Here is a 56803-nt window from a genome sequence, read left to right as displayed (position 1 = left end):
GGTCTGGCCGCCGGGAAGCGTGATTCGCTGCGGCGCCGGTTGCTGAAGGCCCGAGTGGCTTCGCGCGTCGCGCGATCGCAATTGCGGTAGTCCACGTTTCCGCCAACTACATCGCGTCCGTTTTGCGTGGATGACGGACTCGAAGTCGGCCGCTCGGCCATAATGGCCAGAGGCAGGGCGGCAGGTGGTATAGGCGTGAAAGAGCTTCAGGCAACCGCACATTCGCTGTTTCGGAACGGACTCGAGCTGCGGGTACGAGTGCGGGAAGTGCGCGACGAAGCGGGGGCCGGGTACATGCTGATCTTCGGGGAACCCGCGGACGGCTGCCTGGTGAGGATCCACTCCCAGTGTCTGTACGGTGACGCGCTCGGCTCCGACGACTGTGACTGCGGACCTGAACTGCAATTGGCCATGGACATGATCCAAGCCGAGGACGGTCAGGGCGTGCTCGTCTATCTGGAGCAGGAGGGTCGAGGGGCGGGGCTGGTGGTGAAAGCGATGGGATTGCGGGCTGGAGAGCAGACCGGGGTCAATACCTATGACGCGTACCGGTTGATCGGTCATCCCGTCGACGCCCGCTCCTACGACCATGCCGCCGACGCCCTTGCCGGACTCGGGTTGCGCAAGGTGCGGTTGATGACCAACAACCACGACAAGGTGCAGGCGGTTCGGGACGCCGGGTTGGTTGTCGAGGCGGTGCCGTTGGAGACCGAGCCTCGCAGTGAGCGGGCGGCGCGGTATATGGCGGACAAACGTCGGTCGGCTCTTCACGACCCCGACAGCTTCGATCCGTAATTTCGGCCACGCGTGTGGCCGATGTAGCCCGCGACACAATGGCGACGATCTGGTTACGATGAGTGAGCCGCGCCACAGATGGCGTGTGGCCATCGCGTGGATCGGGTTGGTCGTTCTCTCGGACGTCGGGGTTCGCGCGGGTGGGTGCGCGTGTGGTGGGCGAAGCGAGAGGCAATCGGGAAAAGGGTTATGACGACTGATATCGGGTATGCGCACGCATCGGGTAAGACCGTTCACACGATTCCGGCGGCGTTTCAGGAGACGCTGACCTTGCGGCCGGGGCAGGTGGCGTTGCGGACTGTCGGGGGGACGCGGCAGATCACGTGGCGGGAGTACGGGGAGCGGGTGCGCTCGATCGCGGCGGGGTTGGCGGGGATCGGGGTGGGGCGCGGGGACACCGTGGGGATCATGTTGACCAATCGGCCGGAGTTCAATCTGGTCGATACCGCGGCGCTGCATGTGGGGGCTACGCCGTTCTCGATCTACAACACCAGCTCGCCCGAGCAGATCGCGCATCTGTTCACCAACGCCGAGAACAAGGTGGTCATCACCGAACCGGCGTTCCTGGACACCGTGCGCTCGGCCGGGGTCGAGATCGAACACATTGTGCTGGTGGAGGGTTCAGCGGCGGGCACGATGACGCTGGCCGAGCTCGAGGCCGCGCCCAAGGAGGACTTCGATTTCGATGCCGCCTGGCAGGCCGTGCAGCCGCAGGACATCGCCACGCTGATCTACACCTCCGGCACCACCGGCCCCTCCAAGGGCGTGGAGCTGACCCATGCGAATGTCGTCGCCCAGATCGTGGGCCTGGTGGAGGGTCCGCTGACCGTCGGCCTGGACGACCGGTCGGTGTCGTATCTGCCCGCCGCCCATGTGGCCGACCGCATTTCGGGTCACTGCGCCAACCTGTTCACCGGCGTGCAGATGACCTGTGTGCCCGACCCGCGCGAGATCGCCGCCGCTCTGCCCGATGCCCGCCCCACCGCGTTCTTCGGGGTGCCGCGCGTGTGGCAGAAGATCAAGGCCGGGATCGACGCCAAATTGGCCACCGAAGCCAGCCTGGTGAAGAAGGCCCTGGCCAACTGGGCGCTGGGTGTCGGTGCGCAGGCCGCGCGCGCCGATCTGGCCGGCACCGGCCGCGGCCCGCTGCTCGACATCCAGCACAAGCTGGCCGACGCGCTGGTGCTCTCCAAGCTGCGCCACGCGCTGGGCTTCGACGAACTCAAGGTAGCCGCTTCCGGCGCCGCGGCTATCCCGCCCGAAACTCTGGAATACCTGCTGGGCCTGGGCTTCACGGTCACGGAGGTGTGGGGCATGTCCGAAACCTCGGGCGTCGGCACCTACACTCCCCTGGCCAAGCCCAAGCCGGGCACGGTCGGTGTCCCGCTGAAGGGTGTGGAGCTGCGCCTGGGTGAGGACGGTGAGCTGCTCGTGCGCGGCGGCATCGTCACCCACGGCTACCGCAAGATGCCCGACAAGACCGCCGAGGCCATCGACGCCGACGGCTGGCTGCACACCGGCGACGTCGCCACCATCGACGGCGAGGGCTATGTCAGCATCGTCGATCGCAAGAAGGAACTCATCATCAACGAGGCGGGTAAGAACCTGTCTCCCACCAATATCGAGAACACCGTCAAGGCGGCCTCGTCGCTGGTCGGCCAGGTGGTGGCCATCGGTGACGCCAAGCCCTATATCGCCGCGCTCATCGTGCTCGACCCCGACACCGCCGTGGTCCGGGCCAAGGCGCTGGGCACCCCCGACGCCGACCTGAAAACCCTGGCCGCGCACCCGGAGATCGTCGCCGAGATCAAGGCCGCCGTCGCCATCGCCAACGCCAAACTCTCCCGCGTCGAGCAGATCAAACGCTTCACCATCCTGGACCTGGGCTGGGAACCCGGCGGCGACGAACTGACCCCCACCCTCAAGCTCAAGCGCAGCCCCATCGCCACCAAGTACGCCACCGAGATCGCCTCGCTGTATCTGACCCCGGTGCCCGACGGCGTGGTCAACATGAGCTGATATCCCGGCCCCCGCGCCGCGCAGAAACGCCCCGGGGCCGAGTGTGGGCCTGGACGAAAAGTCCAGGCCCACATTCGTCTCCGCCGCCGTGACCGAGGACTCCGCTCGGCAGGCGTACCGAAGCCCACCTGGTCAGTGAGCGCCGCTGGCGTCGGGGCATCGCCGCGAAACCGCCAGCGGCGGACGACTATCTGCGCACGGTGACCGTACGCATCACTCGTGCGAGCTGGTCGCTCATCGCCTCGGCGACTCCGCCCATCTGGGTGTGGCTGTGCTCGGCGGTGTCGTATTCGACCTGGATGGTGAGACGGTCGGCGACGGTGAAGATGGTCATTTTCGGGGGCATGCCCGGGGCCATGGCGAATACTTCGTCGCGCACGAACTCCAGACCTCCGGGGATCGAATGGGCAGTTAGGCGGCCCATATTCGACAGTGCGATCGCCGGAGCGGCAGAGAGCATCGCAGCGACCTGCGGGGCCAGGGCCCGTTGTGAGGCGCGCATGAACAGAGCGGGGAATCGGGCGTCGAGCATCTGGCGCATTCCTGCGTCGACCGCCACGCCCAGCGCCAGCGGGTCGGCGTCACGGGCGACCAGCGCGGGTGTGCCGGCGCCGGAGGCGCAGTTCAGGACGGTCGAGGCGGGCAGGCGCGGGGACAGTTCCGGGCGCAGGTCCGCGGCATGGCCGCACATCAACGGCACCGGATCCGATCCCGGCAGCAGCGTGCGCACCGCCGCCAATGCCGCCCCGCCCAGCAGGCTGTTCACCGAAATGCCGTGAGCCCGAGCGGCGTTCACGATCTCCTCGGTCTGGCGGGAGCTCAACTCGATGCGCCGCAACGCCAGTCGGCCACCGGGATCGCCCACTCCATCGCCGTCGCGGGGCAGCGTGTGCGGGGCCGCGTCCGGCCCGAACTGCGACGCCATGTCCAGCACCTGAGCCAGGAACCCGTCGACTTCGGCTTCGGAGGTGACTCGGGTCAGCAGCTCGTCGACGCCGCCCACCAGGTCCCGGTCCGAATCCTCCAGCGGCAGTGTCGCTCCCGCGGTGTGCGCGTTGTAGCGTCGCCACATCTCGTCCAGCAGCGCGAAAGCCGAACGCCCGTCACTGATTCCGTGATGGATCATCAGCACGATCCGGGTGTGGGCGGACCCGCGCAGCAGCACCGCACCGAACAATCCGTCCGACCAGTCCGGTCGGTGGTTCACCAGTTCCCAGTACTCGTCCGTCTCGCCGACGCGTTCTTCGAGCCGCGGCACGAAGGCCCCGTCGGCCACGAACCGTGACCCCTCGTCGCCGCCGACCACCCGGCTGCGCAGCAGCACGTGCCCGGCCGCGAGTTCGGCGAGGACCTGACGCAGGATGCCCGCGTCGACCTCGCCGCGCACGGTCGAGCCGATGAACAGCGGCATTCCGCCGATCGGCACGCTGCCGAGACGGGTGTCGGTGGCGAAGTAGCTGGATTCGAAGGGCGACAACGGTCGCTGTGCAGTCATGTCGGGCTCGTACTTCCGTGTGATGGATCGTGCCGAACTCGACCATACACACGTTTCATACATGTGTTCAAAACAATTGTTTGAAACACATGTCACAAACGTGCGTATGCCCCGCTGCTAGGCTGACCGCCGTGGGAACCCGAGAAGACCTGCTCATCGCCGCCAAACAGTGCCTGGCCGAGCGCGGCTACGCCCGCACCACCGTGCGCGACATCGTGGCCGCCTCCGGCGCCAACCTGGCCGCCATCAACTACCACTTCGGCACCCGCGACAACCTGCTCAACCAGGCCATGCTCGAGTCCACCGCCGCCGCGGTCACCCGCATCCTCGACTCGCTGCCCGACGACGACGCGACCGATCCCGGCGAGCGCCTGAACTCCTTCTGGCACAAGCTCATCGACTCCTTCACTGCGGATCGCCCGCTGTGGGTCGCCAATGTCGAATCGATGGCTCAGGCCCTGCACTCCCCAGCCCTGCGCGCCGAAACCGGTGCCGCGCAAGAACAAGCGCGCGCCGGGCTGTCCCACGACCTCGGCGCGGACAACCCCGCGATCGGCGCGCTCCTGCAAACCCTCATCGGCGGCCTGCTGGTCCAATACCTCATCGACCCCGACCACGCCCCCTCGCCAACCGACCTCACCACCGGCCTGAGCGCCCTGGCCGCCCTCACTACGGGCTCCCCCACCCGGATCGACGACGGAACCGCCGCAGTTCCGCCCGAGCAGTAACGAAGATCAGGGAGCTGTCAGCGCGGAAATTCGTCCGAATCCCTCGCTCAGAGCTCCCTGATCTTGGTTCGGAAACGACTGTGGCCCCGGGTGATTCGCCCGGGGCCACAGTGGTCTCGGGTCGGCCTACTTCTGCTCGTAGGTGCCGATGATGGTGGCACGCCCGATGGCGTTCATGAACAGGTTGAACCCCAGGTAGGCCGGTGAGGCGTTCTCGTCGACCTCGAGGCGTTCCACGCCGACCGCGTGCACCACCACGAAGTACCGGTGCGCGCCGTGCCCGGCGGGCGGGAACGCGCCGGTGTACTCGCGCAGGCCCGCGTCATTGCGCAGGTGCAGCGCGCCGGCGGGCAGGGTGCCGCCCGCGCTGCCCTGACCGGTCTCGAGGCTGGTGGTGGTGACGGGCACGTTCGCCAGCACCCAGTGCCAGAAGCCCGAGGCGGTCGGGGCGTCGGGGTCGTACATGGTGACCGCGAAACTCTTGGTCTCGGCGGGGAATCCGGACCAGCTCAGCTGCGGGGAGATGTCGCGTCCGCCCGCGCCGCCCAGCGCGCTGACCTGATCCAGCGACAGCGGCTTGCCGTCGCTGATATCGGTAGAGGTCAGCGTGAAGTCGGGCAGCTGCGGTAGCGCGGCGTACGGGTTGTAGGAGTAATCCGGCACGGGAAGTCCTTTCGAGTCGTCAGCTGTGCAGAAGGAAGTGTTCCAGCACGCGGGCGCCGAATTCGAGCGATTCCACCGGAACCCGCTCGTCGACCCCGTGGAACAGGGCGGTGAAGTCCAGCTCGGGCGGCAGTCGCAGTGGCGCGAAACCGAAGCAGCGAATCCCCAAGGTGGCGAAGGCTTTCGCGTCGGTGCCGCCCGAGAGCATGTAGGGCACGGTGCGCCCGGCCGGGTCGTGGGCGAGGATGGCGTCGTTCATGGCGTCGACCAGATGCCCGTCGAAGGTGGTCTCGTAGGAGTCGAGCTTGGTGATCCACTCGCGCTCGACATCCGGGCCGATCAACGCGTCGACCTCGCGCTCGAATTCGGCTTGGCGCCCCGGCACCACCCGGCAGTCGACCACGGCCTCGGCGGTCTGCGGAATCACGTTGGCCTTGTAGCCCGCGCGCAGCATGGTCGGGTTGGCGGTGTCGCGCAGGGTCGCGCCGATGATGCGCGAGATGGTGCCCAGTTTGGCCAGCTGGCCCTCGATATCCGGTGAGGCGGGATCGAATTGGAGCCCGGACTCCTCGGCGACCGCGGCCAGGAACTCGGCGACGGAATCGGAGACCACCAGTGGGAAGGTGTGGGTGCCCAGCCGGGCCACCGCCTGCGACAGGATGGTGACCGCGTTGTCCTCGTGCAGGAACGAGCCGTGCCCGGCGCGGGCCTTGGCGCGCAAGCGCATCCAGCCCAGCCCCTTCTCGGCGGTCTCGACCAGATACAGCCGCCGCTCGGAGCCGTCGGGTTTGGGCACGGTCAGCGAGAACCCGCCGACCTCCCCGACCGCCTCGGTGACGCCCTCGAACAGATCGGGCCGGTTCTGCACCAGCCATTGGCAGCCCCAGCGGCCGCCGTTCTCCTCATCGGCCACGAACGCCCACACGATGTCGCGCGGCGGCACCGTTCCCTCGATCTTGAACTGCCGGGCCACGGCCAGCATCATGCCGACCATGTCCTTCATGTCGATCGCGCCGCGCCCCCACACGTAGCCGTCGCGCACCGCGCCGGAGAACGGGTGCACGCTCCAGTCGGCGGCCTCGGCGGGCACCACGTCCAGGTGCCCGTGCATCATCAACGCACCCCGCGAGGGGTCCGCGCCCCTCAACCGCGCGAACACGTTCCCGCGTCCGGGCGCCCCCGACTCGACGTACTCGGTCTCGTACCCCGCTTGCTCGAGCTGCTCGGCCACCCACAGCGCGCACTCGCGCTCGCCCTTGGTGGTTTCCAGTTCGCCGGTATTGGAGGTGTCGAACCGGATCAGCGCACTGACCAGGTCCACCACTTCCGACACGGCACGAGTAGCGCGGGTTTCGGCAGTTTCGGACACGACACCTTTCCTACCACCTCCCCGACACGCCGCGCCCGGCCGCCGCCCCGACCACCCGCGGCCGCCGCAGGTCGACCCGCGTCGAATCATTGGAATCATCCGTCACACAAGGGCTCCCGCCAGCGGCGGCAGCCGGCTCTTCCCGATCCACGACCGGTCCGTGGGCCGAGCCGAGCCCGCGAGCAGGACCGCGCTCGGACACGATGCCCGGCACGACACCGGGAGCGGGCCGGCTCCGGTCCGCGAATCCCCCGCCGCGGTGACCGACGGCGCGCCCGAATGCCGTCGCCCGTCGAATACCGCCGTCGTTGCGGTTGAGCGGCTCGAAAGCCTTGCGTGGCATCGACGTTCGCGTGCTCGATGGGTGCGCGGGTCAGCGCAGGAAGCGGATGGTGGTGGTCAGGGTGGCCAGCAGGGGGTCGAGGTGTTGGTCGGCGATACGACGTTCCAGGACCGACAGGTCCAGGCGGGTGGCGGTGGCCCACAGTTCACCGAGGTGGGCCTGGACGTCGACGTCGGTGGCGGCCAGCACCCACAGCAGTGGCGGCCACAGGCGCGCGGCCTGGGCCAGGGCGGGCAGGGTCAGCAGGGTGGGGGTGTCGAGTTGGGCCATACGCAGTCCGGCGCGGCGGCGGACCTCGGCGGGGGTGCGGGCCAAAGGTTCGAGTACACCGCGCCAGATCGCGACCTCGCTGCTGCCGTCGAGCTCGCACACCAGGGTGTCGGCGATCTCGGACAGTACGGGGTTGAGCGCCAGCCGCGTCAGCGCGTTCGGGCTGAGATGGCCCAGGAAGCGCAGCATGTCGGGGGTGGCCTCGGCGGCGATATAGGTGGTGAGCAGATCGGCGATGGCCGAGGGCGGGGCCACCTCGAAGAGGACGTCACCGACCGCGGCGATCACATCGGGGGTGCAGCGCGCGAACACCGACAGTGCGGCCAGACGTAATTCCTTGGAGCCGTTGATGACCGCGCCCAACAGCCGCGGCAGCCGCTGCCCGCTACCCGAGAGCAGCTGACGCACCACCGCACTGATCGATTCACCGGAGTAGGCGTAGGCGGCCGAGCGGATCAGACCCTCGTCGTCGGGCACACCCTCCTCGACCGCCCGGATCAGCTCCGGAGTCGCGTACGCCAGGAACGGCCCGGCGGTGATGTAGTCGCGCCGGGCCAGCAGTTCGTTGAGGATCGCCACCACCGGTGCGGGCGGGGCATCGTCGGCGAGCTGGCCGACGGTGCGCGGATCCAGATACGGCGCGCAATCCGCCGCATAGGCGACATCCATGCGCAGCAGCGCCTCGACCGCCTTGGCGGGATAGCGCACGCCGATCGCGCCGGCCGCGCGCCCGGTCATGGTGGGCGGCACCAGTTTCTGCACGATCGGTAGCGAAATGGCGAGCGGGATGATCGGCACCAGTTTGGCGATCCGCTCGAAAACCGGTGTGTGCTGGTCGAACAGGTGCCCGGACATTTTCTGCTGCAGCTCGTGCAGGCGGTGCGGGCCGAGTTTGTCGAGGTGGGCGAGCCGCTCCACCGGCACGTGCAGGGTCCGGGCCAGCAGGATCAGCTGGGCTCGTGTCACCAGATCGGTCATGCGCCCGCCCGCCCGCTGCATCCGTGGCAAACCGCGAAATCGACTGTGGCGGACATGCGTTCCCCGTTTCCCCGAGCGGCCCGAACCCGGCCTCCCGATGTCGACCGCCCATCATAGAGGTGACCAGCGGGCAAAAAGTACAAAAAGTGCAGAGTCCCTGCGCATCGTCGCCCCGCGCCCCGCGCCGACCCGCACGGCGGTCTCCCGAGCGCCCCGAACCTGCCGTGCTCCACTGCTCGGACTGCGGCCACCGGCGCAATCAGATTCGGCCCCAGCGGCAACCAGCGCAGCCGCCCCAGCAACCGCGACCGCAACAGAGCCAGCGCCCGCCCCCTGACACGGAGCCGCCGACCCCTGACAGCCCTCCAGCCGATATCCGGCCCTGGAGTACGGAGCCGACGGCACCCGGCCCCCGGCCCCCGGCACCGGCACCGGCATCGAGCATCGAGCATCGAGCATCGAGCATCGAGCATCGAGCATCGAGCATCGAGCATCGAGCATCGAGCATCGAGACAGGAGTCGCGCGGCCGCCACTGCCCGCGCAAGCGGCGCGCAAGTCGACGCAAGGGCGCGGTAATCGGCCATGGCCAAGGTGGATCCCATGAACGAGACACGAGATGTTGTGGTGGTCGGAGCCGGACCGGTCGGGCTGATGCTGGCGTGCGAGCTGCGCTTGGCGGGGGTGGACGTGCTCGTGGTCGAGCGGCTGACCGCACCGGATATGACGATCAAGGCGGGCGGTATCAACGCACCCGTCGCCCAGGCGCTCGACCGGCGTGGCCTGGAACCGCAGCTGCGGGCGGCCCACGCGGCCGCGATGGCACGCATGTCGGGCATCTTCGCCAAGCCGACGCCCGTGACCGACACCGAGACGACGGCTCCCGCCGCGCCGAGGCGTCCGCGAGCGGGCGGGCACTTCGCCGGAATCATGCTGTGGGCCGATCGAATCGACAGCGAGGACCCGGCTTTCGCCGATCTGGGCCCGGCCGTCGAGTCCCGCTTCGTCGACCAGCAGTCCCTCGAGGCCATGCTCGCCGCCCGTGCCGCCGAACTCGGCGTGCCCGTGCGCCGCGGCATCGAGGTGACCGGGTTCCACGACGACGGCGTGGGCGTGAGCATCGACTGCGGCGAGCACCGCATCCGCGCGAGCTGGCTGGTCGGCTGCGACGGCGGCCGCAGCACCGTGCGCCGGTTGGCCGGATTCGAATTCCCGGGCCTGGACCCGGAAATCACCGGACGCCAAGCCCTGGTCGAGATGACCGGCGCGGAGAACGTGGCGCTGGGTTGGCAGACCACTCCCACAGGCATCTTCGTCAATGGACCTCAGCCGGGCCGCATCCTCACCGTCGAACTCGACGGCCCGCCCGCCGACCGCGTCACTCCCGTCACCTCGGCCGAGCTCGAGGACAGCTTCGAACGCGTCACCGGCGTGAAAGTATCCATCTCCAAGGTCATTACGGCGACCCGCTTCACCGACAACACCCGCCAGGTCCCCGACTACCGCAAGGGCCGGGTGCTGCTCGCGGGCGACGCCGCCCACGTGCACTCCCCCTTCGGCGGCCAGGGCCTGAACCTGGGCATCGGCGACGCGGTCAATCTCGGCTGGAAACTCGCCGCCGTCATCCGCGGCCGCTCCCCGGAGTCGTTGCTGGACACCTATACCCGCGAACGCCACCCGATCGGCGAATGGGTCCTGGACTGGACCCGCGCACAGGTCGCGCTCATGCGCACCGATCCGCGCAGCCGCGCCCTGCGCACGGTCATCACCGACCTGCTCGACACCCGCGACGCGGCAACCCTGGTCGCGCAGAAACTCTCCGGCGTCCAGCACCGCTACGACCTGGGCAGCGACGACCCGCTGGTCGGCAAGGCCACCCCCGATTTCGAACTGGCCGACGGCACCCGCCTGGCCGAGCATTTCGCCTCGGGCAAGGGCGTCCTGCTCGACCTCACCGACTCCCCCGCCCTGCGCGCCCAGGCATCCCCCTGGTCCGAGCACCTCGAACTCCTCGCCACCAAACCCGCCCAACCCCGCGAGCCCCTGTCGATGCTGATCCGCCCCGACGGCATCGTCGCCTGGACCTCCGCCACCCCCCACGGCCTCGACACCGCCCTCCCCCGCTGGTTCGGCAACCCCGCCTGACCGGCCATCCCGCTCTGCGCCCGACCGATCCGCGATCGCGCGCGGCGCAAGCGGCTCGAATCGCCCGCTACTGACCGGAACGAATACCCGACGGCGCGTCATCCCGGGCGAACTGCGCGCGCTGCCATCGTGCACGCCATGCAGCGTGACACTTCATGTGGTCCGGTGAGCGGGACCGGCGGTGTCGGGGGTCGGGGTGGGCTGGGACCGTTCGCGAGATGACAGGGAAAGTCGGTGCGGTCGGAACCGGTGGGCAGGGCTAGGATGTCCAGGCCGAGGTGGTGGTCGTCGGGTTCGGCGGGGCCGGGTGCGCGGCGGCCATCGCGGCCCATGATGCCGGGGCGCGCGTGCTGGTGTTGGACAAGGAATCCGCGTCGCGGGCCGGTGGCAGTACCCGGGTGTCGGGGGCGGTGTGGTTCGACAATCGTGATCCCGAGCGGGCGGCGGTGTATCTGCGCAGCCTCAGTGCGGGGCGACCGGTGCCCGAACCGGTGGTCGAGGTGTGGGCGCGCGAGACCGCCCGCAACAGCGAGTGGATGGAAAGCCTCGGCATCCCGGTCGGTTTGGCGGTGCCCGCACCGGCGGAGTTCCCCGACCTCGAGGGCAGTGATGTCATGTGCGGCTGGATCGGCGTCGAGGGCCGCATGGGTGACGGGTTGCTGTGGGCGGCACTGTCGCAGGCGGTGCGTGCCCGCGACATCGACGTACGGCTGGAAACCCCCGCGCGGGAACTGATCACCGCCGACGGCAAGGTCGTCGGCCTCCTCGCCGACGCGCCCGACGGGTCTCCGCTGCAAGTGCGGGCCACCCGCGGCGTCATCCTGGCCACCGGCGGGTTCGAGGCGAATCCGGAGATGGTGCGCGACCATCTGCGCCTCACCGACCCGGTCGTGTGGGGCACCCCCGCCGCGACGGGCGACGGCCTGCGCATGGCGGTCGAGGCCGGGGCCGACCGAGCGAGGACAACAGCGTCGAAATCGAGAAGGGCTGGATCCGGCGCGCCGATACCCTGGCCGAACTCGCCGCGATCCTGCGAGTCGATCCGGATGTCCTGCGGCACAGTATCGACCGCTACAACGCCGCCTGCGCCGCCGGTGCTGACGACCGGTTCGGCCGCCCCGCACGCACTCTCACACCGCTGAGCGAGCCGCCCTACTTCGCCTTCACCGCCGCCCCGATCCTGGCCTGGAGCAATGGCGGCCCCCGCCGCAACGAGAACGCCGAAGTCCTCGACCCTTTCGGCGCGGTCATCCCCGGCCTGTACGCGGCGGGCAATGTCAGCTCCACCTACTCCTGGTGCAAGGACGGCGGCTTCCACATCGCCGACGCGCTCGCGTTCGGCCGTGTCGCCGGACATCACGCCGCCACCCGCACGCACTGAACGTCTTTCGCCCGACAGCGACGGTCCCGACCTGGAGACAAACCTTCAGGTAAGCCTCTGACCAGCAAGTACGTACTTGTGGAAGCCTTGTGCCCCCGGCACTCTCGATCCCAGCGCGCGCCGAGAACATTCGCCAAGGATCGCAAGGAGTTGTCCCGCAATGACGAACACCCAGCACCACCCGGTGACCGTGCTCGGCCTCGGCGCCATGGGCCGCGCACTGGCGCAGACCCTGGTCAAAGCCGGTGTGCCGACCACGGTGTGGAACCGCACGCCCGGCCGGGACGCCGAAGTGGTTGCGGCCGGAGCGGTCTCGGCGGCCACCGCCGGGCAGGCCGTGCGCGGCGGCGATCTGGTCATCGCCGTGCTGCTCGATCACGCCTCGGTGCACCAGACCCTGGACCCGATCGCGGCCGAGCTGTCGGGCAAACAGCTGCTCAACCTGACCAGCACCGCCCCCGAACAATCCCGGGAGCTGGCGGAGTGGGCCGCCGTGCACGGCATCGACTTCCTCGACGGGGGCATCATGGCGGTCCCGTCCATGATCGGAGCCGACGGCTCGAGCATCCTCTACAGCGGTTCGGAGACCGTCTTCCAGGCGCACCGCCCGGCCCTCGAATCGCTGGGTTCCGCCGAATTTTTCGGCACCGACCCGGGTCTGGCGGCGCTCTGGGATTTCGCGTTGCTCACGTCCATGTACACGATGTTCGGTGGCTTCTTCCAGGCCGCAGCGCTGGTCGGTACCGCCGGGGTGCCCGCCGCGGAGTTCGCGCCGCGTGCGGCGGCGTGGGTCTCGGCCATGGCGTCCTCGCTGCCCCGCTACGCCCGCATCATCGACTCCGGCGACTACACGGGCGAGGTGTTCCAGGACCTGGTGTTCACCAAGTCCGCCCTGGACGCCTTGCGCCAAGCTGCATCCGATGCCGGGATCACCGCCGAACCGCTCTCGGGGATCGCGGATCTGGTGGACCGCCAGGTCGCCGCCGGGCACGGCGCGGCCGCGTTCGAGCGCAGCATCGAAGCCCTGCGCGGGCACTGACCGCCCGTCCGCGGTCGCCACAGGCTTCCCCGGATCGGTGCACGACATGCACGGATACCGTGCACCGCACCGTTATTGCGTCAGCTGCAAGGTTGCCGTCAGTGCCGTCAACTGCTCACCCAGCCCGAGATCGGCGATCCGCTGCTCGATCTCGCCGCGTTCCAGCACCGGCAGCGCCGACCACGGTTCACCGACGCGGGACTGCGCGTCGGGCTCCGCGGTCGCGAGCACCTTCAGCAACGGCGGCCACAGGTGCGCGGTCGTCGCCACCTCCGGCAGCCGCGCCAGCGTCGCGGCGTCGAAATGCGAGAGGGCCCCGCCGAACCGGCGCGAAACTCCCGTCTCGGTGCGCTCGGCCAACTCCAGCAGTCCGCGCCACACCGCGGCCTCGGTGCTGCCGTCCACCGCGGCCGCGATCGCGTCGATCGAGGCTACGTCGGCGACGGACGGGTTGGCCGCCAGCAGATCCAGCGCCGAGGGACTCAACTGTCCGGCGAAACGCAGGGTCTCGGGCACCGCGCCACCGGCAATGAACGTCTCGATCAGATCGGCGATCTCGTCGGCGGAGGCGACATCGAAGAGGATGTCGCCGATCGCCACGACCACATCGGTGTCGCAGCGCGCGAACACCGACAGCGCCGCCAGCCGCAACTCCTTGGAGCCCTGCAGGATCGTGCGCACCAGCCGCGGAATCCGCTGTCCGTCACCGGAGAGCAGATGCCGGATGATGACACTGATGTTCTCCCCGGAGTAGGAGTAGGACGCCGAGCGGATCAAGCCCTCGTCGTCGTGCACGTCCTCCTCGACCGCACGCACCAAGTCCGGTGTCGCGTAGGCCAGGAACGGCCCGGCGGTGATGTAGTCCCCGCGCCGCAGCAACTCGTTGATGATCTTCATGACCGGTTTCGGCGGCGCGATGTCGGCCAGCCGGCCGACCGCATGCGGGTCCATATACGGCGCGGCCTCGGCGGCATACCCGGGCTGGAGCATCCCGACCGCCTCGGCGGCCTTCTTCGGATGGTCCACTCCGATCGCGCCGGCCGCGCGCCCGGCCATCACCGGCGGCACCATCTTCTGCACCAGCGGCAGCGAGATGCTCAACGGAATGATCGGCACCAGCAGCGACAATCGCGAGAAGATCGCATTGTGCTTGGCGAACATCACCGCCGCCAGGCGTTCCTGCAGCTCGTGCAGGTTCGCCGCGCCCAGCTTCTCGAGATGCGTGAGCTTCTCCTCGGGGGCGTGCAGAGTCCGGGACAGCAGGGTGATCTGCGCCCGGGTCACCAGATCGCTCATCGCCCCTACCCGAGCGCGTTGCCGAACATGATCTTCTTGGCGGCCGTGCGCAACGGCCACGGCAGGGCGCCGACGGTCTTGTCGACCGCTTCCACCATCGCCAGGTTCTCCGTCTGCTGCGCCTGCTGGAAGAGCCCCAGCAGATCCGCGGTCTCGGCGTCGGTCAGCAGATCGAGCGAGGCGAGCGGCCCACCCAATTCCCGTTCCAATTCGGCTCTGGCATCCACTGATTCGTCCCCATTCTCCGGAATGATCCGGATCACCCCTTTTGTTCGTCTATCAATCTCTACCAAGATCACCCCACCTGCGCCAGAGCCAATCACTCCAATTGAGGTCACCCGCAATCAGATTCTCGATCTCGGTGCGAGGTTCGGATCGCGGGGTTCGGGCGGGATGGCACCACATCCGGTTCGCCGGGTCTTTCGCCGGTGTTCATGTGGCGTTGGCGCCGGGGGTGCCGGTGGGAACCCGATGCCCTGCACGATCGGCCACGTGCGCATCGTTCAGCTGGCGAACTTCTATGGGCCGCGCTCGGGTGGGTTGCGTACCGCGCTTCATCATCTGGGCGAGGGGTATGTGGCGGCCGGGCACGAAGTGGTGTTGATCGTGCCGGGGACCAAACGGGCCGAGGAAGTCCTGCCGACCGGGGTACTGCGGATCACGGTGCCCGCCCCGCAGATTCCGTGGACCGGCGGGTATCGGGCCGCGGATCCGCGCCGGGTCGCCGACACCCTGGCCGGGCTGCGCCCGGATGTGCTCGAGGTGTCGGACCGGTTGACGCTGCGCGGTTTCGGCCGCTGGGCGCGACGGCGCGACATCGCGGGCGTGATGATCTCCCACGAGCGCCTCGATCGCCTGCTCGGCCAGATCCTGCCCGGCCCGATGGCCCGGCGCGCCGCCGACGCCGCCAATCGCCGCACCGCCGCGAACTACGACGTCGTCGTGTGCACCACCCAGTTCGCGCGTGAGGAATTCCAGCGCATCGATGTCGAGAATGTCGAGCTGGTCCCCCTCGGCGTCGATCTGGACATGTTCCGTCCCGACCGCCACGACCACCGCCTGCGCACCGACCTCGGCGCCGAGGAGCACCCCCTGCTCGTGCACTGCGGCCGTCTCTCGGTCGAGAAACGCGTCGATCGCAGCATCGCCGCGGTCAGCGCCCTGCGCCGTCGCGGACTGGACACCCGCCTGATCGTCGCCGGGGACGGCCCGCGCCGCGAGGCCCTCGAACGCCAGGCCCGCCTGATCCCGCCCCTGCCCGACGGCCAGCCGACCGTGCATTTCACCGGATTCATCAGCGACAGACCGGCTCTGGCCACCCTGCTGGCCACCGCCGATGTCTCGCTGGCCCCGGGCCCGCACGAAACCTTCGGCCTGGCCGCCCTGGAAGCCCTCGCCGCGGGGACCCCGGTGGTGGCCAGCCGCTCCTCGGCCCTGGCCGACATCGTCACCGCCGAGGCGGGAGCGGTCGCCGCCGACCACCCCCGCGCCTTCGCCGAGGCCGTCACCGACGTGCTGGCCCGCCCCGCCGCCGAACGCCGACTCGCCGCCCGTCACCGTGCCGAGCAGTTCACCTGGCCCGCAGCGGTTTCGGGCATGCTCGGCCTGCTCGGCTCGGCCTGATCACCCGATGGCCCGTCAGTCGCGGGCCGGATCCGGAGCCCACGGAACGTATTCGCGGCCCGCGGATTCGGCGGCGTTCTTGGCGGAATTGAGCTGATAGGGCGTGATGCCGCCGGGCTGCCACGGTCCCACCGAGCCCGCCGCGATGGCCGAAGCAGCCTTGGGCACCAGCCCGATCTCGTTGCGCACGACCATGATCGGGCGGTCGGCCAGGGCGAACCAGTCCAGGTCGAGGAAGTCGTGGCTGCCCTGGGTCAGCGCACCGCGCCGCATGGCGTCCCCGAGGCGCTGGGCCATGCCCGCGGTGCTGAGGTGGCCCGCGTCGGCTTCGAACAGGCCCGCGCCCGCCCGCAGGTAGCCGGTTTCGAACAGCGAGATCACCATGGCCAGCAGGCTGAACGCGCGCGGGTCGTCATTGGCGCGGGCCATGAACGCGAAGACCTCGATCTCGTTCTCGAGGGTGGTGCCGTAGCCCGCGAGCACGTGCACCCAATCGTGCTGGGCCAGCAGCGGCGGTGCGGAACCGGTCAGGCCGGGGGTGACGAATCCGCGGTCGCGGTAGAAATCGGCGACACCGCGCCCCAGCGTCCCGACCGGCAGCTCCCACAGTTCGGCCCAGCGTGCCGCCAGTGCCGGATCGTCACAGACCGTGCCCCAGGAACTGTCGAGCCCCTCGGTGTGCAGGGCGTCCAGCCGCAGCGCGTCCATATTGCCCAGATATCCGTTGCGGGAGAAGTCGACGGCCGCCAGATCCACCGCGCCCTCGGCATACAGCCGCGCGACCTCGATCATGTCGTCGTCCACGTCCAGCGCGTCCGCGAACTCCCGCAGCCGATCCCCGACCTCGGCGGGCAGCGGCCGCACCACCAGCGCCGCCAGCAGCATGGTCTGCACGACCCGCTCCCGGAAGATCCGATTGCGCCGCGTCATCCCCGCCGCGAACTCCACCGCCCCGATCGGCGCCAGCTCGGCCAGTTCCACCGGGTGCCCGGTCATCGACAGGAACATCGCCGGAATCAGCAACTCCTGCAACGGCGTCAGTCCGCCCGGACCTGTCGCCGCACTCACCACACCGCGCGCCACGAACCGCACCTCCGCGGCATCCGGCGGTGTGAGCAGCACCTCGTCCATCTCCACGCCTCCCAAGCATCGGGGCCGCATCGGCCCGCCCCATTCTCGCCACGAATCTGTCCCGGCGCGTGTTCAGTTCACTGTCGGCGTAGCCGTCCGGGCGACCGGCCCGGGGTTCCCACCTGAATTTCGAGTGAACTCCGGCCGGGACCCGTTCAGAAGCCGGTATTGCGTTGTGACACTGAATTTGTGAGCGCTGAGCTTCTCGTTCTGTTGATCGTGATCATGACCGCGTTGGCCTTCGATTTCACCAACGGGTTCCATGACACGGCGAATGCGATGGCGACCTCCATCGCGACCGGTGCGCTTTCTCCCCGGGTGGCGGTGGCCCTGTCGGCCGTGCTGAACCTGGTCGGGGCGTTCCTGTCGGTCGAGGTCGCCAAGACGGTCTCGGGTGGGCTGCTGAATATCGGCGGCGTGCACCATATGGCCTTGCTGCACATAGTCTTCGCGGGCCTGGCCGGTGGAATTCTGTGGAATCTGTTCACCTGGCTGCTGGGAATTCCGTCGAGTTCCTCGCACGCGCTGTTCGGCGGCCTGATCGGCGCGGCCGTGGCGGCGCTGGGCGCGAGCGGGGTGATCTGGACCGGGGATCAGAAGACCGGTCTGATCAACAAGATCATCCTCCCGGCGGTGCTGGCCCCCTTCGTGGCGACGCTGGTGGCCGGGCTGGGCACCTACGCCGTCTACCGGCTCACCCGTCGTTCGCCCAAGGACAAGGTGAGCACCGGATTCCGCTGGGGCCAGATCGGTTCGGCGTCGCTGGTCTCCCTCGCGCACGGCACCAACGACGCGCAGAAGACCATGGGCGTGATCTTCATGGCCCTGGTCGCGCACGGCACCTACACCGGTGCCGACGACATCCCGCTGTGGGTGAAGATCTGCTGCGCCCTGGCCATCGCGCTGGGCACCTACCTGGGCGGCTGGCGCATCATCCGCACCCTGGGCAAGGGTCTGGTGGAGATCGACTCGCCGCAGGGCTTCGCGGCCGAGACCTCCTCGGCGGCGATCATTCTCACTTCCGCGCAGTTCGGGCTGCCGCTGTCGACCACCCAGACCGCGACCGGCTCGATCCTGGGCACCGGGCTGGGTAAGCCGGGCGCGGAGGTGCGCTGGGGCGTCATGGTCCGCATGGCCGTGGCGTGGCTGTTCACCCTGCCGCTGGCCGGTCTGGTGGGCGCGTTCTGCTGGTGGCTCGCGGATCTGGCGGGCGGACTGGCCGGCGTGCTGGTGGTGGCGACCCTGCTGATCGCCGCCTCGGTCTACATGTACCTGCGCTCGCGGCGCAACCCCGTCGACACCCGCAATGTCAACGACGACTGGGAGGGCGGTCTCACCCCGCCGTCCCGGCCGCGTGAGACCGCCTCGGCCTGAGGAGCTTCCATGCATACCTTCAACGCCATCGCCAAGTCCCTGGGCGAGGTCACGCTGATCGCACTGGTGCTCGGGGTCGGGGTCCCGGTGATCTTCGCGGCCGGAATCCGTTTCTGGTCACTGGAACCGGCCGCCGAGGGCCCGCGCACCTCCACCCGCGCCGTCGTCACCGCACTGGCCTACCTGTGTTTCGCGGCCGCGCTGCTGGTGGTGGTCGCCGGAATCCTCTACATCGCCAAGGATTTCATCAGCCACAGTTTCGACATCCAGTTGTTCGGCGCGAAACCTCCGAAGAAGTGAGCCATGACGACCAATCGTTCGATTCTCGCCGCCGTCCTGGAATGGCTGCGCGCGGGTTACCCCCACGGCGTCCCGCGTGAGGACTATGTGGCGCTGTTCGCGGTGCTGCACCGCAAGCTGACCGAGCAGGAAGTCGACGAGGTGATCGAGGAACTGCTCGCCTCCGACGGCGTGCTCGATCGCGCGGCCATCGAAACCGCCATCGCGCGCCTGGCCCACGAGAAGCCGGGGCCCGACGACGTGAATCGGGTCGCGGCCCGATTGGCCGCGGGCGGTTGGCCTTTGGCCCACCCGTCCGAGGCGTGAGTGGCGCGCGGGCAGGGACACTCGAACGCATGGCACTGTCGGAATGGCTGGCCAGGATCGTCTCCTGGCTGCGCGCGGGCTACCCGCACGGTGTCCCCGACACCGACTATCTGCCGCTGCTGGCCGTGCTGGCGCGACGGCTCAGCGAGGAGCAGGTACGGCAGGTGGCGGCCGAGCTGGTGATGCTCGGTTCGCTGCCGGCCGACCGCGTCGACGTCGGCGTGCTCATCACCGAGCTCACCGACGAGATGCCCCGCGAGTCGGATCTCGAGCGGGTGCGCGCCCATCTGCGCGCGGGCGGCTGGCCGATCGACGACGGCTGGCCGCAAGCTTCGGAATGAGGCCGGTCCACACGCCGAAGATGCTTCGGTGTGACCCGCATCGCATTGCCCGATTCCGCATATCTTGATTACTCAAATGCAAATTTGAGAATCATCTTCAGGCATCTGTTCATGATCTCGCACAATCTTCATACTCACTCCCGACGGCGATCCCGTCGACCAGCCGAGAGAACCCAGGAGTGTGGCATGAAGATCGGAATCCCCCGCGAGGTGAAGAACCACGAGTACCGCGTGGCCTGCACCCCCGCCGGCGTCCACGAGCTCGTGGCCCGCGGGCACGACGTCTTCGTCGAGACCGGCGCGGGCGTCGGCTCCACCTTCGAGGACGACGCCTACCGCTTCGCCGGCGCGCACGTGCTCGACACCGCCGACGAGGTCTGGGGCACCGCCGATCTGGTGCTCAAGGTGAAAGAGCCCATCGCCGAGGAGTATTCGCGCCTGCGCGCGGACCAGGTGCTGTTCACCTACCTGCACCTGGCCGCCTCCCGCGACTGCACCGATGCGCTGCTGGCCTCGGGCACGACCTCCATCGCCTACGAAACCGTCACCGCCCCCGACGGTTCCCTGCCGCTGCTGGCCCCCATGAGCGAGGTCGCCGGGCGGCTGGCCCCGCAGGCGGGCGCGTACCACCTGATGCGCAGCGGCGGCGGCCGCGGCGTGCTCATGGGCGGCGTGCCCGGCGTGCGCCCGGCCCGGGTGGTCGTGATCGGTGCGGGCGTGTCCGGCCGCAACGCCATCGCCGTCGCCCACGGCATGCACGCCGACGTGACCGTGCTGGACCTGAACATCGCCCGCCTGCGCGAGATCGACGACCTCTACCACGGCCAGGTCCGCACCGTCATGTCCAACCGGCTCGAGGTCGAGAACCTGGTCCGCGAGGCCGATCTGGTGATCGGCGCGGTCCTGGTCCCCGGCGCGAAGGCCCCCACCCTGGTCTCCAACGAGCTCGTCGCCCAGATGAAGTCGGGTTCGGTCCTCGTCGACATCGCCATCGACCAGGGCGGCTGCTTCGCCGACTCGCGCCCCACCACCCACGCCGACCCCACCTACCGGGTCCACGACTCGATCTTCTACTGCGTGGCCAACATGCCCGGCGCGGTCCCCCACACCTCGACCGTCGCCCTCACCAACGCCACCCTCCCCTACGCCCTCGCCCTGGCCGACAAGGGCTGGCGCGACGCCGTCGCCGCCGACCCGGGCCTGGCCGCGGGCCTGAGCACCCACAAGGGCGAACTGCTCTCCGAATCGGTTGCCGCGGCCCACGGTTACGCCGCCCACCCCCTGGCGGCGTAAGCAACGGCGATAGCCCCCGGCCAGCGAGGCGGTCGGGGGTCTGCCCACCGCCGCGGCCGGATTCCCGCCGTTCGAGTCCGGCGCTGATCGTTTCGCCCACCAGCGCGTTTCCGGCGAAATCGACTGCGCGTGCACGGCCCCGCCCGCAACGGCCCGGACACCGGGCGAATGCCTCAGAGGCCGAGAGCCTTCAGCAGCGGCTGGTTCCAGGCTCCGGCGCTCTGATCGTAGAGCGGGAAGGTGGGGCCGAAGGACCAAGCGCCCCAGGAGAAACCGCGTTCTTCGGCGAGTTCGCGGTTGAACGCGGTCCAGCGCACCCGGGATTCGAGGTCGGCGTGGTCGGTCGTGCCGAACTCGCCCAGGAAGATCGGCCGGTGCGCGGTCGTGGCCCAGGCGGCGATGGCGTCGAAGCCCGCGGTGAGTTCGGCGCGCTGGTCCGCGGTGCCGTCCCAGGTATTGCCCAGCCACGACCTCGGGTCACCGAAGGGTGTCTGGCCGAGCCATTCCTCGCCCTGCATGGTGAAGGTGATCGGCCAGTACTGGTGCACTGTGACAATGAGATTCGCGTCGTCGGCGGGCAGCTCCAGGCGTGGGAGGGTGCGCTGGTTGTTGTAGGACTCGGGGCCGATGATCACCGCCCGGGTCGGGTCGGCGGCGCGCAGCACGGTCAGCATGCGGCGCACGTAGTCGTTCCACCGCGGGTCCAGGGCCTCCCGCGGCTCGGCGAAGGCTTCCAGCACAAGGGAATCGGGGCGATCGGCGAAGCGGCGTGCGACCTGATCGGTGATCGAGAGCAGCCGGTCGAGATGCGCGGGCGGGTCGGCGATCAACTCGGGATCGAGGAAATTGCTGAGAACCAGTGCGAGACCGCGCTCTTCGGCGAGATCGGCGGCCTCGGCCACCGCCTCGAGCATGGCCGGGTCGATACGGTGGCCGTCCCCGGTGTGGGCGGCCCAGCACAGGCACAGCCGGACCGCGGAGAAGCCCGCGTCGGTGATCAGGTCGAGCGTGCGCGCCCCGAACGGGACGGTCCAGCCCTGCTCGGCTTGCGCGCCGTAATCGGGCCCCACATTGATCGTGCGGGCGAGCGTGCGGTTGATGTCGTCAATCGGCATGGGAATCAGATCCTTTCGGCCACCGCAGGCGACCCGTGCGCAGGTCGTCGGCGAACTCCAGCAACCAGTCGCGCTCGGCCCTGCGCAGGGTCTGCCCATAGGTCTGATCGGTGAGGAAGATCGCCGGCACCGCACCCGCCGCCGCGATCGCGTCGTCGACGGCGGTGACGCGCGCGTCTATGCGACGCGCCCGTTCGCTCACCAGCTCCGCGACCTCCGCCCGCGGCAACGCGAACATGAACCCCAGCGCGGCGGTGAACGCGGCCTGGTCGTGCACCGGGTCGCTCAGCAATTCGCGCAACCACTCCGCGAGCCGCCGCCTCCCCTCGGCGGTGCTGCGATACACCGTCCGCTCGGGCCGATTGCCTTCCCGCGCAGCTGCTTCCACCTCGATCAGCCCCGCGTCCAGCAGGCGCGGCAGAGCGTCGTACATGGAGGCGTTCTTGAGCTTGAGCACCTCGTCGTGCCCGCGCTCGCGCATGACCATCCGCATCTCGTACACGTGCCGCGGTTTCTCCGCGAGCAATCCCAGCACCGCGAGCGTGACGGGCGTGCGCAACGAGCGTGGCGGCACCGCGCCTCCATTAGTCGAGTTCGGCTAGTCGAATTCGACTATACGCGGCCGGGGCCGCGTGTCGACCCCGCTCAGGAGGTGGTGTGATGCCCCGGACGCACGTGCTCGAAGATCAGGATCGTCTCGGTCGAGGCGACCGCGGGGTGCGCGCTGAGATGCTCGAGCACGAAACTGCGCAGCTCCGCCGAATCGGCCGTGGCCACGTGAACGAGGTAATCATCTGCTCCGGCAATGAAATACACGTTCTCGACCTCCGGCAGCGCCGCCATCTGATCGCCGAACTCGGCCAGATGTCCACGCGCCGTGGCATTCACACGCACCGCGATCATCGCCTGCAGATCCCGACCCAGCGCCGCCGGATCGATATCGGCGTGGAACCCGCGAATCACCCCGCGCTCTACCAGCGCCCGCACCCGCCCCAAACAGGTCGACGGCGCGATCCCCGCCGCCGCGGCCAGCGCGTTGTTCGTCATCCGCCCGTCCCGGGCCAGCTCATCGAGCAGCAGCCGGTCGATGGCATCCAGCGGCACCGGCCGCCCCGCCTCACCGGGAGCCTTCGCCCCCGAAGAAACCTTCTTCATGAAGGAACAGTACCGAAGTTCCTTCACACAGGAGGGCGAGATCAACCGATTCTTCACCCGCTCCGCCGCGTCACCGTTATTCCGCGATCGGGGTGCCACGATCGGACGACCAGCAGCTGCGCTTCTTGGTCGACGGTCGTGAGGACCACCTCGGTGAGGTCGAGATGAAACATGTGGGCGGCGGGCGGGTCGCTGTGCGCGGCCAACGCCGGTGCGGTGATCTCGACGGCCACGCCCGAGAGCTTGACATCGCCGTCGGAGGGATGGGCGTGGATGGCGCACCTCCCGTCGCGTTGCAGATCACGGGCTTTCATCGCGCCCGGCATCGAACCGAAGCTCAGGTTCGGGCCCTCGAAGGACACCTCCGAACCGCTGACCCGTGGGCTGCCGTCCCTGCGAAGGGTCGCCAGGACGTGGGTTTTGTGTGCTTCGAATCGGCGCTTCACCTGCGCTGCGAGATCGGCGGCCTCGGTTTCGAACTGATGCCAGTTGACCATTGCGCCAGTGTGTCATCGGGCACCGACATCCAAAGGTCCGGTCAGCGTGCAATTGTCCGGATTGCCGGGACGCAGGTAGCCGGGGCGGTGTACGTTGCGTTGGTTGCGATTCATTTGCTGTAGCTCGGCCCGGTTACCCGTCGTGGGTGACGTTTCGTTCTCGCGTGGCACTACATCCCGTTGAGGAAAGCGACCGCGGATCGAGGGAGCATGGCGATGACTTTTTCGGGCAACGTCTTTCGAGGTGTGGCCGCGGCGCTATCGGCCACTGCGTTCGCGGTGGTGGGGTGCGGTTCGGCAGGGGCCGAGCCGGGGCAAGACGGGCATATGTACGGGTCGTACGCGGTATCGGCGCTGCAATCCGATGATTCGATCAGTGTCGGGGCGGCATGGAATTTCCCGGATCAGGCCAGTGCGGACGATCGGGCGATGTCGGAGTGCGGTGACGGTAGCTGTGCGGTCGCGCTGCGCTATGTGGATGCGTGTGGGGCGGTGGCGTTCCGGGGCGAGCGGTTCGCGGGCGGGATCGGGCCGACCGCCGATGACGCCTCGCGCAATGCGGTGAACGCCGTCGGCCCGCCGTGGCCGCAGTCGATGAGCGCGGATGCCATGGGCAGTCCCGCGCAGGTGGCCGGGCCGCACTGCATCGGCCAGTGACGCGATCGCCGTGGCCGGTCGTGCGGCGGCACCGGCCACGGCGGGTAAACCCTCAGGGCTGCAGGATCATTCGGCCCGCCAGCCCGCCGGCCGATTTCGCGGTGAAGGCCGAGACGGCCTCGGCGAGCGGGTAGACCGCGCCGACCTGGGGACGCAGCTGGCCCTCGTCGATCAGGCGGGCCAGTTCGGCGAGCTGGTCGCGATTGGGCAGCTGCACGAAGACGATCTTGGTGATGTCGTCGCGGTCGGTCGGGAACGCCGCGTCGGCCTTGATCGTGACCAGCGTGCCGCCCGGCCGCAGTACCACCGACGACCCGGTGAGCACCTCACCGCCGACCGTGTCCACGACCAGATCGGCCTGCCCGGCGACCTCGTCGAGCTTGTCGGTATCCAGGGCGATGTAGCGGTCGGCCCCCAGTTCGGTTGCCAGCGCGCGGGAATGGGCGCGCCCGGTGCCGATCACGTGCGCTCCGGCCCAGTGGGCGAGCTGCACGGCGACCGAGCCGACCGCTCCGCCCGCGCCGTGGATGACGACCGTCTGCCCCTGCTCGAGCTTGCCGTGCTCGAACAGCGCCTGCCAGGCGGTCAGACCGGCGCGCGGCACCGCAGCGGCGTGAATGTGGTCCAGTGAGCGCGGTTTCCGGGCCAGATTGCGCGCCTCGACGGCGACGTATTCGGCGGCCGCTCCGTCGCGCAGCTGATCGTTCAACCCGAAGACCTCGTCTCCGACCGCGAATCCCGCTGTCCCGAAACCCACCGCGGCCACGACCCCGGACACCTCGTTGCCGGGGATGATCGCCTCGCGCCGATGCCCGGCCCGGCAGGTCCAGATGGGCCAGTCCAGCTCGTTGTGGGTGATGCCGCAGGCCACGACCTTGATCAATACCTCGCACAGCCCGGCCTTCGCGTCGGGCACGTCCTCGTAGACGAGTCCGGCGATGCCGGCGGTCGAATCATGGGTTCGGATGGCCTTCATGCTCGGCTCCTTCCGGGGAGCGCGTGCGCACTCCTGGTGCAGTCGGTTCCCTCGCGACGCTACGCCGGAGCGCGCGGGACCAGGATCGAATTCGGCTCCCGAGGAATAGCTTTCAGCCGATCCTCGGGCTCCTGCGGCCATCCTGTAGTCTCGTCGCGTGGACATCCACTGGCACGCTGTCACTCCGCCGCCCGTCGCCTGACCGGGCGCATCGGCTGACATTCGCTCACCGCTCCGGCTGACCTGTCACGGCAGCCCGGGCTTCGTCGTGCGCCCGTTCCGAATCCCCCCACCGGAATTCGACGACGGAGCACACCACCCGTGTCCAATCACACCTCTACCCTTGCCCCCGCGCGCCCGCACAGCGCCTCCTGGCGCGGCAGCGCACCCATCCTCGCGGCCTCGGTGCTGTGGGGCAGCACCGGCACCACGGCCTCGTTCGCCCCGGCCGGAACACCCGCCGCCGCGATCGGCTCGGCCGGACTCGCTCTCGGCGGGCTGCTGCTCTACGCCACCGGTCGCGGTAATCGCCTGCGGCCCACGGCATCCGAACGTCGCCTCCTGCTGCTGGGCGCACTGGCGGTGGCCGGATACCCGCTCACCTTCTATCCGGCCGTGTCCCGCACCGGAGTCGCGGTGGCCACCGTCATCGCCCTCGGCAGCGCTCCGGTGTTCGCGGGTCTGCTGGCCTGGGCGACCGGGCGCGGCCGACCGACCCGGCGCTGGTGCCTGGCTACCGTCCTGGCCGTGACCGGGTGCGCCCTCTTGGTCGTCGGACCCCAGCTCAGCGCCTCGACCACCCGCATCGATGGGTTCGGCGTCGTGCTGGCGGCCGCGGGTGGTCTCACCTACGCGGTGTATTCACTGGTCGGCGGCACGCTCATCGCACGAGGCCACGCCTCGAACACGGTGATGGGCACCATGTTCGGCCTCGCCGCCCTGGTGGTCGTGCCCGTCGTCCTCACCGATAACCCCGCCTGGCTCATCACCCCGCGCGGCGCGGCCGTCGCCCTGCACCTGGCGCTGTTCACCACCTTCCTCGCCTACCGCCTCTTCGGTTACGGCTTGCGCCACACCACCGTCGAGACGGCCACCGCCCTGACCCTGGCCGAACCCGCGGTCGCGGCTCTGCTCGGCGTCACGATCGTCGGCGAACGCCTGCCGGTGCTCTCCTGGTCCGGCCTGGCCGTCCTCGCCATCGGCCTCGCGCTGCTGACCCTGCCCGCCGAGCGCTGACCCTTTCTCGGGGTCAGGGAGCAACCGGCGGGGATCGCTGTCCGGATTCTGTCGGTGAGAGCTCCCTGACCTCGATCAAACGGGTTGGAGGACCGAGCGCACATTGCGCGCGCCCACGAAATGTGGTTATAACCAGTACATGACGGTTGATGCCACGCTTACCGCCCGCGGTCTGCTGCTCGACATGGACAGCACCCTCGTGAACTCCGAAGCCGTCGTGGAGTTGCTGTGGCAGCGCTGGGCCGATGAGCACGGATTCGCCCTCGAGGAAGTGCTGGCCATCGCGCACGGCCGCCAAGGCTGGGCGACCATGGCCGCGCTGCTGCCCGATCGCCCCGAGGAGCTCAACCGCGCCGACAACGCGCGCATGCTCGCCGACGAGACCCGCATCGTCGAGGGCGTCGTACCGGTCGCGGGCGCACCGGAGTTCATGGCGTCCATCGTCGCGCTGCCCCACGCCCTGGTGACCTCCGCCAATATCGCCCTCACCGAACGGCGCATGGACGCCGCCGGACTGCCGCTGCCGAGCATCCGCATCACCGCCGAATCGGTCACCCTCAGCAAGCCCGACCCGGAAGGCTTCCTGAAAGGCGCTGCCGAACTGGGCCTCCCGCCCGAGGACTGCCTGGTCTTCGAAGACTCCGAGGCGGGCATCAGCGCCGCCAAGTCCGCGGGGATGCGCGTGGTCGGCGTCGGCCCCCGCGCCATCGCCTTCTCCCCCACCGCCCATGTCGACGACCTGACCCGGATCCGCGTCGAGCCGCTCACCGACGGTCGGTTCGCGGTGCACGTATTGCGCTGAGCCGCAGCGGGAATGGCGATCGTTTCCCGGCCCGGACATGGAAGGTGCGCCCGTGGAGATTCCACGGGCGCACCGGACCGGTCGGCGTAGGCGTCGGACGCCGCCCGGAGTTCTTGTGGCTCAGGCTTTATCGACGATCACCGGCGTCGCCAGCCGCGAATGGAAGCGGGAGTAGCCGAAGTACACGATCAGTCCCGCCACCAGCCACACCGCGAAGCGGACCCAGGTTTCCCAGGGCAGCGACCAGATCAGGTAGATGGAGAAGCCGATGCCGACGATCGGGACGACCGGCATGAGCGGCAGACGGAATTCGCGCGGCTCGTCGGGGCGGGTGTAGCGCAGCACGATCACCGAGATGCTGACCACGATGAAGGCCATCAGAATGCCGATATTGGTCAGTTCCGCAACGGTATTGATGGGCAGCAGCCCGGCCAGGATCGCCGAGCCAGCGCCCACGATCCAGGTGACGCGGGTGGGCACCTTGCGGGTCGGGTGGGTCTTGGCGAACCACGCTGGCAGCAGCCCGTCGCGGCTCATGGCGTACCAGACGCGGGTCACGCCCAGCATGAAGGTGAGCACTACGGTGATGATGCCGACGATCGCGCCGACGGCGATGATGTTGGCGATGTCGGGCATGCCGGCGGCCTTGAACGCGGAGGAGAACCCGGATGTCGGGCTGATGTCCTTGTAGTTCTGCATGCCGGTGAGCACCAGGCAGGCCAGCACGTAGAGCACCATGGCGATGGCCAGTGAGTACATGATCGCCTTGGGCAGATGCTTTTTCGCCTCGGTGGACTCCTCGGCCGCGGTGCTCATGGCGTCGTAGCCGAACACCGCGAAGAACACCGTCGCCGCACCCGTCCACACCGCGCCGGTGCCGAACGGGAAGTACGGGTGGTAGTTCGCGCTATTGATCTTGAAAACGCCGAGCACGATGATCAGCACCACGATCGCCACCTTGATCCCCACCGCGACCGTCTCGAACCGCCCCACACTGCGGATGCCGCGCGAGAGGATCCACGCGCTGCCCAGACAGAACAGGATCGCGAAGACGTCGACCACGTGCCCGTCGCCGGTGCCCGAGGCCCCGAGCATCCAGTGCGGCAAGTGGATTCCGATCTGATCCAGCAGGAAGTTGAAATACCCGGACACACCGATCGCGACCACCGCCGCCACCGCCACGTACTCGAGCAACAGGTCCCACCCGATGAACCACCCGCCCAGCTCACCGAGCGACACGTACCCGTAGGTGTAGGCCGACCCCGCCTTGGGCACCATGCCCGCGAACTCCGCGTAGCACAGCGCCGCGCACGCACTGGCCACACCGGCGATCAGGAACGAGATGAGAACCGAAGGCCCCGTGGTCTTGTTGGCCACCGACCCGGCCAGCGCGAAGATCCCCGCGCCGATGATCCCGCCCACGCCGATGGCCGTCAGCTGCCACAGACCGAGATGTTTGGACAACTGCTCATCCGACGGCGTGTCTTCCACCACGTCCGAGATCGGTTTGCGGCGCAAGATCTGGCCGCGCAATTCCGCGAGGGACATGCGGGATCCTTTCGTTCCGCTGCGCCCCGCTCCGATGCAGAGACGCAGGTCACATTCCGAGCTAGCTCAGCTAATCGGAACACGCCCGACGCTGGGATCAGGCGATTGGTTAAATAAAGTTCAGAAACGTTGTCCGACCGGCCAAAGCCTGCGGTTTCGGCGGCGGCCGCGTGTCGCGCCGCGGCTCGCCGCCACGGTCAGCGGCGTGCGCCGGGACCGAACGAGCGCAGGAAGAACGCGAGATTGGCTGGGCGCTCGGCCAATCGGCGCATGAAGTAGCCGTACCACTGGTCGCCGTAGGGGACGTAGGTGCGCAGGTGTGCGCAGGTGGCGACCAGGCGGCGCTGCTCCTCGTCGCGGATGCCGTAGAGCATCTGGAACTCGAAGCGGTCGGGATCGCGGCGCGCCGACCGGACGTAGCCGAAGGCCGCCTCGAGCATGAGCGGGTCGTGGGTGGCCACCATCGGGTAGCCCTGGCCGCGCATGAGGATGTCGAGGCAGCGCAGATAGGAGGCGTCGATCTCGTCGCGGTGCTGGTAGGCGACCCCGGCGGGTTCGCGATACGCGCCCTTGCACAGGCGGATTCGCGATCCGGGGCCCGACAGGTCGCGGCAGTCGCCCTCCGTGCGCAGCAGATACGCCTGCAGCACGGTGCCCACCCACGGGAAGTCCGCGCGCAGCGCACGCACCACCGCCAGCGTGGAGTCGGTGGTGGTGTGGTCCTCGGCGTCGACGGTCACCCAGACCCCGGCGGCCGCGGCGGCGGCACAGATCTTCTGGGCGTGCTCGAGGGCGATGGCCTGGCCGTCGCGCGGCAGCGACTGGCCCAGCGCCGAGAGTTTGAGCGAAACCTCCAGCGGCCGAACCTCTCCCGCCGCGCCCGGCAGCTCGGCGAGGGATTCGAGCAGGGTCAGGTAGTGCGCGACGGTCGCGCGGGCCTGCTCGAGGTCGGTGGTGTCCTCGCCGAGGTAGTCGATGCTCGCGTAGCGCCCGGACTCGAGCAGCGCCGCGGTGGCGTGCGCCGCGTGCGCCTCGGATTCCCCGGCGACGAAGCGCCGCACCACCTTCCGGGTCGACGCCATCCCGGTGACGGTCCGTTCCACACGCGGGGACCGCGCGGCCGCCAGCAGCGCCGGACGCATGACTGTGCTGAACATCAGCGCTCCCCCGCTTCCGCCGCCTGATGCGGATACCGGTGATCGCGCGGCGGCACGAAGGTCTCCTTGATGGTGCGCGCCGAGGTCCAGCGCAGCAGGTTCTGCGCCGACCCGGCCTTGTCGTTGGTGCCCGAGGCCCGCGAACCGCCGAAGGGCTGCTGCCCGACCACCGCGCCGGTCGGCTTGTCGTTGATGTAGAAGTTGCCCGCCGCGAACCGAAGTCGCTCGGTCGCCGTCGCGACCGCGGCCCGATCGTCGGCGATCACCGCGCCGGTCAGGCCGTAGGCCGAGCCGCGATCGACCAGTCCGAGCGCCTCGTCGAACCCGCCCGGTGCCGAATCGTCGTAGACGTGCACCGCCAGGATCGGCCCGAAGTACTCGGTGCGGAACGCCTCGTCGCCGGGATCCTCGCCCAGCAGCACCGTCGGCTCAACGAACCAGCCCACGCTGTCATCGGCGCGCCCGCCGGTGAGCACGGTCAGGCTCGGGGTGGCCTTGGCCCGCTCGAGGGCGGCCACATTGCGGTCGAAGGCCCGCCGATCGATGAGCGCCCCACCGAAATTCGTGAAATCGGTGACGTCGCCGTAGGTCAGCTCCGACACCTTGCCCAGGAAATCGCCCGACATGCGCGACCACACCGACTTGGGTACGAACGCCCGCGACGCCGCCGAGCACTTCTGCCCCTGATAGTCGAACGCCCCGCGAATCAGGGCCGTGCTCAACACCTCCGGATCGGCCGAGCTGTGCGCGATCACGAAATCCTTGCCGCCGGTCTCCCCGACCAGCCGCGGATAGGTGTCGTATCCGGCCAGGTTCTCCGCCACCGACCGCCACAGATGCTGGAAGGTCCCCGTCGATCCGGTGAAGTGGATTCCGGCCAGCCGCCGGTCGGCCAAGGCCACCGCCGACACCTCGGGCCCGTGCCCGTGCACCAGGTTGATCACGCCGGGCGGCAGGCCCGCCGCCTCGAGCAGCCGCATCGTCCAATAGGCCGAAAGAGCCTGCGTGGGTGAGGGTTTCCACACCACCGTATTGCCCATCAGCGCCGGAGCGGTCGGCAGGTTCCCGGCGATCGCGGTGAAGTTGAACGGCGTGATCGCGTACACGAACCCTTCCAGGGGCCGGTACTCCACCCGATTCCACACCCCCGGCACCGAGATCGGCTGCTCGGCGAGAATTCCGCGCGCGAAGTGCACGTTGAACCGCCAGAAGTCCACCAGCTCGCACGGCGCGTCGATCTCGGCCTGATACGCGGTCTTGGACTGGCCCAGCATGGTCGCCGCCGCCACCGTCTCGCGCCACGGTCCCGACAGCAGATCGGCCGCCCGCAGGAACACCGCCGCCCGCTCGTCGAAGGACAGCGCGCGCCAGGCGGGCGCGGCCGCCACCGCCGCCTCGATCGCCTCGGCCGCGTCGGTGGCCTCGGCGACCGTGATCGTCCCCAGCACCGCCGAATGCCGATGCGGCTGCACCACATCGACCACGTCCCCGCCGCCGCGCCGCTCCTTGCCCGCGATCACATGCGGAATCTCGACCGCCGTCGCGGTGAGCTCGGCCAGCTTCTCCCGCAGCCGTGCTCGCTCCGGACTCCCGGGCGCGAAGTTGCCCACCGGTTCGTTCACCGGTGGCGGCGTGACCGTGACAGCGTCCATGACATCCTCCTGGCGAAAATGTGGCCCGAGCCACTGTGCGAATACGCCGAGTCAACCGCGAACCGCGCCACGAATATTGAGCCGATCGGCCAAACACGAGCCGCAGGTGTTGTAGGTTCGGCTGAATCCGTACCCGTCCTCGGAGGCACGCGCGTTGGTGGAGAACAAACTGGGTGATCCGATCACCGAGACGGGTGCCGTGCGAGAACTGCTGGCGGTGGACACCGACCTGTACGGGCTGGCGAAGATCGTGGCGCAGAGCGCGGGCGGCATGGTGACCATCGAGGACCCGCACTCGAAGGTGCTGGCCTACTCCGCCTCCAACGAGGCCGCCGACCCGCTACGCGTGCAATCGATCCTCGGCCGGGAGGGCCCGCGCGAGTATCTGCGGATCCTGCAGCAGTGGGGCGTCTTCGACCGGTTGCGCCAGACCGACGAGGTCGTCGAGCTGCCGGCACACCCCGAGCTCGCCATCAAACACCGCCTGGCCGTGGGCATCCGGCGCTCCGGCGACGACCGGGCGGGCACGGCGCTCGGTTCGATCTGGCTGCAGGAGGGCGAGCGTCCGTTCAAAGCCGGTGCGGCGGAGGTGCTGCGCGGCGCGTCGGCGATCGCGGCCCGCATCATCTCCCGCAGCCTGGACGCCCCCTCCACCGAGGCGCTGCTCATCCAGCGCCTGTTCGGTGCGCGCGGGGAGGGCGTGGATGTGCCGTCGGTGGCGGCGGCGCTCGGCATTCCGGTGACCGGCCCGGCCGCGGTGCTCGGTTTCGCCCTGTCCGGTGAGGCGAGCGCCGCGCGGGACCGCGAGACCCTGGGCAGCGCGCTTCGCCTGCGCGCCGGGGCATTTCGCCGCGACTCCCTGGCCACCCTCATCGGGGATCGCGCCTATGTCCTGCTGCCGCGCTACCAGTCCGCGCGCGCCGTCACCGCCTGGACCCGCCAGCTGGTCGACCAGCTGGAATCGGCCAGTGCCCTGATCCTGCGCGCGGCCATCGCGATTCCGGTCCCCGAGCTCGGCCACGTCGCCCGCGCCCGCCTGGAGGTGGACCGCGTGCTCGACAGCACCGCGGCCACCTTCCCCAGGGACCGGGTCACCACCCTGGCTGATTCGCGCACCGCGGTGCTGCTGGGCGAGATCCTCGATCTCATCGCCGCCCGCCCCGAGCTCCATGATCCGCGCCTGAGCGCCCTGATCGACTACGACCGCACCCACGCCGCCCAGCTCGAGGCGAGCGTGAATCACTATCTGCGCCACCACGGCGATGTGCGCGCCGCGGCCACCGCGCTGAGCATTCACCCGAACACGTTGCGCTACCGGCTGCGTCGCGCCCAGGACATCACCGGCATCGACCTCGACGACCCCGCCGACCGGCTGCTGCTGGAACTGCAGCTGGCCCGCCACCGCCGCGACGACCGGCCCCGCGCCGCCCGATCCTGAACCCGGGTTCTCAGTTGTGGTTGCAGCCCTGCGGCACCAGGGTTCCGGCCAGCGCGTCCTCCACCCAGAAGTGATCGATCAGCACCTCGGTCACGCCGACGATGAAGTGCTCGCCGGGCAAGGGTTGCAGGCGCACCCGCGCCCCGTGTGCGCACCAATCCCGGTACAGCACTTCCGAACTCGCGTAGGGAATCCAGATATCCTGCCGGCCGTGATACAGGAAGATCGGCATGCGCGGCGCGGTCGCGCCGGGCCGGTTCTCGGCCAGCACCTGCCGCACGATCGGCACCGACAGCGGATCGGGCACGTTGGTGAGCTGCTCGACCCGAATCGGCAGCAGCGCACCGAGATTCGATTCGGACTCCACGCACATGTCCTTGAACAGCTGCGCCAGCCGCCAGCCGTTGTCATTGAGCAGTGACAGCAGTTCCGGATACTCACGCGCCAGCCCCAGCGCCGCGGCCAGCAGCACGCCCGAGGCGGCGTTGCGGCCGTTCATGGCCGGTACGACCAGGCGGTAGTCGGTCGGCCCGCCGCCGATGAGCGCGGCGGTGATGGTGAGTTCGGGCGCGTAAGTCGCGGCCAGTTGCGCGGCCCAGCTGGTCGCGATCGCGCCGCCGGAATAGCCGGTCATCACTACCGGACTGGCCGGATCCAGCCCCGGCATCGGCGTGTGCAGCACGGCCCGCACGGCGTCGAGAATGATGTGCCCGCCCAGCCGTCCGGCCGCGTAGGCCTGCCGCGGTCCCTGATGATCGGGCACCACGACGGCGTAGTTCTTCGTCAGCAGCAGCTGAATCGGCAGTATGCCGTTGGTGCGGGACTGTTTGAGCTCCACCGAGGGTGCGCAGTCCGAGCCCAGTGAGGAGATCGGATGGTTGTAGGAGACCAGCGGCCGCGTGCCCGGTCCGGTCCATGGCGCGTTGGGCAGCAGCAGCGTGGCGACGGCGGGGATGGGCCGGTCGTGGGCGTCGGTGGAGCGCAGCAGTAGCTCCAATGCCCGTGCGGTCGGCCAGATTCCGCCGGTGGTGCGCACCGCGAGCAGGGTGCCCGGCGCTTTGGCCTCGAATCCGGGCGGCGGCACGTAGAAGGCGTCGGCGGGCGGCGTCGGCATGATCTTGGCCGGATCGCGTGGCGGCTCCAGCAGATCGGCCGCCGGATTGGCGTGCGCGGGCACAGCGAGCAGCGCTGCCGCCAGCGCCACCAGAATCCACGTCCGAATCGTCCGGATCGTCGTCACGATCCCGCATCGTGACATACCGAACGGTCCGCTTTTCGGATGTGCCTCGGCGCGGCGATCAGATCCCGCGGAATCGCCCCGTGGCGTGGCGGTTCTGGCACAGTGTCCGAATGAGGTGGTCAATTGTCCTGGTGGCGGTGCTCGCGCTGGCGACCGCATGCGCGGCGCGGACACCGGATTCCCCCTGGCGGGAACTGTCCCTGCCCCAGCACGACGCCCGCGTCCTGGAATTCGTCCCGACCGCAGACGGAGTGCTGGCGCTGGGCTCGATCCCCGCCCCCGACGGCCGCAGCCCCGCGGCCTGGACGAGCACCGACGGCAGCCACTGGACCACGATCCCGGTCCGCGGCGAGAGCGCGTACGCCAAACTGGCGGAACTGATCTCGGCCGGAGCCGGCGACCGGACCGTGGTGCTGGGGCAGGCTTTCGGTGGCGCGCACAGCAATCCGCGCATGACCATCTGGAGCGGGGATGCCCACGGGCTCACCGAGCATCCGCAGGCCATGGAGATGTTCGGCGGGCCGCACGCCATCGCGGTGAGCGCGGCCGCCGCGCTGGGCGGCACCGATCTGCTCATCGGCGACTGGGACGGGCCCGAGGGCCGCTACGGCGCGGCGTTCTGGACCTCGGCCAACGGGGCGGACTGGGTCCGTCACGCCGAGGACCCGGCGCTGTCGTCCGCACCCGGCGAGCAGACCGGCGCGTCGGGGGTCACGACCGGTCCGGCCGGATTCGTGATCGTCGGAGAAACCTTGCGCGACAACGTGCTACGGCCCGTGGAATGGACCTCGCCCGACGCCGTCGCCTGGCAGCGTCACGAAATGGCGGGCACGAACGCGGTCGCGTCCCGCGTCGCCTGCACGACCGCGTGCACCGTGCTCGGTCAATCCATCGGCGCGTCGCCACACCTGCTGTGCTGGCCCGCCGCCGACACGCAACCGGTCACCGGCCCATCCGCCACAACGGTCGACACCCTCCAACTCCTGCCCGCCGGTGCACGGATGCTGGCTCTGGCCACCTTCGACCACACTGTGCAGCTGCACTCATTGAACCCCGATTGCACCGACTGGCAACAGATTTCGCTACCCACACCGACGGCCGTGGCCCGGATGTTCGCGTTGCGCACCGGTCTGCTGCTGGCCACCACCGACGATGACCGCAGCAGACTCTGGCTGCACGCCCTGCCCTAGCGGCTCACCACTGCGGCAATGGTTCCCGACGCGGAGCCCGCACCGGGAACCGAGCGCAGTCAGGCGAGGCGGACCTCCGCGGTGGCGAGGCCGAAGATCTTGCGGCCGGAGGACTTCGCGACGATGACGACCACCGCCGTCCTGTTGTCGGGATCGATCGACTTGATGCGGCCGGTGAACTCGACGGTGCCGGCGGTGGCGGCTTCGATGATCGTGTAATTCGACAGGCGGACACCGTATCTGAGGATCGCGCCCGGGTCACCGAGCCATTCGGTGACGAAACCGGCGGCCAGGCCCATGGTGAGCATGCCGTGGGCGATCACGTCCGGGAGGCCCGCGAGCGCGGCCACGCCGTCGTGCCAGTGGATGGGGTTCGCGTCCCCGGAGACACCGGCATAGTTGACCAGGTCGCCACGGGTCAGGGTCGCGGTGCGGGCGGGTAGTTCGTCGCCGACGGCGATGTCCTCGAATCGGAACGCGGTGACAGGGACTCGCGTGCGCGAGATCCGCGAAACAGGTGCAGAGGTCTCGGATCCGGTGGCAGGCTCGCTCACCTCGACGGTCGTGCCGCCGGATCGCGACGGGGTGTCGAGCCCGCTCATGACGACGCGTTCGATTGCCGTGCTGATCTCGGCGCTGACGTCCTCACCGGTGAGACCGAGCAGGGTGGTGTCCATGCTCTGCACGAGGTCACCGCTCGCGTCGGTGAAGGTGTTGGTGATGGTGAGCAGGTCCCTGCCCCCGATGCGACGCACGGCCGACAGTTCGACACCGCTGACCAATCGGTCACCGGTGAGCACTGGTTTGTGCATCTCGAAGACCTGATCGGTCTGCACGACCACCTGGTAGCCGGTCAGCAGGGTCTCCACCAGCCTGCGGTTGGCCAGCATGGCCACGGTGGCGATGAAGGTGGTCGGTGCGACGAGACCGGAGTAGCCGAGCGCCGCGGCCGCGTCCTCGTTCCAGTGCGCCGGGTGGAAATCCTGGACCGCTCGGGCGTATTCGCGGATCTTCTCCCGCCCCACCTCGTAGAAGTCGTCGGTGCGGTAGCGATGTCCCACCAGCTCGGCCGCATCGAACGTTGCCTCTACCACGCATTTCCTCCATCCGGTTACGTCGGCACCCGTAACCGGAGCCGACAGCGCCGGATCCGCGAGTGAAACTTCACCTTCTCACACGACCCGGGGTTGTGCCGGGAAACAATCCTCCAGTCCACGAGACGGGCAGTCCCGCAGTGGGCTTTCCGCCGCCGAGATCGCTGGAGGCCGTCGAATTCAACTGTGCTGGCACAGGATTCAGCGTGCGCGCGACCGATCCCGGCCAGGAGGTCAGGCGTGCAATTCCCCGTCGATCACGGTGACCGCCCGACCGATCAAGAGGACGCGGTCACCGACGAGCTCGGTCTCGACGAGTCCGGTCCGGACGGAGACCTGCAATCCGGTCAGGACCGAACGTCCCAGGCGGGAGGCCCACAACGGCGCCAGCGCCGTGTGGGCGCTGCCGGTGACCGGGTCTTCCGGGATGCCGAGTTGCGGGCCGAAACAGCGTGAGACGAACGCGTATTCGCCCGTCGGATCATCGGCGACGGCGGTGACGATCACCCCCTTGGCCCGCAACGTCATCAATGCGGCCATATCGGGTTCGAGCCTCCGCACGACGGCTTCACCGCTGAGCTCGGCCACGATGTCGTCGAGACCGCTCGCGGCGTATACCCCTACCGGGGTGGCGCCGAGGGCTTCGGCCAGACCGGGTTCGGCCTCGATCTCGCCGAGCGAGCTGACGGGAAAGTCCAATTCGATCGCGCCATCGGTTCGCGGTCGAGCCGAGAGCTCACCGCTGAGCGTATGGAACCGTGCCAGGTTGGTGAGTGCGCCGGTGGAAACCAGCAGATGCGCAGTCGCCAGTGTGGCGTGCCCGCACATCCGGATCTCCTGGGTAGGGGTGAACCATCGCAGATCCCAGTCCTGGGTTGCGCCCGGATGCGTCGGCTTCGCGAAGGCTGTCTCGGAAAGGTTGATCTCAGCGGCCACCGACTGCATCCAGCTGTCCGACGGCCAAGCGCCGGACGGCAGCAAGCACACCCCCGCCGGATTTCCCTTGAACGGCTGATCGGTGAACGCGTCGACGATCCAAATCCTCATAGAGGCAGCGTAGGCAGCCGAATCGGGCTCCGAGGGGGAGAGCCGAGGCGGCCGCCCGGCGCGTTCGGCCCGAGCCCCGAAGTGAACTGGAACACGGTCGTTCCCAATGAAAAACGTTTCGCCAGCACCGATGTCGGCGAGGACCCACTCTGAGATCTTCGACAATTTGCGTGGCTAAGAACTTGCCCCGAAGCTGGGAATGTTCTGAATGTGTTGATGCGACAGGTGGATTGACGATGGATTCGACCGCACCGAGACAGACCCGCGGCGTGCGAGAGATCGATGTGGGCGACGCGCCCACCCGCTTCGCCCGCGGCTGGCACTGCCTGGGACTGGCGGCATCCTTCCGGGACGGAAAACCGCATGCGGTAGAAGCTTTCGGCACCAAGCTGGTCGTGTGGGCCGACTCGGACGGCGAACTGCGGGTGCTCGATGCCTACTGCCGCCACCTCGGCGGCGATCTGTCACGCGGCGAGGTGAAGAACGGCGATATCGCCTGCCCGTTCCACGACTGGCGTTGGAATGGTTCGGGCAAGTGCACCGAGATCCCTTATGCACGGCGGGTTCCGCCCCTGGCGCGCACCCGCGCCTGGACCACCCTCGAGCGCAACGGCCAGCTGTTCGTCTGGCACGACCACGAGGCCAACCCGCCCGCGCCCGAGGTCACCATCCCGCTCATCGAGGGCCCCTGCCTGCCCGACGGCGGTCACAGCGACGAGTGGACGCCCTGGACGTGGAACTCGCTGCTCATCGAGGGCGCGCACTGCCGCGAGATCATCGACAACATCGTGGACATGGCGCATTTCTTCTATATCCACTACGCCTTCCCCGTCCAGTTCAAGAACGTCTTCGAGGGCCACGTCGCCACCCAGTACCTGAAGACCAAGCCCCGCACCGACATCGGCTTCGCCGCCGACTACGGCGACACCCTGCTGGTGTCGGAGGCGTCCTACTTCGGGCCGTCCTACATGATCAACCCGCTGCGGAACAGCTTCGGCGGCTTCGAGATCGAAAGCGTCCTGATCAACTGCCACTACCCGGTCAGCAACGACTCGTTCGTCCTGCAATGGGGCATGACGCTGCACAAGCCGACCGGCCTGCCCGACGACGCGGCGCAGCTGCTGGTGGAGAAGATGGAAGAGGGCATCAGCGTCGGCTTCCTGCAGGACGTGGAGATCTGGAAACACAAATCCAAGATCGACAACCCGCTCCTGTGCGAGGAAGACGGCCCCGTCTACCACCTGCGCCGCTGGTACGACCAGTTCTACGTCGACGTCGCCGATATCGACCCGAAATCGGTGCAGCGCTTGGAATTCGAGGTCGACACCAGCAAGGCCAACGCGGTCTGGGAACGCGAAGTCGCCGACAACCTCGCCGCCCGCGCCGAACTGGAACCCTCCGCCGACACCCACTAGGGGGTGCGGTCAGTCGTCGCCCTTGGTCGCCACGCCGAACCGGACGAGCAGACCCGCGATCAGAATGGGCGCGCCGAACGCCAACGCGATCAGTCCCAGGAGTGCGGCAGGTTGCCAGTTCCCACCGGTGGTGTTCTGGCCGGCGTGGATGAACAGTACGGCGACGAACAGCAGCCCCGCCGCGACCACGCCGAGGCCGCCGAGGATCCATGCCGCGGGAAAGAGGCTCTTGCGCCCCGCGGCGGCGATCCGTCCTCGGCGCGGGCGAGCGGGGGTATTGATATCGCGCGAACTCATGGGCATCTCCTTCGGATACGGCCGTGGCGGGATCGCCCGCGGCTCGTGTTCCACCCTCTCCGCGGCCGACGATCGGTACCTCCTACGCAGGTACCGATCCGGTAGCCGGAAGTACGGACTCGCCCCTTCCGGGCGGCTGTGACTCCGGACCCGCGGGCGGCGGTCCGGTACCTCCGGCCGAAGTGCACCCCCGCTCGTGCGGACGGAGGGTGAGTCCCGAGGCCACCGAACGACGGCCAGACCTCGCCGCCCGCGCCTAGTCTTCGGGTTTGGCCCAGCGGCCGCGGGCCTGGCCGATGTGGACGCGCAGGAAGGCTTCGACGGCCTCCTGGTCGCGGGATTCGATGAGGTCGACGATGGTGAAGTGTTCGCGGGCCACGTCGACGAGCTGGCCCTTCTTGGCCAGGGAGGCGAGGCCGAACAGGCGGGTGTGGTCGCGCAGGTCCGAGACCAGTTGGGTGAGGCGGGAATTGTCGGCGTAGCCGAGCAGGGTCAGGTGGAAGAGATGGTCGGCGGCGGTGTATTCGACGAGATCGCCGCGCTCGGCGCCGTCGACGATCTTGGCGGCCAGTTCGCGCAGGCGGGGAAAGTCCTCGGCGGGGATCAGGGGCGTGACATCGCGGACGATCGGCGGTTCGAGCAGCAGCCGGATCCGGGTGATGTCGTCGAGGTCCTTCTCGGACACCTCGGTGACGCGAAAGCCCTTGTTGGGCACGATCGAAATGAGATTCTCGCGCGCCAGATCGACCATCGCCTCGCGAACGGGCGTGGCGGACACCCCGAATCGCGCGCCCAGCGCCGGCGCCGAATACACCACGCCCGGTTCCATCTCACCGGCGATGATGGCCGCGCGGAGCGCCTGTGACACCTTGTCGCGCAGGCTGACCTTCTCCATCTGGGTGAAGTGGTCGATACTCACGTCGGCATCCCCTGCCCATATCCGTTGATTCCCTCGGTCTGGGACAGTCTATGCCATATCACGTTGTATAGAGCAGTCAGCGCGAGTCGGCCGCCGCGTCCACCGCGCGCAGCGACACGCCCGCGGTCTCCCGCGCGAACCCGACGGCGACGACCGAGATCGCCGCCGCCGCGGCCAGATACAGCGAGATCGGCACCGAACTGTGGAGTCCGTTCAACAGGGCCACGGCGATCAGTGGCGCCAGCGACCCGGCCAGGATCGGCGCGACCTGATAGCAGAACGACAGCGCGGTATAGCGGACCCGCGTCGGGAACATCTCGGTCATCAGCGCGGAATACGGTGCGTAGGTGAGCGATTCGATCGCCAGGCCGAGCGTGATCGCGACGATGATGAGCGCGTAGTTGCCGGTGTCCATCATCGGGAAGGCCACGAACCCCCAGCCCGCGGTGAGCACCGCGCCGGTCAGATAGACCGGTTTGCGCCCGATCAGATCCGAGAGCAGCCCCGCGGCCGGAATCATGAACAGGTGCAGCAGATGCGCCATCAGCATCAGCGTCAGAATCGGGGCGGTGTCGACCTGCACCACGAGCTTCAGATACGTGATCGAGAAGGTCACCACGAGGTAGTAGAGGATGTTCTCGGCGAAGCGCGCGCCGATCCCGATCAGCACCGCCCGCCGATGCTCGCGCAGCACCTCCCTCAGACTCGGCGAACGGCGGTGCTCCGCTTCGTGTTTCGCCTGGGCCTCGCGGAAGATCGGTGCCTCGTCGACGCCCGAGCGCACCCAGGAGCCCAGGGCCACGACCACCGCCGACAGCCAGAATCCGACCCGCCAGCCCCAGGCCAGGAACTGCGCGTCGGACAGCAGCGCGGACAGCGCCAGCATCACCAGTGTCGCCGCGACATTGCCCAGCGGCACTCCCGCCTGCGGCCAGCTGGCCCAGAACCCGCGCCGGTGATCGGGGCTGTGCTCGCCGACGAGCAGCACCGCCCCGCCCCATTCGCCGCCGAATGCGAAGCCCTGCAGCAATCGCAGACTCACCAGCAGGATCGGGGCCCAGTATCCGATGGCCCCGAAGGTCGGCAGGCAGCCGATCGAGAAGGTCGTGACACCGACCGCGACCAGACTGATCTGGAGTAACGCCTTGCGCCCCAGGCGATCTCCGAAATGCCCGAACACCATTCCGCCGAACGGCCGGGCCAGGAAGCCGACCGCGTACAGCGCGAAGGCCGCGATGACGCCGTCGACCGCTTTGCCGTCGGAACGGAAGAACACCTGACCGAAGACCAGCGCCGAGGCCGTGCCGTAGAGGAAGAATTCGTACCATTCGGCGACCGCGCCGGCCATGGCCGCGGCCACGATCCGACCGAGTCCCTTGGGCGCCTGGGCTTTCGCGCCGCCTTCGGTGAGCAGTCGACCGGTTTCGGTGCCATCGTCGACAGCGGTCATCGCCACCCTCATCGCTTGGTGATGTGTGACATTGCACCGTAGAGAAGTGGCGGTGATCACGTCAAGTGGTTGCGCAACATGGCCGACACCGGTTAGCGTCAGTGCAATGTCACACCGCACTGTGTGGCATGGCGCGACCGGGCGCTTCACCCGGACTCTCGACTCGACGGAGGCCCACCATGTCCGAATCGACCACGCCGGCGGCGACACCGACCACCGCATCGGTGAACAAGCCCTGGCACGGGGTGCTGGTCGCGACGACCCTGCCGTTCACCGCGGACCTCGAGGTCGACTACGACGCCTACGCCGAACACGTGGCGTGGCTGGCGGCCAACGGCTGTCACGGCGTGAGCCCCAACGGCTCGCTCGGCGAATACCAGACCCTGGGCGACGAGGAGCGGGCCCGCGTGGTGACCACGGCCGTCGCCGCGGCCCCCGCCGGATTCACCGTCATGCCGGGCATCGCCGCTTACGGTGCGCTGCAGGCGCGGCGCTGGGCCGAGGAGGCCGCCGAGGCCGGTGCGCAGGCGGTGATGTTGTTGCCGCCCAACACCTATCGCGGCGGACGCGACTCGATCCTCGACCACTACCGCACGGTGGCCCAGGTGGGACTGCCGATCGTGGCCTACAACAACCCCATCGACACCCGCATCGACCTGACGCCCGACATTCTGGCCGAACTCCATGCCGAGGGCCTGATCGTCGGCGTCAAGGAGTTCACCGGCGATGTCCGCCGCTTCTACGAGATCAAGGAGCTGGCACCGGATCTCGACGTGCTGGTCGGCTCCGACGATGTCGTGCTCGAGCTCGGCATCGCCGGCGCGGTCGGCTGGATCGCGGGTTACCCGAACGCGATCCCGCAGGTGACCGTCGAGCTGTACAACGCGGCGGTGAACCGGGATCTGGACAAGGCGCTGCCGCTGTATCGCGAGCTGCACAAGCTCCTGCGCTGGGACTCGAAAACCGAATTCGTGCACGCCATCAAGCTGTCGATGGATCTGGCCGGACGCCGCGGCGGCGCGTGCCGCCCGCCCCGGGTCCCGCTGGCCCCGGAGCTGGTCGCCAAGATCACCGCCGACACCCGCGAGGTGCTGGCCCGGGGCTACCACTAGCCGAAACACCCTCAGCCACCAGCGAATACGGGAGTACTACGCGATGACCGTCACGATCCTGCCCAGCGCCGACTCGACGGCGGAGGAGGTCGACGCCGCCGTCGAAGCCGCGGCCGCCGCCGCGGCGCCCTGGGCGGACACGTCCGCGGGTGACCGCGCCCGGCTGCTCGACACCGTCGCGGACCGGCTCGACTCCCACGCCGCCGAGCTCATCCGGCTCGCCGTGCTCGAAACACGGCTCGCCGAGGCGCGGCTGCGAGCCGAGTTGCAGCGCACCAGCTTCCAGCTGCGCCTGTTCGCCCGGGCAGTCGTCGACGGCGGCTTCCTGGACGTGCGCGTCGACACCGCGGACGCGCGGTGGCCGATGGGCGTACCGCGACCGGACCTGCGCCGGATGAACATTCCGCTGGGCCCGGTGCTCAATTTCGCCGCGAGCAACTTCCCGTTCGCGTTCTCGGTCGCCGGGGGCGATACCGCCTCTGCGTGGGCGGCGGGATGCCCGGTCGTCGTCAAGGCCAATCCCGGCCATCCGGCGCTGTCCCGTGCGGTCGGAGCGCTCATTGACGAGGCGATCGCCGAATGCGGCGCTCCCCGTGGCCTTTTCGGGATGGTCTTCGGCCGCGACGCCGGTGTGCGAGCGCTGGCCCGTCCCGCCGTCGCCGCCGTCACCTTTACCGGATCCACGGCCGGTGGGCGGGCGCTGTACGACCTGGCCTGCGCACGGCCGGTCCCGATCCCCTTCTACGGCGAACTCGGATCGATCAATCCGGTGTTCGTGACCGCCGAGGCGGCGCGCACCCGGGCCGGGGAGATCGCCTCGGGACTGCTGACCGCGGTCAGTTCGAGTGCGGGGCAACTGTGTACCAAGCCCGGCCTGGTCGCGGTGCCCGAGGACTCCACGGTGGTGGCCGAACTGCTCGCCGCACCGCCGCCCCCGACCGGCGAGCTGCTCAACGATCAGATCGCCGAGGGATTCGCCCGTGCCCTCACGCAGGTCCGGTCGCATCCGCAGGTGCGTGTTCTGGCCGAGCCACCCGGGGCCGCCGTGCTGCTGGCGACCACCGCGCGGGCCGTGCTGGCCGACCGCGACGGCCTCATGCGCGAAATGTTCGGCCCGGCAACGCTGCTGGTGACCTACCGGGACACCGCCGAGCTGCTGGAACTGGCGCGCTCGCTGCACGGGGAGCTGACGGTGTCGATCTTCGGTGAGGGCGCCGACGAGACCACCCGCGCGCTGCTCACGGCGGCGACGGCCGCGGCCGGTCGCGTGCTGTGGAACTCCTGGCCCACCGGGGTCTCGGTGACCTACGCACAACAGCACGGCGGCCCCTATCCGGCCACCACGACCCCGGCCACCACCTCGGTCGGCACCGCGGCCATGGCCCGGTTCCTGCGCCCGATCGCCTTCCAGTCGATGCCCGAGGAGCTGTTGCCACCGGCATTGCGCTCGGACAATCCGCTCGGCGTGCCGCGTTCGGTGGACGGGGCGCGGCCGCAATGACTCTCGACTCCTCGACCCTCGATGCCGCCGACATCGGCTCGCTGCCCGGCGTCGGCGTGCTGATCATCGGCGCGGGCATCATCGGCTGCGCGATCGCGGACCGGCTCGCCCTGGCGGGCGCGTCGGTGCGGATCTGCGAGGCGGGCGGGCTCGCCTCGGGAACCACCGCGCACGGCGAGGGCAATGTGCTCGTCTCCGACAAGGGCGCGGGACCGGAGCTGGAGCTCTCCCGGCTGTCGCGGCGACTGTGGCCCGAGGTGCTGGCCCGCATCGCCCGGACCATGCCCGAGGAGGCCGCGGCCGTCGAATGGGATCCCAAGGGCGGCATCGTCGTCGCCACCGACGCGGCCGGGGCCGCCGCCCTGGCGGACTTCGCGGCCGGGCAGCGCGCGGTCGGATTGCACTGCGAAGATCTCGACGCGGACCAGTTGGCACAGGCCGAACCCGCGTTGACCCGGGATGTGACCGGGAGCGTCCACTACCCCGACGACGCTCAGGTCCAGCCCGTCGGCGCGGCGGCGGCCCTGATCGGGTCCGCCGCCGCGGCCGGAGCCGTCATCGAAACCCGCTGTGTGGTCACCGGATCCATCGTGCGTGACGGACGGCTGATCGGCGTGCGGACCAGCCGGGGGCCGCGCTACGCCGAGGTGGTCATCAATGCGGCCGGACCGTGGTCGGGCCGGGTCGCGCAGCGGCTCGGCGCACCGATCGCGGTTCGCACCCGCCGCGGTGACGTCCTGATCACCGCGCCCATGCCGCCCACCGTCTTCCACAAGGTCTACGACGCGGATTACGTGGGCGCGGTGGGCAGTTCGGAGGCCGAGCTGCAATCCTCGGCCGTCATCGAATCCACCCACGGCGGGCCGATCCTGCTCGGTTCGTCCCGGCGCGAGTGCGGTTTCGACAACCGGCTGCGGCCCGACAGCATGGCGGCCATCGCGCGGCGGGCGCTGCGCCTGTATCCGGTGCTGGCCGACGCGGCGATCATGCGGGCGTACGGCGGTTTCCGCCCGTTCTTCGCCGACCATCTCCCGGTGATCGGCCCGGACCCGCGGCTGCCCGGACTCTGGCACGCCACCGGACACGAGGGCGCGGGCATCGGGCTCTCGATCGGCACCGCGCAGGTGCTGACCCGCGCGCTCGCCGGTCGCGCCGGGGAGCTCGACATCGCGCCGTTCACCGTCGACCGGCCCGCGGTGATCGCTTCCGGCCGTATCGAATCCGATGCCGGGCACCTCCCGCTCTGAGATACCGACAAGGACAATCCCGATGCACAGCAGCAAGATCATCTCCGCGATCGACACCCATACCGAGGGCATGCCCACCCGCGTGATCACCGGCGGGGTCGGCACCGTTCCCGGCCACACCATGGCCCAGCGGCGCACCTACTTCATCGACCATCTCGACGGACTGCGCCGGCTGCTGGTCAACGAACCGCGCGGCCACGCCTCGATGAGCGGGGCGATCCTGCAACCGGCGACCACCGCCGACGGGCACTTCGGCGTGCTGTTCATCGAAGTCAGCGGACTGCTGCCGATGTGCGGCCACGGCACCATCGGCGTCGCAACCGCCCTGGTGGAGGCGGGCATGGTGCCGGTCACCGAGCCGACCACCGAGATCCGGCTCGACACCCCGGCCGGGCGGGTGGTGGCGACGGTGAACGTCACTGCGGGGCACGCGGATTCGGTCACGCTGCGCAATGTGCCCGCGTACTGCGACAGCCTCGACAACGAGGTCGAGGTGCCCGGGCTCGGTCCGGTCCGCTACGACCTCGCCTACGGCGGGAACTTCTACGCCATCGTGGATCCCGCCAAGCTCGGCTTACCCTTCGATCGAGCCGAACAGGCCCGGATTCTCGATGCCGGACTGCGAATCATGGCGGCCATCAACGAGTCCCGTCCTCCGGTGCACGCCGAGGACCGCGGAATCACCGGCTGCAAGCACGTGCTGTTCCTCGATCCGGACTCCGAGCCCGCGCACACCCGCAACGCCATGGCCATCCATCCCGGCTGGTTCGACCGATCCCCGTGCGGCACCGGCACTTCCGCACTGCTGGCCCGCCAGCATGCCCGCGGCCTGCTCGCCGCGGACGCGGTGCTGCGCAGCGACTCGTTCCTCGGCACCACCTTCCACGCACGCGCGATCGAGACCACGACGGTCGGCGATCATCCCGCGATCATTCCCGAGATCACCGGGCGCGCATGGCTGACCGGGACCGCCACCTACCTGCTCGACCCATCGGACCCCTTCCCCGAAGGGTTCGTCTTCTAGGCGCGAACTTGCTCCTTGCGTGGCCTAGGTCACTTCGCTAGCCTTGTGCAATGTCACACTTCACATAACACATTGAGCCGCAGATCTTTTCAAGAGAGCCGACTATGTACGCATTGCCCGGAAGTGGAAACATCGAAATGCGCGCCGGGGGGCCGGTCATTTCACCGAAAACCGTGATTCTCGGTGTCGCGGCGAGCGATTCACACGCGGTCGCGAATCACATCATTGCCCTGCATCTCGACCAACTCGGTTATCACGTCGTCAATCTCGGCCCCTGCACACCGATCTCGGAATTCGCCGAGTCCTTCGCCGCGAATCCGGATGTCATCGCCGTGGTGATCGGGTCGGTCAACGGGCATGCCGTCGAAGACGTCTCCCCGCTGCGCGCCGCCCGCGCCGCCGGCCTGCTGGACTGCCCGGTGATCGTCGGCGGCAACCTCTCGGTGGGCAGCGCCAAGACCGGAGACGAGCCGCGGCGGCTGCTCGAACTGGGTGTGGATCACGTGCTTTCGAGCATCGACGAGCTGACCCGGGTGCTGGACCGGCTGCGGGCGCGCACCCGCGGCGCGGCGGCCTGAAGGAGAACATCATGACCGCGACCGTGCACGACATGATCGGGATCGGCTTCGGGCCGGCCAATATCGCGCTGGCCGTCGCGCTCGAGGAATTGCAGCCCCGGGTGCGCCCGCTGTTCCTCGAGGCCCGCGAACGTGTGGTCTGGCAGCCGGAAATGCTGCTCGCCGGGGCGGACACCCAGAACAATCCGGTGCGCGATCTGGTGACGCCACGCAATCCGCGCAGCAAATACAGCTTTCTCAATTTCCTGTTCGAACAGGGCCGCATGCTGGAATACCTGAACCTGGGCGTGGAATTCCCGCTGCGGAAGGAATACAGCCAGTACATCGCCTGGGTGGCATCGCATTTCGCGGACCGGGTCGAATACGCCGCCGCGGTCGATTCGGTGGAGGTCGCCACCCTGCCCGACGGCGCCGAAGGCTACCGGGTCCGGCTCGCGTCCGGGGATTTCCGGCTGGCCCGGACCGTGGTGCTCGCACCGGGCCGAACACCCTACGTCCCGGCCCCTTTCGACCGCGTCGACTCCGTCCGTGTCGCCCACCTGACCAGGTACGCGGGCACCGTGGCACGCTTCGGCGGCGAGCTGGCCCGGGGCGGCCGGGTCGCGGTGATCGGCAGCAGTCAGAGCGCCGTCGAACTGACCCTCGACCTGGCCCGGCGGTTCCCCGAGGCCGAGATCGTCACCGTCACTCGCGGTTTCGGTCCTCGCATGAAGGACGTCTCCCCGTTCATGGAGGAGAGCATCATGCCGGACTTCGTCGACTACTACTTCCATGCCTCGCAGCAGAGCAAGGACGCGCTGGATCTCGATCTGCGCTACACCAACTACTCGGCCGCCGACGCCGATGTCCTGCGGGCGCTGTATCTGATGATCTACGAGCAGCGTCTGGACGGAAACCAGAAGGTGTTCCTGCGCAACAACTCCGAGGTCTCGGACGTGTCCGCGGAAGCGGACGGTATCGTGCTCACGCTGCGCGACCGCCACCGCGGTGAGTTCGCACCGGAACGGTTCGACCTGGTGCTGCTGGCGACCGGGTTCCGCAACTTCGGTCCCCGGCCCGATCAGGAACCCTATCCCCCGCTGCTGGAAAACCTCGCGCCACAGCTGCACCGCACCGACCAGGGTGCGGTGGCGGTCGGCTACGACTACCGGGTGGCCGGGGCACACGGTCACCCGCTGCCCCCGCTGTTCGTCTACAACCTGTGCGAGTCCTCGCACGGCATCTCCGACGCGGGATCGTTCAGCCTGCTGTCGCTGCGCGCGGAGACGATCGCGCGCACCGTCGCCGACCTGCTCGATCCCGCCGTCGAGGTGGCTCCGGTGTTGTTCGGCGGCGGCACTTCTCCGGTCACCGAGCCGACCGGGGGCGCAGTGTCGGGAGGGTTGCCCCGATGACCCGGCAGCTCCCCGTGCGGCCACGCGCGGCGGTCGTCACCGATCTGCCCGGCCCGCGCTCACGGCGACTCCTCGACCACCAGGATCAGGTCGAATCGTCCGCCCGTACCTATCCGCGGCACACGCCGATCGCGGTGGCGGGCGGCTCCGGCTCCTATCTGACCGATCTGGACGGCAATGTCTTCCTCGATTTCCTCTCCGGCGCAGGTGTTCTCGCCCTCGGCCACAACCATCCCGACCTGGTGGCCGCCGCGCACCGTCAGCTCGACATCCACCCGCATCTGCTCGACTTCCCGACACCGGCCAAACAGGAGTTCACCGACCGGCTGATCGGGCTGCTGCCCGTGTCGATGCGGGACCGCACCAGGATCCACTTCTGCGGTCCGACCGGAGCCGACGGCATCGACGCCGCGGTGAAACTGTGCAAGACCGCCACCGGCCGCGGCGACGTCATCGCCTTCCATGGCGGGTTCCACGGCAGCACCCAGAGCACGATCGCGCTCACCGGACTGCGCGGGTCCAAGGAGCACCTCTCGAATCTGCTTCCGGGAGTGGCGTTCTTCCCCTACTCCTACTGCTACCGATGCCCGCTCGGGCTGGCGCCGGACACGTGCGCGATCAATTGCGCGCAGTACCTGGAGAACATGCTCGCCGATCCGAACGGCGGGGTGCGCAGGCCCGCGGCCGTGGTCATGGAGCTGGTCCAGGGTGAGGGCGGGGTGATCCCGGCGCGCCGAGAATTCGCCGAGCGGGTCCGGAAGATCACCGCCGCCCACGACATTCCGCTGATCGTGGACGAGGTGCAGACCGGATGCGGGCGCACCGGCACCTGGTTCGCCTTCGAGCAGTACGGCATCGAACCCGATGTGATCGTCGCGTCCAAGGCCCTCGGCGGCGGCCACCCGGCCTCGGTCATCCTCTACGACCGGCGACTGGACGGCTGGTCGCCCGGCGCGCACACCGGCACCTTCCGCGGCAATCAGCTCGCCTTCGCCGCCGGCGCGGCGCTGATGGAGGTGGTGGCGCGGGACGGCGTGCTGGACAACGTCGTCGAGGTCGGCGCGCTGCTGCGCGAGGGCCTGCTCGCGCTGCGCTCTCGGTATCCCTTCCTCGGTGAGGTCCGGGGGCTCGGATTGATGCTCGGCGTGGAGCTCACCGCGCTGGGTTCCCGGTCGTCCGCCGAAGTGGCACAACGGCTTCGGTCGGCGGCGTTGCGCCGCGGGCTGCTCTTCGAGCTGGCCGGGCGCGACGACAATGTCGCGCGGTTCCTGCCGCCGCTGACCCTCGGCCGCGACGAAGCCGCCGAGGCGCTGGAAATCCTGGGCGCGGCCTGTGCGGAGGTCGCCGCCCGCTCCGCCACCGGCCCTGCCGGTGGACACGAATGAACATCTCAGAAGGGAGCCCACGATGGTCACATCAACGGGCGACACTCCCCCGATCACCCTGGATAACGAAGCCGAGTCGGCCGCGATTCGCGCCTCCTACCAACGATTCCCACACTGGACCCAGCATCTGTGGACCTGGATCACCGGCAAGGCCCTCCCCGGTCAGCAACCCCTGATCCGGCTGAACCCGGTCACCTACCTGATCTGCGATCTGATCGTACTGGCCGCCGGTATCGCGTCGGCCTGGTGGATCGTTGCCGACGAAGTGTCATGGCTGTGGCTGCTGCTACCGCTGTGCTGGGTGCTGAGCACCTCGGCCTCGCGGGTGTGTTCCACCGTGATCGCCCACCACGCGATCCACGTCCGCTTCACCCACAAGATCCACCGCGACCGCATGATCCACCAGGTCTTGTCCACGCTGGTATGCACCGACGACGCCGACCAGTACTACGAAGACCACATCAACCTGCACCATCGCAAGGAAACCTTCGCCACCATCGCCGATCCCACCATCCAGCACCTGCTGCAGCTGCGGTTCCGGCCGGGCATGAGCGAGCGCGCGCTGTGGCGGCGGCTGGCGATCGTGATCGTCTCCCCCAAGTTCCACGCCGAATTCCTCTACACCCGTCTCGCCCAGAACCTGTGGCGCTGCGCGAACTACCGCAAGGTGATGGGCGCGGTGTATCTGGCCGCGATCGCCGCAGTGGTGACCTGGACGGGCACGTGGCCGGAATTCGCACTGGCGGTGCTGATTCCGCTGGTTCCGCTGTATCACGTCGTCGCGCTGCTGGAATTCCTCAGCGAGCACGCGTGGTTCAAGGCCAAGGACCTTCGCCTGTCCGGCCGTGCCTTCCATGTCTCGCACTCCTGGGGGCGATTCAGCGGTGACCCCCTGCCCGAACCCGGACAGCCGCTGCTGACCGCCCTGCGCGCCTGGACCCGCTGGATTCTTCGAATGACCTTCTACCACTTGCCGTCTCGTATCACGGTGGTGCCGGGCGATCTGGCCCAGCACGACTTCCACCACCGCCGTCCGTCCACCAGCGAGTGGGTGCGGGCCGGATACGCCCGGCAGTCCGACATCGATGCCGGACATCCGAAATGGCCCGCATACACCGATGTCTGGGGCCTGGGGAACTCGATCGGCAAGGTCTTCGAGATTCTCGCCAACGAGCAGCCCACCGAATGGGGACTGTCCGGCGAGAAGCGGCGCGGCAAGACGCCCACCACGGTCGAGGTACGCCGTGCCGGATAGCGAATACGACATCGCGGTCGCGAAATTCGGCGGATCCTGCTTCCTCGACCTCGCCGACTACACCGCCGTGGCCGGATATCTCAGCCACTCCGTGGGCGAGCGGCCGGACCGGCGCGTGGTGGCCGTGGTCAGCGCCATGTCGGGCACCACCGGGCGGCTGCTCGAGGCGGCGCGGTCGATCGATCCGGAACTCCGGGCACAAGCCCAGGACCACATTCTGGCCACCGGCGAAATGGTCAGCGCCAGTTTCCTGCGCGCCGCACTCGACGCGCGGGGCTGCCCGGCCGTCGAATTATGGGCCGGGCAGAACGGGCTCGGCAGCGACGGACAGGCCACCCGGGCATCGATCGTCTCGATGGACGCCCGGCCACTCCTGGACGCCCTGCGACACCATCGCGTGGTGGTCGTCGCGGGCGGTCAGGCCACCGACTCGACCGGGCAGGTCACCATGCTCGGGCGCAACAGCTCCGATCTGACCGCGGTGGCCATCGCCGCCATGCTGGGCCTGGATCGGTGCGAGATCTTCTCCGACGTGCCGGGCGTGTTCACCGCCGATCCCTACATCGTGCCCGCGGCCGAACTCATGCCCGAGCTCGGCTATCGGCAGTGCGCGGCGATGTCGGCGGCCGGTGCCAAAGTGCTGCACCAGGATTCGGTCCGGCTGGCCGAGACACACGGTGTGCGCATCGAATGCCGGGCACTGACGCCCGCCGATGCCGGCGGCGCGCTGGTCGCGGCCACCGGCACCGTGGTCGGCGTGGGACGCGGGCGCACCGCGGTGGTCACCCGTCGGCGTCTCACCGACGGATACGGACTGGTGTCGGTGATCGACGCCGACGGCGGCGCACAGACCACCGTCGTCCCGCTGCCGGAGCTGGATTCGCTCGCCAACGCCCTGCACGCGCGGATCAGCGGAAGCTCCACTCCGGCCGCCCGATTCGCCGGAGAGAAACGCCGATCGAGCCACAGCGATCTGCTCACCCGGTCCGGGGGCCCGCACGGTGACGGCGGTGACCGGACGTGATCGTCGCCGAATTGCCCGATATCGCCTCCTCTCTGGCCTACATCCGGTCCCTGGGCAAGCCGACGGTCGCCCAGCTGCTCGACGAGGCATCCACTCGCGCAAGACCTTTGATCCAGCCGCGCTGCGGAGTCGGCGGCCACGAGGCGATGCGCGCGCTGCTGACCGGCCTGCAGGCCACGGCCGCACCGGATATCGCGACGGTCACCGTCGACTCGCACACCCGGCTGCTGCGATTCGACAGTGTGCGCGCCGCGTTGGCCGCCGATCCGGCGAGCCTCAATGGCTATCCGCTGATCAACCACGGCTGGCGACTGGGCCGCGAACTGAACGAGGCGGTGGCCGCGCCGATTCAGCTCAGGCACGGTTCGCCGGATGCCCGGCAGTTGTTCGCGGTGAGCATCGCCTCGGGATTCACCTCGTTCGAGGGCGGCGGCATCGGCTACAACGTGCCCTACGCCAAGGACGTTCCGATCACCGCGTCGCTGCGCTCCTGGCAAGAGATCGACCGGATCGCCGGGGAGATCACCGCCGCCGGGGTGACCGTCGACCGGGAGCTGTTCGGCACCCTCACCGGGGTGCTCATGCCGCCCTCGATCTGCCTGGCCACCACCCTGCTGGAGGCGGTACTGGCCGCGGCACAAGGGGTTCGGTGCCTGTCCATCTCCTATCCGCAGGGCGGTCACCCCTGGCAGGACCTGGCCGCACTGCGGGCGATCACCACCCTGGCCGCCCACTATCTGGCCGACCGGCCCGAGGTGCGGGTCCACACGGTGCTGCATCAGTTCATGGGTGTCTTTCCCGCCGACCGGGATCGCGCCGTCGAGCTGATCATCTACGGCGGACTGATCGCGGCGCGCGGACGGGCGGCCAAGGTCATCACCAAGTCGCCCGCGGAGGCCAGCGGCATTCCGACCATGGCCGAGAACGCCGTCGGGATGGTCGCGGCCCGCTTCGGGACCGGACCGTCGTTCGACTGGTTCGAGCTCGACGAGGAAGCGATCACCCGCGAGCAGAGCGCGATCGAACGCGAGGTGCGCGAGCTGATCGACCCGGTACTCGACGCTCCCGATCCGATCGACTCCATCGGTCGAGCCTTCGCCGACGGCAGGCTGGATGTTCCGTTCCCTGCCAGTCGGTTCGTGCGGGGCGAGGTGATCTCCTGCCGCGACGGGCAGGGCGCGATTCGCTTCGCGCGCTTCGGGAACCTGCCGTTCGGGGCGCGCACCCGCCGCGCCAACGACGAGCGCTTGGACCGGCCCGCGAGCTCGCCGATCGACAGTGCCGGGCTGGTGCGGGACGTGGAGTACTTCGCACGCCCCGCCGATCCGGACCCACTGCGCTGGATGCGCCCGACCGCGGGAGTCCGGACATGCTGAGTACGAACGGGTTTCGAGTGGGCATCGTCGGCGCGACCGGTCTCGTCGGTGCGGTGCTGCGCCGGGTACTGACCGAACGCGACTTCCCGGTCGCGCGGATGCGCTACTTCGCCTCCGCGCGATCGGCGGGCACGCGGTTGCCCTGGCACCCCGGCGAGGACATCGCCGTCGAGGACGTGGCCGACGCCGACCCGGCCGGACTCGATTTCGCGATCTTCTCGGCGGGCGGCGACATTTCGCGCATCCATGCGCCACGGTTCGCGGCGGCCGGTGCGATGGTCATCGACAACTCGTCGGCCTGGCGACTGGATCCGCAGGTGCCGCTGGTGGTCAGCGAGGTCAACCCGCACGCCGCGCATACCGCGCCCAAAGGCATCATCGCCAACCCGAACTGCACGACCATGGCCGCGATGCCGGTGCTGGCCCCGCTGCATCGGCGGGCCGGACTGATCCGGCTGACGGTGAGCAGCTATCAGGCGGTCTCCGGTGGCGGCTTCACCGGGCTCGGGGAGCTCACCGCCGGTGTCGCCGCCGGCCGAGCCGGGGCCCTGGCCTTCGACGGTGCCGCGGTGGACTTCCCCGAGCCGGTGCGGTTTCCCGCCCCGATCGCCTTCAACGTGATTCCCTTGGCTGGCAGCCTCGTCGACGACGGATCCCTCGAGACCGACGAGGAACAGAAGCTGCGCCACGAGAGCCGCAAGATCCTCGGCCTGCCGGATCTCCGGGTGGCGGCCACCTGCGTGCGGGTGCCCGTGTACACCGGTCACTCGCTGACGGTGCACGCCGAGTTCGCCGAGCCGATCACGCCCGCGCAGGCCACCGAATTGCTCGCCGCCGCACCGGGGGTGCGGTTGTGCGCGCTGCCGACGCCGCTGGCGGCGACGGGCCGCGATCCCAGTTTCGTCGGACGCATCCGGCAGGACCGCAGCGTCGAGCACGATCGCGGGCTGGTGTTGTTCATCAGCGCGGACAACCTTCGAAAAGGCGCGGCGCTCAATGCCGTTCAGATCGCCGAGCTCCTCGCGGCCGACCTCCGCAGCCGGGCGGGATCCTCATGAACAGAACGTCGACCGTGCCGATGTGGGCGATCTCGGTGACCGTATTCCTGGTCGCGCTGAACCTGCGTCCCGCCATCACCGCGATCGCGCCTGTGGCCACACTCATCCGCGCCGATGAGCACACCGACTCGGCGACCATCGGAATGCTCAGCGCCGCACCGATATTGGTATTCGGCCTGCTGTCTTCGTTCGCCTCCAGGCTCGGGACGCGGCACGGCTTTCAGACCGTCATCGCGTACGCGCTACTGGTGCTGGCCGCCGGGTTCTGCCTGCGCCTGCTGCCGGGACTGGTCCCGATGTTGTGGGGCATGGTCGTGATCGGGGCCGGGATCACCGGATTGAACGTGCTGCTGCCCGCCTACATCAAAGGACACCCACCGCACCGGCGCGGACCGCTGATGGGCATCTACACCGTCTGCCTGTATCTGGGACCGGCACTGACAGCCGCTGTGACACTGCCGATCTCACGGGGCCTCGACTCGTGGAGGCTGGGCCTGTTCGTGTGGGTCGGCCTGGTGGTGCTCGCGGCACCGGCCTGGCTGGCGCTGCGCCGCCGCGAGGGGAATACGGGAACCGCCGCCGTACGGTCGGCGGCCACCGTCTCCTCGGTCATCTATCAACCCCTCACCTGGGCGATCGTGGCGTTCTTCTCGATCATGTCCGTGCTGTTCTTCACCATCGCCGGATGGCTGCCCAACATCCTGATCCAGGCCGGGCACGGCAGCGGCAGTGCCTCGGTGCTGCTGGCCCTCACGGAAGTGACGGCCATCCCCTGCGCGCTGGGCGTATCGATCGCCATTCACCGCACCCGCAGCCAAGTGTGGGCGACGGTACTGGGCCCGGCCCTGCTGCTCGCCGGGACCGTCGCCATCGCGCTGCGACCCGACGGCTGGACCCCGCTGTGGATGGTCATCTTCGGGGCCGGGCTCGGAATCGCGGGCGGCGCCTCGTTCTCCCTGCCGCTGCTGCGTACCCGCAGCGCCGCCGAGGCCGCCCTGGTCGCCGGCGTCACCCAGACGGTCGGGTATTCGCTGTCCGCGGTCGGCCCGGTCGGAGCCGGTGCGCTGCACGACCTTTCGGGCTCCTGGGGCCCGGTGCTGGCCGTCCTCGCCGTGTTCATCGTCGTCCAGGGCGTGGCCGGCGCCTACGCCGGACGCAGCGTATTCATCGAAAGTCCTCGAGAAGAAGGATCACATGTCAGTGTCGAACAATTCTGATGCGCACCGGGCCCTGTATCCGCCGCGGGTGCATCTCGAAACGGACGAGGGAAAGTCGATGCGCGTCATGGAGGCGTATCCGTTCGCCACCATGCTGTCCGCGCCGAATGCCGACGAGATCGTGGCCACCAATCTGCCGCTGGTCCTGAATCGGGAACGCGGGCCGCACGGCACGCTGTTCGGTCATCTCGACAGCGCGAATCCGCATGCGCGACTGCTCGACGGGCGGCCGGTGACCGTCTTGTTCCACGGGCCCAACGCCTATCTGTCGCCGAAGGTGCTCACCGGAAATCCATTGCCGACCTGGAATTCGATCAGCGTCCACGTCCGGGGCACCGCGACGCTGCTGCGGGATCGCACCCAGTTGCTCGACGGCATAGCCAGCATTTCCGAGAGGTCCGATCCCCACGATTACGAGCTCGATTACTCCCATCCCCGGATCGCCCAGATCATCGGCCGCGTCACCGGATTCGAGATTCGGATCCACGAGATCATCGGCCGATTCAAGGTCTCCCAGGATCTGGACGCGGACAATCGCGCGCGGGCGGCCGAGGCGATGGCCGTGGTTCGCCACGCCGACGAACGGGCCGTCATCGAAGCGTCGTTCGGCACGGTGAGGTAGACGATGGCCATTTTCGCGGTGGAGTACGCCTACGGCCCCGCCGGGTCGGTCCAGGCGAAAAACTATGAGCGGCTCCATGTTCCGCACCTCGACTGGGTCAAGGGTCGCTACGAGGAGAACCGGATCCACCTCGCCGGGCGGTACGCGGACCTGTCGGGAGCCCTGTTCGTGGTGGAAGCCGAGGACGAGGCCACGGTCCGGGAGCTGTTCGCGGGTGACCCCTTCGCCACCGAGGATG

Annotated in this window: 55 protein-coding genes (2 of these 55 only partly in view); 34 read left to right on the top strand and 21 right to left on the bottom strand. The window is 69.0% G+C overall.

The window, feature by feature from the left end; all coding sequences use genetic code 11:
- The 3 genes from GPX89_RS35200 to GPX89_RS35190 all read left to right on the top strand — a co-directional run.
- On the top strand, positions 1-90 hold the final stretch of the coding sequence (locus GPX89_RS35200; RefSeq protein WP_235948823.1) for a GTP cyclohydrolase II. The gene continues 897 nt to the left of window position 1, outside the view; 90 of the gene's 987 nt are visible here — the last part of the coding sequence; the start codon falls outside the window, past its left edge; it ends in the stop codon at positions 88-90.
- 105 nt (positions 91-195) lie between these two features.
- Positions 196-795, top strand: coding sequence for a GTP cyclohydrolase II (locus GPX89_RS35195; RefSeq protein ID WP_328602657.1), 600 nt, complete (start codon positions 196-198; stop codon positions 793-795).
- Between the two features lie 189 nt (positions 796-984).
- A complete protein-coding gene (locus GPX89_RS35190) occupies positions 985-2814 on the top strand; it encodes an AMP-dependent synthetase/ligase (protein WP_157392058.1) in 1830 nt (609 codons plus the stop codon).
- Positions 2815-3001: 187 nt separating this feature from the next.
- On the opposite strand, the gene GPX89_RS35185 is transcribed toward GPX89_RS35190, so the two are convergent.
- A complete protein-coding gene (locus tag GPX89_RS35185) occupies positions 3002-4309 on the bottom strand; it encodes a phthiocerol/phthiodiolone dimycocerosyl transferase family protein (RefSeq protein WP_157392057.1) in 1308 nt (435 codons plus the stop codon).
- Between the two features lie 131 nt (positions 4310-4440).
- On the opposite strand from GPX89_RS35185, the gene GPX89_RS35180 reads away from it, so the two are divergent.
- Positions 4441-5037, top strand: a complete 597-nt coding sequence (locus tag GPX89_RS35180) for a TetR/AcrR family transcriptional regulator (RefSeq protein ID WP_328602656.1) — start codon at positions 4441-4443, stop codon at positions 5035-5037.
- 126 nt (positions 5038-5163) lie between these two features.
- On the opposite strand, the gene GPX89_RS35175 is transcribed toward GPX89_RS35180, so the two are convergent.
- The 3 genes from GPX89_RS35175 to GPX89_RS35165 all read right to left on the bottom strand — a co-directional run bounded on the left by GPX89_RS35175 (position 5164) and on the right by GPX89_RS35165 (position 8660).
- Positions 5164-5700, bottom strand: coding sequence for a YbhB/YbcL family Raf kinase inhibitor-like protein (locus tag GPX89_RS35175; protein WP_328602655.1), 537 nt, complete (start codon positions 5698-5700; stop codon positions 5164-5166).
- Between the two features lie 19 nt (positions 5701-5719).
- Positions 5720-7069: a M20/M25/M40 family metallo-hydrolase gene (locus GPX89_RS35170; RefSeq protein ID WP_328602654.1), complete on the bottom strand. Its 1350-nt coding sequence runs from the start codon at positions 7067-7069 to the stop codon at positions 5720-5722.
- A gap of 373 nt (positions 7070-7442) precedes the next feature.
- The gene (locus GPX89_RS35165; RefSeq protein WP_157392055.1) at positions 7443-8660 is read right to left on the bottom strand and encodes a hypothetical protein; all 1218 of its coding nucleotides are present in this window, start codon (positions 8658-8660) and stop codon (positions 7443-7445) included.
- 601 nt (positions 8661-9261) lie between these two features.
- On the opposite strand from GPX89_RS35165, the gene GPX89_RS35160 reads away from it, so the two are divergent.
- The 4 genes from GPX89_RS35160 (at position 9262) to GPX89_RS35150 (ending at position 13223) form a co-directional block, all read left to right on the top strand.
- Positions 9262-10803: an FAD-dependent oxidoreductase gene (locus GPX89_RS35160; protein ID WP_157392054.1), complete on the top strand. Its 1542-nt coding sequence runs from the start codon at positions 9262-9264 to the stop codon at positions 10801-10803.
- Positions 10804-11081: 278 nt separating this feature from the next.
- Positions 11082-11945: an FAD-dependent oxidoreductase gene (locus tag GPX89_RS35155; protein ID WP_328602653.1), complete on the top strand. Its 864-nt coding sequence runs from the start codon at positions 11082-11084 to the stop codon at positions 11943-11945.
- A complete protein-coding gene (locus GPX89_RS46075) occupies positions 11831-12184 on the top strand; it encodes an FAD-binding protein (protein ID WP_328602679.1) in 354 nt (117 codons plus the stop codon). Before GPX89_RS35155 ends, GPX89_RS46075 begins: the two co-directional genes overlap by 115 nt.
- Positions 12185-12344: 160 nt before the next feature.
- Positions 12345-13223, top strand: coding sequence for an NAD(P)-dependent oxidoreductase (locus tag GPX89_RS35150; protein ID WP_157392053.1), 879 nt, complete (start codon positions 12345-12347; stop codon positions 13221-13223).
- Positions 13224-13295: 72 nt separating this feature from the next.
- Here GPX89_RS35150 and GPX89_RS35145 read toward each other — a convergent pair whose 3' ends face one another.
- Positions 13296-14519 (bottom strand): hypothetical protein, encoded by a 1224-nt coding sequence (locus tag GPX89_RS35145; protein ID WP_157392052.1) that lies wholly within the window; start codon positions 14517-14519, stop codon positions 13296-13298.
- Between the two features lie 5 nt (positions 14520-14524).
- Positions 14525-14746 carry a hypothetical protein gene (locus GPX89_RS35140; RefSeq protein WP_157392051.1) on the bottom strand — a complete coding sequence of 74 codons (222 nt, stop codon included), beginning with the start codon at positions 14744-14746 and terminating at the stop codon, positions 14525-14527.
- 265 nt (positions 14747-15011) lie between these two features.
- On the opposite strand from GPX89_RS35140, the gene GPX89_RS35135 reads away from it, so the two are divergent.
- A complete protein-coding gene (locus GPX89_RS35135) occupies positions 15012-16142 on the top strand; it encodes a glycosyltransferase (protein ID WP_328602652.1) in 1131 nt (376 codons plus the stop codon).
- A gap of 15 nt (positions 16143-16157) precedes the next feature.
- On the opposite strand, the gene GPX89_RS35130 is transcribed toward GPX89_RS35135, so the two are convergent.
- Positions 16158-17273 (bottom strand): hypothetical protein, encoded by a 1116-nt coding sequence (locus tag GPX89_RS35130; protein WP_157392049.1) that lies wholly within the window; start codon positions 17271-17273, stop codon positions 16158-16160.
- Positions 17274-17462: 189 nt separating this feature from the next.
- Between GPX89_RS35130 and GPX89_RS35125 the strand changes: the two genes are divergently transcribed.
- From GPX89_RS35125 to ald, 5 genes are all read left to right on the top strand, one after another.
- Positions 17463-18647 carry an inorganic phosphate transporter gene (locus GPX89_RS35125; RefSeq protein ID WP_328602651.1) on the top strand — a complete coding sequence of 395 codons (1185 nt, stop codon included), beginning with the start codon at positions 17463-17465 and terminating at the stop codon, positions 18645-18647.
- Positions 18648-18656: 9 nt separating this feature from the next.
- Positions 18657-18947, top strand: a complete 291-nt coding sequence (locus GPX89_RS35120; protein WP_157392048.1) for a hypothetical protein — start codon at positions 18657-18659, stop codon at positions 18945-18947.
- A gap of 3 nt (positions 18948-18950) precedes the next feature.
- Positions 18951-19253 (top strand): DUF3349 domain-containing protein, encoded by a 303-nt coding sequence (locus GPX89_RS35115; protein ID WP_157392047.1) that lies wholly within the window; start codon positions 18951-18953, stop codon positions 19251-19253.
- A gap of 29 nt (positions 19254-19282) precedes the next feature.
- The gene (locus tag GPX89_RS35110) at positions 19283-19594 is read left to right on the top strand and encodes a DUF3349 domain-containing protein (protein ID WP_157392046.1); all 312 of its coding nucleotides are present in this window, start codon (positions 19283-19285) and stop codon (positions 19592-19594) included.
- 186 nt (positions 19595-19780) lie between these two features.
- The gene (gene ald / locus GPX89_RS35105) at positions 19781-20887 is read left to right on the top strand and encodes an alanine dehydrogenase (protein WP_157392045.1); all 1107 of its coding nucleotides are present in this window, start codon (positions 19781-19783) and stop codon (positions 20885-20887) included.
- A gap of 173 nt (positions 20888-21060) precedes the next feature.
- On the opposite strand, the gene GPX89_RS35100 is transcribed toward ald, so the two are convergent.
- The 4 genes from GPX89_RS35100 to GPX89_RS35085 all read right to left on the bottom strand — a co-directional run bounded on the left by GPX89_RS35100 (position 21061) and on the right by GPX89_RS35085 (position 23654).
- Positions 21061-22002, bottom strand: a complete 942-nt coding sequence (locus GPX89_RS35100) for a glycoside hydrolase family 5 protein (protein WP_157392044.1) — start codon at positions 22000-22002, stop codon at positions 21061-21063.
- The gene (locus GPX89_RS35095) at positions 21992-22576 is read right to left on the bottom strand and encodes a PadR family transcriptional regulator (RefSeq protein ID WP_157392043.1); all 585 of its coding nucleotides are present in this window, start codon (positions 22574-22576) and stop codon (positions 21992-21994) included. Before GPX89_RS35095 ends, GPX89_RS35100 begins: the two co-directional genes overlap by 11 nt.
- 71 nt (positions 22577-22647) lie before the next feature.
- Positions 22648-23157 (bottom strand): Lrp/AsnC family transcriptional regulator, encoded by a 510-nt coding sequence (locus GPX89_RS35090; RefSeq protein ID WP_157392042.1) that lies wholly within the window; start codon positions 23155-23157, stop codon positions 22648-22650.
- A 53-nt stretch (positions 23158-23210) separates the two neighbouring features.
- Entirely contained in the window at positions 23211-23654 is a 444-nt protein-coding gene (locus GPX89_RS35085; protein ID WP_157392041.1) for a pyridoxamine 5'-phosphate oxidase family protein, read from the bottom strand.
- A 216-nt stretch (positions 23655-23870) separates the two neighbouring features.
- On the opposite strand from GPX89_RS35085, the gene GPX89_RS35080 reads away from it, so the two are divergent.
- Positions 23871-24311 carry a DUF4189 domain-containing protein gene (locus GPX89_RS35080; RefSeq protein WP_157392040.1) on the top strand — a complete coding sequence of 147 codons (441 nt, stop codon included), beginning with the start codon at positions 23871-23873 and terminating at the stop codon, positions 24309-24311.
- Positions 24312-24363: 52 nt separating this feature from the next.
- On the opposite strand, the gene GPX89_RS35075 is transcribed toward GPX89_RS35080, so the two are convergent.
- Entirely contained in the window at positions 24364-25287 is a 924-nt protein-coding gene (locus tag GPX89_RS35075) for an NADP-dependent oxidoreductase (RefSeq protein ID WP_157392039.1), read from the bottom strand.
- Positions 25288-25608: 321 nt separating this feature from the next.
- Between GPX89_RS35075 and GPX89_RS35070 the strand changes: the two genes are divergently transcribed.
- Positions 25609-26523, top strand: coding sequence for a DMT family transporter (locus GPX89_RS35070; protein WP_198347739.1), 915 nt, complete (start codon positions 25609-25611; stop codon positions 26521-26523).
- A gap of 139 nt (positions 26524-26662) precedes the next feature.
- Entirely contained in the window at positions 26663-27325 is a 663-nt protein-coding gene (locus tag GPX89_RS35065) for an HAD-IA family hydrolase (RefSeq protein WP_157392038.1), read from the top strand.
- Positions 27326-27445: 120 nt separating this feature from the next.
- Here the strand turns inward: GPX89_RS35065 and GPX89_RS35060 are convergent, their stop codons facing one another.
- The 3 genes from GPX89_RS35060 to pruA all read right to left on the bottom strand — a co-directional run bounded on the left by GPX89_RS35060 (position 27446) and on the right by pruA (position 31682).
- A complete protein-coding gene (locus GPX89_RS35060) occupies positions 27446-28873 on the bottom strand; it encodes an amino acid permease (RefSeq protein WP_157392037.1) in 1428 nt (475 codons plus the stop codon).
- 197 nt (positions 28874-29070) lie between these two features.
- Positions 29071-30030 carry a proline dehydrogenase family protein gene (locus GPX89_RS35055; RefSeq protein ID WP_198347738.1) on the bottom strand — a complete coding sequence of 320 codons (960 nt, stop codon included), beginning with the start codon at positions 30028-30030 and terminating at the stop codon, positions 29071-29073.
- A complete protein-coding gene (gene pruA / locus GPX89_RS35050; RefSeq protein ID WP_157392036.1) occupies positions 30030-31682 on the bottom strand; it encodes an L-glutamate gamma-semialdehyde dehydrogenase in 1653 nt (550 codons plus the stop codon). Before pruA ends, GPX89_RS35055 begins: the two co-directional genes overlap by 1 nt.
- 157 nt (positions 31683-31839) lie before the next feature.
- Here pruA and GPX89_RS35045 point away from each other — a divergent pair, with 157 nt between their 5' ends.
- Positions 31840-33120: a PucR family transcriptional regulator gene (locus tag GPX89_RS35045; RefSeq protein WP_328602678.1), complete on the top strand. Its 1281-nt coding sequence runs from the start codon at positions 31840-31842 to the stop codon at positions 33118-33120.
- 10 nt (positions 33121-33130) lie between these two features.
- Here GPX89_RS35045 and GPX89_RS35040 read toward each other — a convergent pair whose 3' ends face one another.
- The gene (locus GPX89_RS35040) at positions 33131-34360 is read right to left on the bottom strand and encodes a lipase family protein (RefSeq protein ID WP_328602650.1); all 1230 of its coding nucleotides are present in this window, start codon (positions 34358-34360) and stop codon (positions 33131-33133) included.
- Positions 34361-34470: 110 nt separating this feature from the next.
- On the opposite strand from GPX89_RS35040, the gene GPX89_RS35035 reads away from it, so the two are divergent.
- Positions 34471-35550 (top strand): hypothetical protein, encoded by a 1080-nt coding sequence (locus tag GPX89_RS35035; RefSeq protein ID WP_157392034.1) that lies wholly within the window; start codon positions 34471-34473, stop codon positions 35548-35550.
- A gap of 59 nt (positions 35551-35609) precedes the next feature.
- On the opposite strand, the gene GPX89_RS35030 is transcribed toward GPX89_RS35035, so the two are convergent.
- Positions 35610-36644 carry a fused (3R)-hydroxyacyl-ACP dehydratase subunits HadA/HadB gene (locus GPX89_RS35030; RefSeq protein WP_328602649.1) on the bottom strand — a complete coding sequence of 345 codons (1035 nt, stop codon included), beginning with the start codon at positions 36642-36644 and terminating at the stop codon, positions 35610-35612.
- Between the two features lie 234 nt (positions 36645-36878).
- Positions 36879-37691: a PhzF family phenazine biosynthesis protein gene (locus GPX89_RS35025; protein WP_157392033.1), complete on the bottom strand. Its 813-nt coding sequence runs from the start codon at positions 37689-37691 to the stop codon at positions 36879-36881.
- A gap of 236 nt (positions 37692-37927) precedes the next feature.
- Between GPX89_RS35025 and GPX89_RS35020 the strand changes: the two genes are divergently transcribed.
- A complete protein-coding gene (locus GPX89_RS35020) occupies positions 37928-39106 on the top strand; it encodes a Rieske 2Fe-2S domain-containing protein (RefSeq protein WP_157392032.1) in 1179 nt (392 codons plus the stop codon).
- Between the two features lie 9 nt (positions 39107-39115).
- Here the strand turns inward: GPX89_RS35020 and GPX89_RS35015 are convergent, their stop codons facing one another.
- The 3 genes from GPX89_RS35015 to GPX89_RS35005 all read right to left on the bottom strand — a co-directional run bounded on the left by GPX89_RS35015 (position 39116) and on the right by GPX89_RS35005 (position 41772).
- On the bottom strand, positions 39116-39403 hold the full coding sequence (locus tag GPX89_RS35015) for a hypothetical protein (protein ID WP_157392031.1): 288 nt from the start codon (positions 39401-39403) through the stop codon (positions 39116-39118).
- A 256-nt stretch (positions 39404-39659) separates the two neighbouring features.
- Positions 39660-40322 carry a GntR family transcriptional regulator gene (locus GPX89_RS35010; RefSeq protein WP_328602648.1) on the bottom strand — a complete coding sequence of 221 codons (663 nt, stop codon included), beginning with the start codon at positions 40320-40322 and terminating at the stop codon, positions 39660-39662.
- Between the two features lie 76 nt (positions 40323-40398).
- Positions 40399-41772 (bottom strand): MFS transporter, encoded by a 1374-nt coding sequence (locus tag GPX89_RS35005; RefSeq protein WP_157392030.1) that lies wholly within the window; start codon positions 41770-41772, stop codon positions 40399-40401.
- Between the two features lie 179 nt (positions 41773-41951).
- On the opposite strand from GPX89_RS35005, the gene GPX89_RS35000 reads away from it, so the two are divergent.
- From GPX89_RS35000 to GPX89_RS34935, 14 genes are all read left to right on the top strand, one after another.
- A complete protein-coding gene (locus GPX89_RS35000) occupies positions 41952-42884 on the top strand; it encodes a dihydrodipicolinate synthase family protein (RefSeq protein WP_157392029.1) in 933 nt (310 codons plus the stop codon).
- Positions 42885-42927: 43 nt separating this feature from the next.
- Positions 42928-44385, top strand: a complete 1458-nt coding sequence (locus GPX89_RS34995) for an aldehyde dehydrogenase family protein (RefSeq protein ID WP_157392028.1) — start codon at positions 42928-42930, stop codon at positions 44383-44385.
- A complete protein-coding gene (locus tag GPX89_RS34990; RefSeq protein WP_157392027.1) occupies positions 44382-45632 on the top strand; it encodes an NAD(P)/FAD-dependent oxidoreductase in 1251 nt (416 codons plus the stop codon). Before GPX89_RS34995 ends, GPX89_RS34990 begins: the two co-directional genes overlap by 4 nt.
- A 22-nt stretch (positions 45633-45654) precedes the next feature.
- Positions 45655-46656: a proline racemase family protein gene (locus GPX89_RS34985; protein WP_157392026.1), complete on the top strand. Its 1002-nt coding sequence runs from the start codon at positions 45655-45657 to the stop codon at positions 46654-46656.
- Between the two features lie 137 nt (positions 46657-46793).
- Complete coding sequence (locus GPX89_RS34980) at positions 46794-47234, top strand: cobalamin-dependent protein (RefSeq protein WP_157392025.1); 441 nt, start codon at positions 46794-46796, stop codon at positions 47232-47234.
- Between the two features lie 11 nt (positions 47235-47245).
- The gene (locus GPX89_RS34975; RefSeq protein ID WP_157392024.1) at positions 47246-48628 is read left to right on the top strand and encodes a SidA/IucD/PvdA family monooxygenase; all 1383 of its coding nucleotides are present in this window, start codon (positions 47246-47248) and stop codon (positions 48626-48628) included.
- Positions 48625-50013, top strand: coding sequence for an aspartate aminotransferase family protein (locus GPX89_RS34970; protein WP_157392023.1), 1389 nt, complete (start codon positions 48625-48627; stop codon positions 50011-50013). Before GPX89_RS34975 ends, GPX89_RS34970 begins: the two co-directional genes overlap by 4 nt.
- A 22-nt stretch (positions 50014-50035) precedes the next feature.
- Positions 50036-51268: a fatty acid desaturase gene (locus GPX89_RS34965; RefSeq protein ID WP_157392022.1), complete on the top strand. Its 1233-nt coding sequence runs from the start codon at positions 50036-50038 to the stop codon at positions 51266-51268.
- Positions 51258-52292 (top strand): amino acid kinase family protein, encoded by a 1035-nt coding sequence (locus GPX89_RS34960; protein ID WP_157392021.1) that lies wholly within the window; start codon positions 51258-51260, stop codon positions 52290-52292. The genes GPX89_RS34965 and GPX89_RS34960 overlap by 11 nt, the downstream gene beginning before the upstream one ends.
- A complete protein-coding gene (locus GPX89_RS34955) occupies positions 52289-53668 on the top strand; it encodes a methylaspartate mutase (RefSeq protein ID WP_157392020.1) in 1380 nt (459 codons plus the stop codon). Before GPX89_RS34960 ends, GPX89_RS34955 begins: the two co-directional genes overlap by 4 nt.
- The gene (locus GPX89_RS34950; RefSeq protein WP_157392019.1) at positions 53662-54726 is read left to right on the top strand and encodes an aspartate-semialdehyde dehydrogenase; all 1065 of its coding nucleotides are present in this window, start codon (positions 53662-53664) and stop codon (positions 54724-54726) included. The genes GPX89_RS34955 and GPX89_RS34950 overlap by 7 nt, the downstream gene beginning before the upstream one ends.
- Complete coding sequence (locus GPX89_RS34945; protein WP_157392018.1) at positions 54723-55943, top strand: MFS transporter; 1221 nt, start codon at positions 54723-54725, stop codon at positions 55941-55943. Before GPX89_RS34950 ends, GPX89_RS34945 begins: the two co-directional genes overlap by 4 nt.
- Complete coding sequence (locus GPX89_RS34940; protein WP_157392017.1) at positions 55927-56565, top strand: FMN-binding negative transcriptional regulator; 639 nt, start codon at positions 55927-55929, stop codon at positions 56563-56565. Before GPX89_RS34945 ends, GPX89_RS34940 begins: the two co-directional genes overlap by 17 nt.
- A 3-nt stretch (positions 56566-56568) precedes the next feature.
- On the top strand, positions 56569-56803 hold the 5' portion of the coding sequence (locus GPX89_RS34935) for a YciI family protein (RefSeq protein WP_157392016.1). It continues 53 nt past the right edge of the window; 235 of the gene's 288 nt are visible here — the first part of the coding sequence; the start codon lies at positions 56569-56571; the stop codon falls past the right edge of the window.

It is taken from the genome of Nocardia terrae, assembly GCF_009760405.1.
Taxonomy (GTDB): Bacteria; Actinomycetota; Actinomycetes; order Mycobacteriales; family Mycobacteriaceae; genus Nocardia; species Nocardia terrae.
This window is presented reverse-complemented; position numbering and strand designations above follow the sequence as displayed.

Bases quoted from the DNA above. Each gene is read 5' to 3' on its own strand.
- GPX89_RS35080 (WP_157392040.1), top strand. From the start codon at position 23,871: ATGACTTTTTCGGGCAACGTCTTTCGAGGTGTGGCCGCGGCGCTATCG.
- GPX89_RS35165 (WP_157392055.1), bottom strand. From the start codon at position 8,660: ATGACCGATCTGGTGACACGAGCCCAGCTGATCCTGCTGGCCCGGACC.
- GPX89_RS34965 (WP_157392022.1), top strand. From the start codon at position 50,036: ATGGTCACATCAACGGGCGACACTCCCCCGATCACCCTGGATAACGAA.
- GPX89_RS35115 (WP_157392047.1), top strand. From the start codon at position 18,951: ATGACGACCAATCGTTCGATTCTCGCCGCCGTCCTGGAATGGCTGCGC.
- GPX89_RS34945 (WP_157392018.1), top strand. From the start codon at position 54,723: ATGAACAGAACGTCGACCGTGCCGATGTGGGCGATCTCGGTGACCGTA.
- GPX89_RS35130 (WP_157392049.1), bottom strand. From the start codon at position 17,273: ATGGACGAGGTGCTGCTCACACCGCCGGATGCCGCGGAGGTGCGGTTC.
- GPX89_RS35160 (WP_157392054.1), top strand. From the start codon at position 9,262: ATGAACGAGACACGAGATGTTGTGGTGGTCGGAGCCGGACCGGTCGGG.
- GPX89_RS35020 (WP_157392032.1), top strand. From the start codon at position 37,928: ATGGATTCGACCGCACCGAGACAGACCCGCGGCGTGCGAGAGATCGAT.
- GPX89_RS35025 (WP_157392033.1), bottom strand. From the start codon at position 37,691: ATGAGGATTTGGATCGTCGACGCGTTCACCGATCAGCCGTTCAAGGGA.
- GPX89_RS35075 (WP_157392039.1), bottom strand. From the start codon at position 25,287: ATGAAGGCCATCCGAACCCATGATTCGACCGCCGGCATCGCCGGACTC.
- GPX89_RS34985 (WP_157392026.1), top strand. From the start codon at position 45,655: ATGCACAGCAGCAAGATCATCTCCGCGATCGACACCCATACCGAGGGC.
- ald (WP_157392045.1), top strand. From the start codon at position 19,781: ATGAAGATCGGAATCCCCCGCGAGGTGAAGAACCACGAGTACCGCGTG.
- GPX89_RS35185 (WP_157392057.1), bottom strand. From the start codon at position 4,309: ATGACTGCACAGCGACCGTTGTCGCCCTTCGAATCCAGCTACTTCGCC.
- GPX89_RS35015 (WP_157392031.1), bottom strand. From the start codon at position 39,403: ATGAGTTCGCGCGATATCAATACCCCCGCTCGCCCGCGCCGAGGACGG.
- GPX89_RS35005 (WP_157392030.1), bottom strand. From the start codon at position 41,772: ATGACCGCTGTCGACGATGGCACCGAAACCGGTCGACTGCTCACCGAA.
- GPX89_RS35120 (WP_157392048.1), top strand. From the start codon at position 18,657: ATGCATACCTTCAACGCCATCGCCAAGTCCCTGGGCGAGGTCACGCTG.
- GPX89_RS34995 (WP_157392028.1), top strand. From the start codon at position 42,928: ATGACCGTCACGATCCTGCCCAGCGCCGACTCGACGGCGGAGGAGGTC.
- GPX89_RS34975 (WP_157392024.1), top strand. From the start codon at position 47,246: ATGACCGCGACCGTGCACGACATGATCGGGATCGGCTTCGGGCCGGCC.
- GPX89_RS35000 (WP_157392029.1), top strand. From the start codon at position 41,952: ATGTCCGAATCGACCACGCCGGCGGCGACACCGACCACCGCATCGGTG.
- GPX89_RS34970 (WP_157392023.1), top strand. From the start codon at position 48,625: ATGACCCGGCAGCTCCCCGTGCGGCCACGCGCGGCGGTCGTCACCGAT.
- GPX89_RS35055 (WP_198347738.1), bottom strand. From the start codon at position 30,030: ATGTTCAGCACAGTCATGCGTCCGGCGCTGCTGGCGGCCGCGCGGTCC.
- GPX89_RS35090 (WP_157392042.1), bottom strand. From the start codon at position 23,157: ATGAAGAAGGTTTCTTCGGGGGCGAAGGCTCCCGGTGAGGCGGGGCGG.
- GPX89_RS35150 (WP_157392053.1), top strand. From the start codon at position 12,345: ATGACGAACACCCAGCACCACCCGGTGACCGTGCTCGGCCTCGGCGCC.
- GPX89_RS34980 (WP_157392025.1), top strand. From the start codon at position 46,794: ATGCGCGCCGGGGGGCCGGTCATTTCACCGAAAACCGTGATTCTCGGT.
- GPX89_RS35145 (WP_157392052.1), bottom strand. From the start codon at position 14,519: ATGAGCGATCTGGTGACCCGGGCGCAGATCACCCTGCTGTCCCGGACT.
- GPX89_RS35110 (WP_157392046.1), top strand. From the start codon at position 19,283: ATGGCACTGTCGGAATGGCTGGCCAGGATCGTCTCCTGGCTGCGCGCG.
- GPX89_RS34950 (WP_157392019.1), top strand. From the start codon at position 53,662: ATGCTGAGTACGAACGGGTTTCGAGTGGGCATCGTCGGCGCGACCGGT.
- GPX89_RS34990 (WP_157392027.1), top strand. From the start codon at position 44,382: ATGACTCTCGACTCCTCGACCCTCGATGCCGCCGACATCGGCTCGCTG.
- GPX89_RS35060 (WP_157392037.1), bottom strand. From the start codon at position 28,873: ATGTCCCTCGCGGAATTGCGCGGCCAGATCTTGCGCCGCAAACCGATC.
- GPX89_RS35085 (WP_157392041.1), bottom strand. From the start codon at position 23,654: ATGGTCAACTGGCATCAGTTCGAAACCGAGGCCGCCGATCTCGCAGCG.
- GPX89_RS35190 (WP_157392058.1), top strand. From the start codon at position 985: ATGACGACTGATATCGGGTATGCGCACGCATCGGGTAAGACCGTTCAC.
- GPX89_RS35035 (WP_157392034.1), top strand. From the start codon at position 34,471: ATGAGGTGGTCAATTGTCCTGGTGGCGGTGCTCGCGCTGGCGACCGCA.
- pruA (WP_157392036.1), bottom strand. From the start codon at position 31,682: ATGGACGCTGTCACGGTCACGCCGCCACCGGTGAACGAACCGGTGGGC.
- GPX89_RS35065 (WP_157392038.1), top strand. From the start codon at position 26,663: ATGACGGTTGATGCCACGCTTACCGCCCGCGGTCTGCTGCTCGACATG.
- GPX89_RS35100 (WP_157392044.1), bottom strand. From the start codon at position 22,002: ATGCCGATTGACGACATCAACCGCACGCTCGCCCGCACGATCAATGTG.